Origin of the sequence: Xylanibacillus composti (assembly GCF_018403685.1) — a bacterium.
Classification (GTDB): Bacteria; Bacillota; Bacilli; order Paenibacillales; family K13; genus Xylanibacillus; species Xylanibacillus composti.
The window spans coordinates 1-57,671 of the sequence record NZ_BOVK01000039.1; the positions used below are offsets into that span (position 1 = coordinate 1).

Consider the following 57,671-nt stretch of genomic DNA (forward strand, 5'->3'; position numbering starts at 1 on the left):
CGACTTTATTAATATACCACACTGCTCACTAACTTTGCAACAACTATTTTTTAGCAGTTGTGCCCGGCGTTACAAGCAATGATCACTCGCTCTCCTAGCCTGTAAGCCTAGCCTACTTCAACTTGAGTTAAGTTTTTTCGGCCGACAGGATTATTACTTTAGCATAATGTATAGCGCCGTTCAAGAACTGCCTTTTGCCAATTTAGACAATCCCTTCATGACTTAGCCTCAAAAAAAAAAGCAGCACCCGTTGGGTCTGCTCATTATTCTAGCTCATCCGCTTTAGGCAGAATAGAAAATAGATGATGTGCAAACGTTAAGTACTAAGAACCTCAACAATGTGCAAATGCCGGTCAACCGTAAGATTAATGATTTTCCCATTCACGTTCACCCACGGCCTCGTAGGAGAAGAACGATCCGAGAACACAATTTCCCCGACGGACTGATCACTTAACCGGACCAATGTTCCATTATGGAATTGTGTGACCTTGTGGATAAAGGTCTGAACCAGCGCGGGATCCAGCTTGCCAAACGACTCATTCAGCAGCTCCTCCAATACCGTATAAGGCGAGCTGCCCTTCTGATGAGCCCGGTCGCTTGTCATCGCATGGAAAATATCCGCAATGGCCACGATCTTGGCATAGTAATGAATTTTATCGCCGCTGACACCTAGCGGGTAGCCGCTGCCATTCACCCTTTCGTGATGCTGCAGCGCAGTAAGCTTGACAGCTTCATTAATCCCGGTCACGCTTTTCAGCATGTTATATCCGATAATGGTATGTCTTCGGATTTCTTCCAGTTCCTCCTTGGATAACTTGTCTGCTTTTCGCACAATCGATTCATCGATTCGGACCATGCCGATATCATGCAACAAGCCTGCCATCGCTATGGGAATCCAGTCTTTGCGCTCGATGTTGTGCCACTTTGCCAGCTGATAGGAGGTTAGCGCTACTTGAACGCTGTTGTGAATCAGATAATCTCCTTTTTGTGCATAGGGTGGTTCAAAAGTAAGCATATTGTATTCGTGAATATGGGCGATGACTTGGTCTAATTGATTGCGCAGATCAAGCACAGGAGCCATCATACCCGATGATGCACTGATAAAATATTGCTTCAACGAGGTGAATAAAGACCGGTAAGCAGCATGAAGACCGGTATTGGGCACTACTTTTTTGGTTGGTCTTTCTTGGACTGGCGCTTTATCAACCGGTTTTTCTTGTTTCGTTGCCTGCTTCGCTGCTTTCTCCGCTTCCTTCTCTTCCTGTTTATCCTCCACGCTTACGGTCGAAACCAAAAATGCCTTCAGAATCTCGATATCCCTCTGATTGAGAAGTCGGCCCTTTGAAAATAGCTTCCCACCCATCGGCGTATAGACATCTTCTATGATGCGGACGCCGCTTTCAATTTGTTTGACTGAAACATTCGCCACTTTGCCTCTCACCCTGCTTTCCAAGTCAGAGTTGTTTTATCCATCCAAACGGGCAAGGGACGGGGGAGCATACCCCGTCCTTTGCTTATGAGCTATTGTGGACAACAAGAGCGCTTACTCTTCGGACTCCGCTCCATCTTCGGATTGTTCCGCAGTTGGATTTTCCGTGCCCCCGTCTGCCAGTCCCTCAGCTGAACCTTCCATCTCATCCGGTTCTTCTGTTTTTTCGACGTTGGTAACGGTAGCCACTTCATCGTCGTCGCGTATATTGATCAGCTTCACGCCTTGCGTATAGCGTCCCATGCTGGAGATTCCCTCAATGCCGATACGAATCAGCGTACCGGCCGAAGTGATGATCATCAGATCCTGCTCGTCATTTACGACTTTCAGACCCGCTACCTCACCGTTCTTTTCCGTCACATTAATTGTCTTGATGCCCTTGCCGCCGCGAGACTGAATCCGGTATTCGCTGAGAGGCGTCCGTTTGCCATATCCTTTGGAAGTGACGATCAGCGCATCCAGAGATTCGTCTACGACGTCCATATCAATGACGCGATCGCCCGCACCTAATTGTATGCCCTTCACGCCAGTTGCAGAACGTCCCATAGGACGAACGTCTGTTTCCGAGAAGCGGATCGACATCCCGTGAGCGGTGCCCATAATAATTTCCTGCGATCCATTCGTCAGCTTCACGCCGATCAGTTCGTCATCCTCGCGCATATTGATCGCGATGAGTCCGCCCTTGCGAATATTCGAATAATCCGCCAACGGGGTCTTCTTCACGATGCCTTGCTTCGTAGCGAAGAACAACTGCTGGGTGCTGTCGAAATTCTCGACCGGAATAACTGCATAGACCCGTTCGCCCGGCTCAATCTGAATGAGATTGATGACTGGCGTCCCGCGTGCCGTTCGGCCCAGCTCCGGCAGTTCATAGGCTTTCAGACGATACACCTTGCCTTTGTTCGTGAACAGCATCAAGTAGTGATGCGAATTCGTTACGAACAGGTGCTCGACAAAGTCATCGTCCTTCATGTCCATGCCGGTTACCCCGCGACCGCCGCGCTTCTGGCTGCGGTAGGTGGTTACGGGAAGGCGCTTGATGTAGCCTGTATGCGTCAGCGTAACGACTACGTCTTCACGCGGAATGAGATCCTCGTCAAGAATGCTTTCTTCTCCTACGGTAATCTCTGTACGGCGATCATCGCCGAATTTCTCGCGGATTTCGATAAGCTCCTCCCGGATAATTTCCAAGACCAGCTGCTCGTCAGCCAAGATCGCCTTATATTCAGCGATCTTCTTCAGCAATTCGGCATACTCCGCCTCGATCTTCTCGCGCTCCAACCCGGTCAAGCGCTGCAAGCGCATATCGAGAATCGCCTGCGCCTGATCGAAGCTGAGCTGGAATTGCTCCATCAAGCCGTTGCGCGCTTCCTCGGTAGTAGCAGAAGCACGAATTAGAGCAATGACTTCGTCCAGGTGGTCAAGCGCAATCCGCAAGCCTTCGAGAATATGTGCCCTCGCCTCTGCCTTGCGCAGATCGAATTCGGTACGTCTGCGAATGACCTCTATCTGATGCTGCAAGTAATGATGCAACACTTCACGCAGACTCAGCACCTTCGGCTCGCCGTGGACGAGCGCCAGCATGTTGATGCCGAACGTGGATTGCAAGGCTGTATGCTTATACAAATTATTAAGAACGACACTAGGATTGACATCACGGCGCAGCTCGATCACAATGCGCATGCCGTTGCGGTCGGATTCGTCGCGAAGATCAGTAATGCCGTCAATCTTCTTGTCCCGCACAAGCTCAGCTATCTTCTCAATCAACCGCGCTTTAATGACTTGATAAGGCAGCTCATTGACTATAATGCGTGCTTTATTGCCTATTTCCTCGATTTCCGTTTTGGCCCGCATCGTAATGGAGCCACGACCGGTTGTATAGGCTTGTCTAATACCGGTCCGCCCCAGGATATAGCCGCCGGTCGGAAAGTCCGGTCCTTTGATATACTGCATCAAGTCCATCGAATCAAGCTCTGGATCGCGCGTCAGAGCCAGAATGCCATCGATCACTTCCGTCAAGTTATGGGGCGGAATATTCGTGGCCATGCCGACGGCAATCCCGGTATTCCCGTTGACGAGCAGGTTGGGGAAGCGAGCCGGAAGTACGGCCGGCTCCTTCTCTTCCCCGTCATAGTTCGGGATAAAGTCAATCGTTTCTTTGTTAATGTCGCGCAGCATTTCCATGGCGATCTTCGAAAGCTTGGCTTCCGTATATCGCATGGCTGCTGCTGCATCGCCGTCTATCGATCCAAAGTTGCCATGCCCGTCAACGAGCATGTAGCGCAACGAGAAATCCTGCGCCATCCGGACCATTGTCTCATATACAGCCGAATCGCCATGCGGATGATACTTCCCGATAACCTCGCCGACGATTCTTGCCGACTTCTTGTATGGCTTATCCGGCGTCATGCCCAGCTCATGCATCGCATAAAGAATGCGCCGATGCACCGGCTTCATTCCGTCACGTACGTCCGGCAAAGCCCGGCTTACGATGATACTCATCGCATAGTCCATGAAGGAACTGCGCATCTCTGCGCTTATATCACGGTCTTTAATCTGTGATCGCATTTCCTCGGCCATGCTCTACCTCCTAGATATCCAGGTTCTGGACGTATTTCGCGTGCTGCTGAATAAATTCGCGGCGCGGTTCAACGTTGTCACCCATCAATGTATCGAAAATCAGATCCGCATCCATCGCGTCTTGAATAGAAACCTGCAGCAAGGTCCGGCTGTCCGGGTCCATCGTCGTCTCCCAAAGCTGGTCGGGATTCATCTCGCCAAGCCCCTTGTATCGCTGTACGCCGGCCTTGCCTTCACCCATTTCCACAAGGATCTCATCCCGCTGCTTTTCGTTGTAGGCGTAGCGGATCACTTTGTTTTTCTCAATCTTGTAAAGCGGCGGTTGCGCGATATATACATAACCCGAGTCAATAATCGGACGCATATAGCGATAGAAAAACGTCAACAATAAGGTTCGAATATGTGCCCCGTCCACATCGGCATCTGTCATGATGATAATTTTGTGGTACCGGGCCTTGGAAATATCGAAATCCTCGCCAATCCCGCAACCAAGCGCCGTGATGATCGCGCGAATCTCCGCATTCGAGAGGATACGGTCAAGCCGTGCCTTCTCCACGTTCAAAATCTTGCCCCGCAGCGGCAAAATCGCTTGGAAATGACGATCCCTGCCCTGCTTGGCCGAGCCGCCCGCAGAGTCCCCTTCGACGATATACAATTCGCTGATTGCAGCGTCGCGGGAGGAGCAATCAGCCAGCTTCCCTGGCAAAGAACTGACTTCTAGCGCACTCTTGCGCCGGGTCAATTCCCTTGCCTTGCGTGCCGCTTCCCTGGCTCTTGACGCTTGCAGCGCCTTCTCAATAATTCTGCGAGATACCGATGGATTCTCATCCAAAAATTCGGAGAACTTCTCAGAAAACAGCGATTCCACAATGCTTCTGACTTCGCTGTTGCCCAGCTTCGTCTTCGTCTGACCCTCGAATTGCGGTTCCGGAATCTTCACAGAAATGATCGCCGTAAGCCCTTCACGCACATCGTCCCCCGACAAATTGCCATTGTTGTCCTTAATCAGATTCGATTTGCGGGCATATTCGTTAATGACGCGGGTTAACGCACTCTTAAAGCCGGATTCGTGCGTGCCTCCCTCATGCGTATTGATGTTGTTGGCGAAGGAGTAAATATTGTCGGTATAGCTGTCATTGTACTGGATCGAAATCTCCACATGAATATTGTCGCGATCTCCTTCGACATAGATCGGCACTTCGTGGAGAACTTCCTTATTCCGGTTCAAATGCTCGACGAAAGAGTTGATGCCGCCTTCGTAATAGAACGTATCTTCCTGGTTGGTTCGCTCATCCAAAAGCTGAATTTCAATGCCTCGGTTCAAATAAGCCAGTTCCTTGAGGCGGCCTTGCAGCGTCTCGTAGTCGTATTCCGTCGTTTCCGTGAACACTTCCGCATCGGGCTTGAACGTAATCTGTGTCCCTGTTTCCTCGGTATCGCCTACAACTTTCAAGTCATATTGAGGCACCCCTCGGCGATACTCCTGCTGGTACACTTTCCCTTCCCGTTTGACCTGAACCGTCAATATTTCCGAAAGCGCATTGACAACAGACACGCCGACGCCATGCAGTCCGCCCGATACCTTGTAGCCTTCCCCGCCGAATTTGCCTCCGGCATGAAGCACAGTCAACACGACCTCGACCGCGGGACGCTTCATCTTCGGATGCTCGCCGACCGGAATGCCGCGCCCATTATCGATTACGGTAATGCTGTTGTCTGCATGCACAACGATTTGAATACGGGTGCAATAGCCAGCCAACGCCTCGTCAATGCTGTTGTCTACTACTTCCCACACTAGATGATGCAAGCCTCGCGCACTTGTGGATCCAATATACATGCCCGGCCGTTTACGAACCGCTTCCAATCCCTCGAGAACCTGGATCTGGCTTTCATCATACGTATTTGGATTTACCGTCATTCCCCTTCACCTACTTCTAGAGATTCAAAGCTACCGTATCGCCGGTTAGCAGTTGATTCGCTCTTTTCTTCAACGTAGCAGACGAGATCGGCGAATAATACACCCAATCGTCGGTCACCACAATGGACTTCGGCTCTTCCTCGCCTATCGTTTCAACCTTTTTGGCCGTCGAAGCCTGGTCTACAAACTCCTTGGAAATCTTCGAAGCCTGTTCCATATTCATATCGAATATCGCAATCAGTTCGACGGCACGGATAACCTTCTCCCCGCCAATATGGATAAACATGGTCCGTCACCTCTTATCGACCGTTACCTGTCCGTTTTCCACATGAAAAAACGCCGCATCCTGCCAACGGCTTAAGTCCACGCTCTCTACTCCTGTTGTCGTAATAAACGTCTGCACTTTGTCTTGAAACGTTTCGATCAATTGCGTCTGTCTGTGCCGATCCAATTCCGAAAGAACATCGTCCAGCAGGAGGACCGGATATTCTCCGACTTCCTCGGCAATTAGCTCGATTTCGGCGAGCTTGAGCGAAAGCGCCGCTGTTCGCTGCTGACCTTGCGAGCCATAGGCATGCACTTCCCGTCCGTCCAGAGAAAGCGTCAAATCATCGCGATGAGGTCCCACAAGTGTGGTGCCCCTGCGGAATTCTTGTTCTTTCGCTTGTGTTAACTTTATCATAAATCGGTCGAATAAAATAGTTCCGTTCGTAAAATCTTCCACATCTAGGGAGGCTTTATAGTGAAGCTGGAGCTTTTCCTTCCCGCCGGCTATGCCCGCATGGATCGCGGACGCCCACTTTTCCAATTTTTCTATAAAGCTTTGACGTTTTTGCATAATTTTAGTCCCATAAGTGACGAACTGCTCATTCCAAACCTCAAGCAAAGCCGATTGTTTGGAGGCGTTCGGCTGCTTGAGCAGCTGATTTCGCTGGTTCAGCACCTTCTGGTATTGCAGCAGATTGTGCAAGTAGGAGGGCTCTACCTGGGCAATCTCCATATCCAGAAAGCGGCGTCGCACTCCTGGCGAGCCCTTGACAATCTCCAAATCTTCCGGTGCGAACATCACGACATTCAATCCGCCTACGTAGTCGCTGAGCTTGCGCTGCTCCAATCCGTTAAGCTTGGCTTTCTTTCCTTGAGCCGAAAGGAGAAGGTCCAGCTTGCATTCTCCGTATTTTCGCTCGATTTCCCCGTGAAGCACTGCCTTGTCCTCGTTCCAGGCAATCAGCTCGCGGTCTTTCGACGTCCGGTGCGACTTGGTCAAGGCAAGCACGTAGATCGCCTCGAGCAAGTTCGTCTTCCCCTGCGCGTTGTTGCCGATAAAGATATTCACGCGCCCTTGCGTGGAGAGGTTGACTTCGCCGTAATTCCGATAATGGCGCAGCGCAAGCCGGTTCAGCTTCAAGTCTGCTGCCTCACTTCAAACGCGCCGCAGCCCTCTACCTCAATCCGATCGCCGGGTACAAGCTTGCGTCCTCTGCGGTTGTCAGGATCGCCATTGATCATGACTACGTTCTCCTGCAGGAAAAACTTCGCTTCGCCTCCGGTGGAAATACAATCGGCCAGCTTCAAAAATTGTCCCAGCGTTATATACGCATCCCGAATATCAATCGATTTCATCATTCATCTCCTTATCGTGCTGAGCGGTCAGCCTGTGGTGCGATATGGCAGGATCAGGTGGAGCAGGAATGTTTCGTCCTTCGGCTTCACAATAATCGGGCTCATTGCGCCAGTGAATCCCAGATGAATCCATTCGCTGTCAATCGTCTTCAGCGCATCCAGCATGTAGCGGGAATTGAAGGAAATCTTGAGCGGCTCTCCACTTATGGACGGCACGTCGAGCTGTTCTGTTATTTTGCCCAACTCGGAAGAGCTGGATGAGATTTCGATTTTTCCATCGTCGAGCGTGGCCATCTTGACGATATTGGTTCGCTCTTCCCGACTTAACAGGTTGACCCGGTCCATAGCGCTCAGGAATGGCTTGGCTGGCACAACCATTTCGGTCTTGTACGCCTGCGGAATGATCTTCGAGGTATCTGGATAAAGGCCATCTAGCACGCGTGTAAAGAATAAAACAGAGCCAAGGTTAAACAACACCTGATTATCCGCGCGAATGACTTCAATAAGCGTATCTTGATCGGGTAGAAGTTTTTGTAATTCATTTAGGTTTTTTCCTGAAATTACAATATTTTTGAATTGGGTGCCTTCTTCATTGCGTATCGAAGCTTCGCGGGTGGCCAAACGGTGCCGGTCTGTAGCGGTCAGCTTGATTTGCTCGTCCTGAATCGTAAATAAGACACCTGTCAAAATAGGCGTGCTTTCGTGGGTCGAAACGGCCAGAATCGTCTGGCGAATCATCGTCTTCAGCAAATCGCTTTGCATCAATACCGTTTCTTTAGCATCAAGGCTAGGTAGGACCGGATATTCCTCTGCATCCATGCCGACTAGCTGAATTTCGGACAGACCGGAACGGATCATCGTCTGGAAGCCGTCTTTGACTTCTATTTCAACCGAATCTTCTGGAAGCTTGCGAATAATATCCACAAAGAATTTGGCAGGAAGGACGACTGCGCCTTCTTGTTCCAATGTGAATAACTCCACATCTCCTTGATGAGGAGGAATTGTGCTTTGGATGGAAATATCTGTATCACTAGCTGTTAACGTAATGCCTTGTTCATTCGCTTCAATCTTGATGCCGCTCAGTATAGGAATTGCCGTTCTGCTGGATATGGCTTTGGATACTTGCTGAATGGAGCCGTTCAACTGGTCTTTATTCACGGTGAGTTTCAATAGAGTCACTCCTAAATCGCATTATTTCGGAATTCCCGCATATATTTATAATACATTTTTTTTAGTAGTCTTAGTAGTAGAGAGGCTGAATATGTGGATATCCCGGTAAAACGTAAAAAGAGCAAGCCTATCCACATGTGAATAAGTTGTGCATAGGCCTGTCTGTTTGTTAAGAAGGGTTTTTGATTTTGTTGATTAATGATTGCACGATTTTGTATAAGTCCTGATCCTTTTTCATCAGTTCCTCGATCTTTTCATGCGCATGAATGACTGTAGTATGATCGCGGCCGCCAAAGGCGTCTCCTATTTTTGGCAAGGACAGATCGGTCAGCTCGCGGGACAAGTACATGGCTACTTGCCTCGGGAAGGCAACCGATTTCGTTCGCTTGCGCGCTTTGAAATCTTCCAGCTTCATATTGAAAAATTCTCCTACTGCCTGCTGGATGTCATGGACGGTTATGGATCGCGGCCTGCTCGCCGGGATGATGTCCTTCAGTGCTTCTGCAGCCAGGTGGACCGTTATGTCTTCGTTAATGAGCGAGGAGTAGGCAACCACTCGTATTAATGCGCCTTCAAGTTCCCGAATGTTCGTATCAATTTGGTTCGCTATGTACATCATAGCTTCATTCGGAATATCCAGGTTCTCCGCCTTTGCCTTCTTCCGCAGGATCGCAATACGTGTTTCGAGGTCGGGCGGCTGGATGTCTGTAATGAGTCCCCATTCAAATCGGGATCGCAATCTCTCTTCCAACGTTGGTATTTCCTTGGGCGGCCGATCGCTGGATATGATGATTTGCTTGCGTTCTTCGTGCAGGGCATTGAAGGTGTGGAAAAATTCTTCTTGCGTCTGTTCTTTTCCTGCCAGGAACTGAATATCATCTATTAGCAGAATATCTATGTTCCGATACTTGTTCCGGAAGCTCTCGCCGCGGTTGTCGCGTATGGCGTTGATAAATTCGTTGGTGAATTTTTCGGACGAGATATACAACACGCGCGCGCTCGGGTTGTGATCCAAGATATAATGGCCGATGGCGTGCATCAAGTGTGTTTTTCCAAGTCCGACACCGCCGTACAGAAACAGTGGATTGTAAGCCTTGGCCGGCGCTTCCGCTACTGCAAGGGAAGCAGCATGGGCAAAGCGGTTGCCTGCGCCAATGACAAACGTATCGAACGTATATTTTTGATTGAGCGATTGCGCGAGCCGTTCCTCGCCTAAAGGGGGAGGGGCTGCGACTGCCGGAGGCTTCGCTTCCAGCTCTTCTTCCGGCTCATCATCTTCTACGACGATGCGAAGCTCCAATTCCTTGCCGAGAATATCAATGACTGCCGTTCGGATCAGCTTCGTATAGCGGCTCTCCAGCCATTCCTTGGCGAAATTGTTAGGGGCGCATATGACGAGCTGCTGATCGTTCAGCACGAGAGCCTTCGTGGACTTCAACCATGTATCAAAACTCGGTTTGCTGACCTTCGTCTGCAAATCGTCCAAAATTTTTTGCCAAAGTGAGTGGGTATGGCTATCCACAGGGTGATTCACTCCTTTGTAAATAGGTTGCATTGTGGCATAAGCCATAAAAGTAAGGAAAAAAAAAGAATCATGCTGAAGAATGTCGAAGCTGTCCACATTATTCAGGAATTCTCGAAGAGAGTTATAAATGAAGTTGCATGTTGTTCACAAAGATATCCACATGCTGTGTATAACCTTGGGGATTATTTTTATCTATCCACACCGAAAACAAGTCCATCATACCAAATTACAGGCCCGTCCGCAATAAATTTAGCCGGTTTATCCACAAAATCAACTTCTTGTGGGTGGATTTTATCGACACCACTACATATTGTGAATAATTTGTGGTTAAATCGACATATATCCACGGGATTCGCGAAAAAGTTATTCACAACCGTAAAACAGTTGACTTTTGCTCCCCAAGATGGTTAAATGATAAAAGGCTTTTTTTCCGAACGAAAGCAAGGCAGGAGGTGCACGTATAGATGAAACCGACATTTCAACCGAATACGAGAAAACGTAAAAAAGTTCACGGATTCCGTAAAAGAATGAGCACAAAGAACGGCCGCAAGGTTCTTGCCGCACGCCGTCAAAAGGGCAGAAAAGTGATAAGCGCCTAAGCTTGTGACCACGGATTCCGTGGTCTTTTTTTATGTGAGGAGCATGAGAAGAGAACAGTTTTTTTGCTGCTCGAACCGAAATTGTAGATATCAGTTATGCGGTTTAGGTTTCCGCGGAACGGTCAATGTTGTAGGTAGACCAGTCATGGAGTGAAGTCGAAGTGCAAAGAAGATTGCGTTTAACGAATCGCCGGGATTTTCAAACCGTATATCGCTGGGGGAAGTCGGCAGCAAATTCACAATTTGTCGTTTACTATAGAAGAAATCCGAATACGGAGCGCTTCCGCTTGGGCATTTCCGCCAGCAAGAAGCTGGGCAATGCGGTCGTGCGCAATCGGCTGCGGCGTCAGATCAAGGAAATTGTGCGCCTTCACGTCGATCAGATCCAGCCGCAGCATGATGTGATTATCATTGCGAGAAAGCCGTCAACGGCACAGGATTATTGGCAGATGGAGAAGAGTCTGCTCCATGTGCTGAAACGGGCGGGCCTGCTGGCAGGACGACGTTAGTTTCTTTGTCGGTCAATCTGTGGTATAGTGGAAATTGGTATTTAAAGAGAGCGTTTGTTAGGAGGAATTCAGTTTTGTCGCGGACAATACAATCGCGGAAATTTGCCGTAGCTGGACTGCTGTTACTACTTGTGGGCGTATTGACTGGCTGTATGCCGCCGGATGAACACGGGACAAGCACAGAGGATTTGCTGGATCAAGGCTTCTGGTCTCGGTATTTTGTCTATCCGTTATCCTGGTCGTTGGATTTCTTTGCTGATACGCTCTGGGGAGAGTACGGTCTAGCCATTTTGGTGTTGACTATTATCATCCGGTTTTTGGTGCTGCCGCTGACGCTCAAGCAGTATCGCAGCTCGAAGGCCATGCAAGCGCTCCAGCCGGATATTCAGAAACTTCGAGAGAAGCACAAAGACAATCCGCAAAAGATGCAGGAAGAAACGATGAAGTTGTTCCAAAAGCATGGCGTTAATCCTTTGGCGGGCTGTTTTCCGATTCTGGTGCAGATGCCGATTCTGATCGCCCTCTATAATGCTATCTATTGGAATGCTGATATTCGTACACATACATTTCTAATATGGGAGCTGGGTCAGAAGGACCCTTACTTCATATTGGCTACGCTTGCCGCTTTGACTACTTATATTCAGCAGAAGATGATGATGAAGCAAACGCCGGCCCAAATGAAGGCCTTGCTTGTTATCTTCCCGGTACTGATTTTTGTTATGTCGATGCAATTCGCAGCAGCTTTGCCGCTCTATTGGGTATTCAGCAATCTGTTCACCATCGTGCAGACCTACTTTATTTATGGAAGATCTTCAGAACCTAAGGGAGGCCTTTCAAAATGAAAAAGGTGACGGTTACCGGCAAATCGATTGATGAGGCCGTGCAATCGGGGCTAGACCAGTTAAAGGCAACGAGGGAGCAAGTGAATATCGTTGTGTTGGAGCATCCAACCAAGGGCTTGTTTGGCCTGATTGGGGGCAAGGACGCGAAGGTAGAGCTGGAGCTTCTGCCTGATCCCATCTCGGAAGCGGTGAACTTTCTGAAGGAAGTGACCGCCACGATGAACCTGAACGTGGAAATCGAGCGTGAGGATGGGGATCAAGCGGTAAAACTGAATATTAGCGGCAAGGACTTGGGGTTGATTATCGGAAGGCGAGGACAGACCCTGGATGCGCTGCAATACTTGGTAAATATCGTTGCAAATCGTGCGTCCAATACGCATGTCAAGGTGGTATTGGATGCTGAGAATTTCCGTGAGCGAAGAGAGCAAACGTTGATTCAACTGGCGAACCGGTTGGCGAGTCGCGTATCGAAAACAAAGAAAGATGTTACGCTGGAGCCAATGTCACCGCACGAACGAAAAGTAATTCACTCGGTATTGCAAAACAATCCGAGAGTGAAGACATACAGCAAGGGCGATGAACCGAATCGCCGTGTTGTCATTACGTTGAAATAATAGGATGGTTCAGAAGCAATGACTGCAGATTTATTTGCCTCGGTCATTGCTTTTTTTGACACAATAGATCTTGGTCGCCATATCCGGCTGCTGTATTTAATGAAGCGGACAGCGATATTTGGGAAATGCTATAACGAACAAGTCAATCGCGGGTTAGAAGTATGGCTTGACAGAAGAAGGCCACGAGGGTGATGAAGGATGATTGAGGATACGATTGCAGCCATTGCGACGGCTGTGGGGGAAGGCAGCATTGCGGTGATCCGGATCAGCGGGCCTGAAGCGATTTCCATAGCTGACCGGGTTTATCACGGGAAGGCCAAGCTGGACTCGCAGCCTACTCATACGATCCATTACGGGAAAGTGAAGGATCCGGGAACAGGGGAGACAGTAGATGAAGTGCTCGTTTCGATCATGCGGGCGCCGCGTTCATTCACGATGGAGGATGTTGTAGAGGTAAGCTGTCATGGGGGAATAGTCCCGGTAAGAAGAACGTTGGACTTGCTACTGGAGGCTGGTGCGAGGCTGGCAGAGCCGGGGGAATTCACAAAGCGCGCATTCTTGAATGGACGGATTGATCTTGCCCAGGCGGAAGCGGTTATGGACCTCATTCGCTCTCGTTCGGATCGAGCTTTTTCCGTAGCGATGAAGCAGTCGGAGGGTTCCTTGTCAGAACGCATTCGTTCGCTGCGGCACGATTTGGTTGAGCTGATGGCCCATATTGAGGTGAATATTGATTACCCTGAGCACGACGTTGAAGAAATGACGAATTCGTTCATTATAGACAAGACGGAATCCGCGATTGCGGCGATTGACGGACTGCTAAGGACTGCAAGACAGGGAAAGGTGCTTCGCGAGGGCATCGTTACGGCGATAGTCGGTCGGCCGAATGTCGGCAAGTCTTCATTGATGAACGAATTGGCGCAAGAAGAACGTGCGATTGTAACCGACATCCCTGGAACTACACGTGACGTAATTGAAGAATATGTGACGGTAAACGGCATTCCGTTGAAGCTGCTCGACACCGCTGGCATTCGGGAGACTGCGGATGTCGTGGAACGTATCGGGGTGGAGCGGTCGAAATCCGCAATTGCGGACGCCGATCTTATTCTGATGGTTGTCAACCGCAATGAAGCGTTGTCCGACGATGAGAAGTCGCTGATTGAACAGCTGCGCGGAAAAGCTATGCTGCTGCTCTTAAACAAGTCGGATTTGCCCTCGGCCTTGGATATGGAATGGTTGTCTGAACATGTGGATAAGGAACGTATGATTGAAATGTCGGTGAAGGAGCATCGAGGGATCGACCAGTTGGGGGAAGCGATTGCCAAGATGTTTTTCAGCGGAGCAGTTGAGACAGCTGATCCGACATATGTGTCGAATTCTCGTCATATTCATTTGTTGAATCAAGCGAATCATTCCTTGCAGGAAGCGCTTCGGGCAGCCGAGGAATGGATGCCGATCGATATGATTCAGATTGACATTCGCACGGCATGGGAGAAGTTAGGGGAGATTATTGGCGATGCCGTTGGTGAATCGCTGTTGGATCAGATTTTTTCGCAATTTTGTCTCGGTAAATAAGTGAAGAAGGAAATGAGGTGACCGAAAAATGGGTTATCATGCGGGAGATTATGATGTCATAGTCATAGGTGCCGGCCATGCCGGATGTGAAGCGGCGTTGGCAGCGGCAAGAATGGGCTGTGAGACACTGCTGATTACGATCAATTTGGATATGGTTGCGTTTATGCCATGCAATCCTTCGATTGGCGGGCCGGCCAAGGGACACGTAGTACGTGAGATCGATGCGCTCGGGGGAGAGATGGGCCGCAACATTGACAAGACCTTTATTCAGATGCGTATGCTGAATACGGGGAAGGGTCCTGCTGTGCATGCCTTGCGTGCGCAAGCGGACAAGTTTTTGTATCAGCATATGATGAAGGAAACGATTGAGCTTCAAGAGAATCTGGAACTGCGCCAGGGCATGGTGGAGGAGCTGATTATCGAGAACGGGGAATGCCGGGGTGTCATTACGAAAACTGGCGCAGCCTATCGGGCCAAAACAGTTGTCTTAACGACCGGCACATATTTGCGCGGCAAAGTTATTATGGGCGAGTTGATGTATGAGAGCGGTCCGAACAATCAACAGCCTTCGATCAAGCTGTCGGAGAACTTGCGCGAGCTAGGGTTTGATCTGGTCCGCTTCAAAACAGGCACGCCTCCGCGCGTACTGCGCGAGTCGATTGATTTCTCCAAGACTGAGATTCAGCCTGGCGATGAGAAGCCGAAATACTTCTCCTATGAAACAACGAAGGAAACAGCGGCACAGGAGGAGCAGCTGCCGTGTTGGTTAACATACACCTCATCAGAGACACACCAAATTATTAACGACAATTTGCATCGCGCGCCTATGTTCTCTGGGCAAATCGAAGGAACAGGTCCGCGTTATTGTCCTTCTATCGAGGATAAAATTGTGCGCTTTCACGACAAGCCAAAGCATCAAATCTTCTTGGAGCCGGAGGGCCGTCATACATCGGAATATTACGTGCAAGGACTCTCAACAAGCATGCCCGAGGATGTGCAGTTAAAGATGCTGCGTTCCATCTCCGGTTTGGAGAATGTGCGTATGATGCGAACCGGGTACGCAATCGAATATGATGCGGTTGTGCCTACGCAGCTGTGGCCGACATTGGAAACCAAGCTTGTGCCGAATCTTTTCACCGCTGGTCAAATCAATGGCACATCCGGGTACGAAGAAGCCGCAGGCCAGGGGATTGTTGCCGGCATCAATGCCGCGAGAAAAGTACAGGGCAAGGAACCCGTCGTCATCGATCGTTCCCAGGGCTACATTGGCGTGTTGATCGATGATTTGGTGACCAAAGGGACGAATGAGCCTTACAGGCTGCTAACTTCTCGTGCAGAGTATCGGCTCTTGCTTCGCAACGACAATGCCGACTTGCGTCTTACTCCGCTCGGCTATGAGATTGGTTTGATTAAGGAAGAGCGCTATCAGCGGTTTCTGGCGAAAAAAGAAGCGATTGCGCAAGAATTGGCGAGGCTCGCTGGCGTGAAGATTCGCCCGGATGAAGAGGTGCAACAGCTGCTGGCAGAAGCCGGGACAGCCCCGTTGCAAAATAGCGTTGATGCTGTCACGCTGCTTCGCCGCCCTGAAATCACGTATGAGCAGCTGGACGCACTCTGCCCGCCTGAAGAGTCGGTTTCCGATGAAGTGAAGGAACAGGTTGAGATTCAGGTGAAATATTCGGGATATATTGAGAAGCAGCTGCTGCAGGTAGAGCGTCTGAAGAAGATGGAGAAGAAGCGGATTCCCGAAGATATTGATTATAACGCGATACATGGCATTGCTACCGAAGCGAAGCAGAAGCTGGCCGAGATCCGACCACTCTCTGTGGGGCAGGCTTCCCGCATTTCGGGTGTGACGCCGGCGGATATTTCCATTCTCCTTGTCTATCTGGAGCATTATAATAAAGTTGTGGCGAGTCGTGCATGAGTATGGATACGGTACAGAAGCATTTCGTTGATGCATTGGCGGAGCATTCGATTGTCTTGACTGACGATCAATTGCAGCAGTTCGAGCAATATTACAAGCTGCTTGTAGAGTGGAATGAACGTATGAACTTGACTGCCATTACGGAGCGGGATCAGGTTTATGAGAAGCATTTCTACGATTCGCTGACGCTGTCTTTTTACACGGATATGAAGCAGGTGAAGACACTGGCTGACATTGGCTCTGGTGCGGGCTTTCCTGCGATTCCGCTGCGTATTGTTTTCCCGCATGTGCATATTACGATCGTCGATTCGTTGAACAAGCGCATTCAATTTCTGAATCATGTAGTGAAGGAATTGGACCTTGCGCATGTTGAAACGGTTCACGCGAGAGCAGAGGATGCGGGACGAGATCCGAAGCTGCGGGACTCCTTCGATCTGGTTACGGCCAGGGCCGTGGCCAGATTGGTCGTTTTGAATGAGCTTTGCCTTCCTTTTGTGAAACCTGACGGGCTTTTTGCGGCGATGAAGGCTTCAGACGCCAATGAAGAGCTTGAGGAAGCGCGATTCAGCTTTGGGGCATTGCAAGCCAAAGTTGCACAAATAGAGTCCTTTCAGTTGACCGCGGAGCAAGCAAAGCGTACGATCATTATGGCGAGGAAAACAGGTGCCACACCGAAAAAGTATCCGAGAAAAGCTGGCATGCCATCCAAAATGCCCTTGCTCGGATTTTGAGCGGCAGAATGTTTCACGTGGAACATGAGTGCCGATAGGAATGACACAAAAAGTTTCCCGCGCGCTAGAAGGAAAAGTCGTGTTTTTGGAGAAATGTAAGAGAACAATCTTATAGGTGGTCTATAATCCATGAAAGAACACATTTCAAAAATATTCGGTTTTTCGGAAAAGCAATCGCAAGACGAAGTGAAGCAGCTTCCGCTATCTGAAATCGTGCCGAGCCCATACCAGCCAAGGACAATTTTCGATGATGAACGCATTGAAGAATTGTGCCAGACGATTCGTACACATGGCGTCATTCAGCCCATTGTAGTGCGCGTTCGCAATGATCGCTATGAGATTATTGCCGGGGAACGGCGTTTTCGGGCTGTCAAGAAGCTGGAATTGGAGACTATTCCGGCGATTATACGCGAGTTCAATGATTCGCAGGCTGCCTCGATTGCGCTGATTGAGAACTTGCAGCGGGAAGGGTTGACCTCAATCGAAGAGGCGAATGCCTACCAGCAGCTCATTGAACTGCATCAATTGACGCAGGAAAGCTTGGCGCAGCGGTTGGGAAAGAGTCAATCCACGATTGCCAACAAGCTTCGACTTCTTCAACTCTCTCAGCCTATTAAGAATGCGTTACTGGAGCGGAAAATATCAGAACGGCACGCGAGAGCGATGCTAGCATTAGAGAGCGAAGAGCTGCAAGTGAAGCTGCTGAAGGAAATTATCGAAAAGGAGCTCAACGTCAAGCAGACTGAAGCTCGCGTTCAGCTGTACAAGGAAGTTCAGAAGCCTAAACGGAATAAACGCTATTCCTTTTCCAAGGATGTTCGTCTGGCAGTCAATACGATCCGCCAATCCGTTGATATGGTAGTGAATTCGGGGTTGTCCATACAAACGGACGAGAAGGATTTAGACGATCATTATGAAATTGTCATCCGAATCCCCAAACAGTAAGGTTATGCGCCATTGGCCATGTTCTCCGGCGAAAGCCGAATTTTTTTTTGACATTGTAAAATTGGGTGCTCTATCACGACGATGCCGGGCTTTCCCTCGAAATAGCTGGAAGCAGATTTGAAGCCAGGTGACGCATGACAGGGATAGAGTCGAGCCTCACAAAAGAATAGCTGGGACGTTGCGGGGTTCTCTTTCGCTTTTGTGGGTTGGGTGGAAATATGAAGTTCATTGGGGTGAAAAGTAGATGTGCAAGATCATAGCGGTCGCAAATCAAAAGGGCGGTGTTGGGAAAACTACAACTTCAGTCAATCTGGGCGCTTCGCTTGCTTCTCAGGGCAAGAAGGTTTTGTTAATTGATATAGATCCACAGGGCAATACGACTAGCGGCATAGGCATCAACAAAGCAGATGTCATGTATTGCATCTATGATGTGCTAATCAATGACGTGCATCCGAAGGATGCAACAGCGGAGACAGTTATTCCGAATCTGCATATTATTCCTGCCACGATTCAGCTTGCCGGTGCGGAAATTGAATTGGTTCCTACTATATCCAGGGAAGTGAGACTGAAGAAATCGCTGGCACTGGTACGTCATTTATACGATTACATCTTGATTGATTGTCCGCCATCCTTGGGGATTTTGACAGTCAATTCGCTAACAGCAGCAGATTCGGTCTTGATTCCTATTCAATGTGAATATTATGCGCTTGAAGGGCTCAGTCAATTGTTGAATACAATTCGACTTGTCCAGAAGCATCTGAATACAAGCTTGCAAATCGAAGGCGTCCTGCTCACGATGTTTGATGCCCGAACGAATTTGGGTATTCAAGTGATAGAAGAAGTGAAGAAATACTTCCAGCAGAAGGTTTATCAAACCGTAATTCCGAGAAATGTACGTTTAAGCGAGGCGCCGAGCCATGGGGAATCGATTATTACTTATGATCCTCGCTCGAAAGGTGCTGAAGTGTATATGGAACTGGCAAAGGAAGTGATCCAGAGTGAACAGGCGATTGGGTAGGGGTTTGGATGCATTAATTCCTTCGCTAAATGTTTCCGAAGAGGACAAGGTCGTTGAAATTCCGGTAAAGGAGCTGCGACCCAATCCTTATCAGCCTAGGAAAACCTTCGATGAAAACAGTATTCGTGAACTCTCTGAATCGATACAGGAGCACGGTGTTATTCAACCGATCATTGTACGGAGCGTGCTGAGAGGATACGAGATCATCGCAGGGGAAAGACGATGGAGGGCGAGCCAGGTTTGCGGCAAGGATACAATTCCTGCAGTAGTTCGCAAATTCACGGATCAACAAGTGATGGAAATCGCCTTGATCGAAAATTTGCAGCGTGAGGATCTCAATGCAATAGAAATCGCGATCGCATACCAAGCTTTGATTGATCAATTCTCGCTGACCCAGGAAGAATTGTCGGCCAAAGTAGGCAAATCCAGGTCGCATATTGCGAACTTCTTGCGGCTGCTGCAGCTGCCCGCTGAAATTAAGGAGCATGTTTCACGTGGAACATTGTCAATGGGACATGCGCGAGCACTGGCGGGTGTGCGGGATGATCTGCAGAAGGTCAAACTGTGCCGAGTTGTAGTGGAAGAAGGCTGGAGTGTTCGTGAATTGGAGGAAGCAATCCAGCAGCTGGACAGCAAACCTCAGGCAAATCGCAAACAAAAGTCTAAAAAACGCGACCCTTATATTCATCAGATAGAAGATAGTCTGCAGGAAGTTTTCCAGACTACCGTCAAGATCAAGCATGGCAAGGATAAAGGGAAAATAGAGTTTCTATATTACTCGAAAGATGACCTGGAGAGATTGTTGGAGCTTTTGCAGCGAACTGGCGGATAAGGCAAGCTAAGAACCGGAGCATATGCTGCTCAATTGTTGATCAACCCGCATGTGGACGGGTACAATAGTTGCAGCATATGCTTATTTTTTGGATAAAAGGGGGCTGTTTAGGTCGTGCAACTGATCTATTTAGACAACGCTGCATCATCTTGGCCCAAACCGCCAGAGGTAGCGCAAGCGGTAGCCCGCACCATTGAGCAATGCGGTGCGAATCCGGGCAGGGGCAGCCATGGGATGGCCGTTGCTGCGAGCCGGATCTTGTTTGAAGCGAGAACGAACTTGGCCAGGCTGATGGGTGTGAACAATCCGAATGACATTGCGTTTTGCTTCAATACTACAGATGCGTTGAATTTGGCTATACGCGGTTATGTTCGGCCAGGCGATCATGTGATTTGCACAAAGGTCGAGCACAATGCAGTATGGCGGCCTTTGGAATACTTGAAACGGCATCATCGGGTTGAGGTCAGTTATGTAGAGGCGAATGAGAGGGGAGAGCTCTCGCTTGCAGAGCTCGATCAGGCATTTCGACCCAATACGAGGCTGCTCATCTGCAGCCACAGCTCCAACTTGCTCGGCAGCATCCTTCCCATTGAAAAGATGGCTCAGATCGCACATAACCACGGGGCTAAAATTTTGGTGGATGCTGCTCAAACGCTGGGTGTTTATCCCGTGCATGTTAAGGACATGCAGCTGGATATGGTCGCATTCCCCGGCCACAAAGGATTGCTCGGTCCGCAGGGAACTGGAGGCCTGTACATTCATCCCGACATTGAGCTTGAGCCGCTTCGGCTTGGCGGGACAGGGAGTCGGTCTGAGGAAGCTGAACAGCCGAACATACGGCCAGACCGCTATGAAGCCGGAACGCTGAACACGCCGGGAATAGCAGGATTGAACGAAGGCGTCAAATATGTCCAGAATGAGACGGTGGAAAGCATCCATACTAAAGAATGGACGCTCACACAGAGGATGATGGAGGCATTTGCTAGCATGACGGGCGTTCGGGTGCTTGGTCCCGGGCTCGGCGAACCGCGGACAGGCATCGTCTCGATTGTGCTCGATGCGATGGATGCTGCGGAAGCGGCGTTTGTGCTGGATCAGCATTTTCAAATAGCCGTACGCGCGGGCTATCATTGTTCTCCGTTGGCACATCAAACAGCAGGTACGCTTGGAGCAGGTGCTGTTAGGATCAGTGTTGGCTGTTTCACTACTGAGCAAGAGATAGACGCTTGTATCGAAGCAGTTGGACAATTATCCCGGACATGAGCTCTGGAAAAGGGGGACTTGCATGAGACAGGAAATGCTGTTTGGGTTGGAAGAGCAGGCTGTATGGCTGCTCTTGGGGACGCTGGGTTTGTCATTGCTATTATTTTTGTTTGTCATTCTTTTATGGGTGCGGATATCCCGATTAAGAAAGCGATATTTGCGCAGCATGGGCAACGGTGAGGCTGCGAATATGGAGCAAGTGCTGTTGGACATCCGTGAACAGCTGGACACGCTGCATGCATCGAACAAAGCGCAGGCCGATCAGTTTCGCCAATTGGAACAGACAGTAGCTGCGATGAAAGGGCGGATCGGTTTTTATCGATATAATGCATTCGCTGAGCGGGGCAGCGATTTGAGCTTCTCCCTGGCGCTATTGGATGCCGATCGCAATGGTGTCGTGGTCACCAGCCTTCACAACCGGGAAATGAGCTATGTGTATGCCAAGCCGATTGTGAAGGGCGACTCTGACTATAAGCTGACGCCGGAAGAACGCCAGGCGATTGAACAAGCCGGATCGCAGGGCTAAATGGAAGCCCTTTGATCAGGAAGGTAGGCTAATGATTGGACGATGGAATGGCCGATAATTTCTGCCATGCGAATGACCAGACTTAATCGTGTATTTTGAAGAACGAAATACTCCATAAATCCGCCTACGTTCACAATGCCGGTAATATGCACATTTCCAACCGGCGGCAAATCCTTGTTCACGCCTGCACCGGGCTTCACCGGTCCATCGCCGATTTGGATGCAGCCCACGCTGGACACTTGACCCAAGCAGGCGTCCACCGCAATGATGAACGGATTTGTTCGCTCGTTGCTCACACGGTCCAGCGTATCTTGCAAATTCATGGCATGAACCGGTTCGTCTAATGTGCCGTATACATAGAGACCGTCGATGCTTTGCTTGTTCAGCTGCGTCCCGACGAAAGGCCCCAGGGAATCTCCGGTCGAACGGTCAGTTCCGACACAAACGGCGACCAAGTCCTGCTCGGGTTCCAGACGGGAATAGAACTGGCTCAAGTGCAAGGCGAGCTTCTCGTGAATGTCCGCTTCCTGATAAGACAGCTTAATGGAATCGGGCGTGGCCTTCAATCGTTTCATAAATGGAAATGGATTGCCCATCTGGTCCTCCTGTATGGATGTTCGGATTTTTACTAGTATACGAAGATCGCAGGGGATTTATACTATATGCGAAAAGGAATGGATGAGAGATGCTGCTGCTTGCCTTTGACTCCACACAACAAGCACTGCGTGCCGAAATGCTGCTGGACTATGCGGAGATCGAGATTGATACATGCCCGACGCCGAAGGAAATCACAGCGGGATGCGCGCTGTCGATTGCGTTCGATGACAAGGATAAGGAGCAGGTTATACGGATAATTCGGGAGGAGAACGTGGAGATCCGGGGGCTCTATTCCAATAAGGGAAATGGCTATGATAAACTACTACTAGACTGACGGAATTGCAGATTCGGTACAGAATGGAGAGAATATGAGGCATGCAGCGGTATTTGGCTAACACGGCATGGGCGACATTCATGGATGAAATGAGCAATCCGGACAATTGGCTGAACTGGGGTATGGTGCTAGTCAAAATCGTCGTTATCCTGGCAGCCGCAGGTATAGCCAAGCGTATTGTCCGCAGAGCGATTACTCATATGATTGCGGATCGGCAGAATCGACGTATCCAGTATGATCCGCGAAGAGCTAAGACGATGGGGAAGCTGATCGGAAATGTCAGCGGCTACACAATCAATTTCATCGCACTCTTGCTCATCATTGATCAATTTGGATACAGTCTCATGCCCTTGCTGGCAGGGGCAGGCGTACTAGGCTTGGCAATCGGCTTCGGCGCGCAAAATCTGGTTCGCGATGTCATTACCGGATTCTTCATTATTTTCGAAGACCAGTTCGGGGTAGGCGATGTCATCATGGTAAACGGACAGAAGGGGACGGTCGAGGAAATTGGGCTGCGGGTTACGAAGCTTCGTATTTGGACGGGAGAAATTCATATCATCCCGAACGGGGCCATTGGCGAGGTAACGAACTTCTCTGTCAACAATTCCATCGGGGTGACGGATATCTCAATCGCTTACGAATCGGATATTGACAAGGCCTTGCAGGTTATCAAGGAGACAGCGATGAAAGTGAAGGAAATGAACGAAAATGTCGTCGGGGATCCGGATGTGCTGGGTGTCCAGAGCCTGGGCGCTTCCGAGGTGATAATTCGGGTATTGACCGAATGCAAGCCGAATACACAATTTGCTGTAGGCCGGCAGATGAATGCGGAGCTGAAGAAAGCGCTCGACCAGGCGGGGATCGAAATTCCGTATCCGCGTCTTGTCACCCTGCAGCGCAAGGATGAACCGGCCCATTCCGGTTAATCTCTCAGAGGAGGGGATAAGAGATGGAACCGATTCGTTACGGATTGGGCGATATTGTGCAATTGAAGAAGCCGCATCCGTGCGGTGTGAACGAAATGGAAATCATCCGCATGGGCATGGATATACGGATCAAATGTACGGGTTGCAAGCATAGTGTGATGATTCCGCGGGCGAAGTTCGAGAAACGCTTGAAGAAGGTGCTGAGAGCCGCGGCCCAGCAAGAAGGAGAGCAGGACGAGAATTAAGCCGGCAATACGGCGATTGTGCTGACAAGAGGAAGCTGTGTCCAATCATGCTGCGGCGGATGGGGCACAGCTTTTGATAGCTTGGCGAACGGACGGGCAGCGATCCAAAAATAACCGTTGCAAGGAGTCAATCGAATATGCTACAATACGATTTGTCCGCTAAATGGCAGACTCATGGAAAGGTACCCAAGAGGTCCAAGGGGGCTGACTCGAAATCAGCTAGGCGTCGTCAGGCGTGCGTGGGTTCGAATCCCACCCTTTCCGTAGCTAAAGAACGACCCGAGGGGTCGTTTTTTTGTTTGGCGGGAGAGCTGATCGGATCGACGGAGCCGGGAAATCCGGTGCACAAGGGAGAAGCTCTATCGGAACGGAGAGACACTAGTTGCTGATTTTCCCCGGATTTCATAATTCTAACGGAAACTAGAGACACTACTCCCGCATAATCATGTGTATTGAACGGAATTTCTCGGAATAAGGCCTTCCCAGTTCCGTTAGATATCCAATTTCCCCGAAATCAGCGAAATAGCGTCTCCATGTTCCGTTAGCATGCAATTCCCTTATGATGCAAATAGCCGAAGATCAGATCATAAGCGGCCAGCTTCTGCCAAAGTCAAACTGCAGAAGGCGGGCAAGCGCAGCATCTGACATACGGCTGCGCTAGTGCTTGCCCTGGCGGTCCAGCTTCCACTTTCGGTTCTGATTGGTGGTAGGCGGGAAGGTGTCGCCTTTTTGTAAGGTTACATGCTGCGGATCGTTCACACCCATGTGAAAGGCCCGTTCGCCAACTTCGGAGTAAGTGCCGTTGTTGGGCACTTTGTCTCCTGGTTCGAATTGTGTCTGTTCACCCACACTCGGTCACCTCGCTTTAAAATTCTCATGCCCTCTCGAATAGTATGCGACCCTCCGCAACTGCTCCATGCACGCCAAAGTTTGCAAGCAGCCAGGAGCGGCCGGAAAGCTGGAGAGGACTCGAACGAATGTTGTTACAATTAGCGATACTCGAGTCTGCGATTTGCCTGAGGATAGGGGAATGTTGTGATATGGATCAATGGTTGCTTCCAAGGCGGCAATCTGATATAGTTATTTAGTGCGAGTTTTTTGAAGTAGTTTTCAAGTATCTCGCTCCTTGCTCCCAAACAGTGGGGGCCGTTTAGTCCAGAAGGAGGTGAATCGAATGCGCAAATACGAAATGATGTTCATCATCCGCTCCGAAGCTGACGAGGAAACTGTCCAAGCAGTAGGAGAGAAGCTCCAGGGCATCATCACCAACAACGGCGGTACTGTAGACAAGTACGAGGTCAAAGGTAAGCGTCGTCTTGCGTATGAGATCAATAAGCAGCATGACGGCATTTACGTGCTCGTGAATTTCACAGCAGGACGTGAAACCGTTAGCGAACTGGATCGTGTCATCCGCATTTCGGATGAGATTATCCGTCATTTGATCGTCCAAGACGTTGTAGCCTAAGCCGAGTATCTATGCCTATAGTCCGGGAGGGATTCGATGTTGAACCGTGTCATACTCATCGGTAGATTAACCAGAGATCCGGAGCTCCGCTACACGCCATCCGGCGTTGCGGTCACGCAGTTTACGCTTGCGGTAGACCGGCCGTTTACGAGCCAGGGCGGCAATCGCGAGGCCGACTTCATTCCCGTCGTAACTTGGCGGCAGCTGGCTGAGACCTGTGCGAATTATTTGCGCAAGGGCAGACTGACTGCTGTAGAGGGACGCATTCAGGTGCGTCATTACGATAATAATGAAGGCCGTCGTGTCTATGTAACGGAAGTCGTGGCGGACAACGTGCGTTTTCTGGAATCAGCCGGGGGCGGCGGCAATCGGGACGAGTCTTACGACGGAGGCGGCCAATCATACCGCGACCGCGGACCGTCTCAGGATAGCGGACGCAATCAACAGCAGCAGGATCCTTTTTCCGATGACGGCAGTCCGATCGACATTTCTGATGATGATTTACCGTTCTGAAATCTGACACAAGTGAATTGTTTTTTGAATACTGTTAAAGTCGCTTAAACCCTTGAGAAATCAAGGGTTCTTTTTATTTTTCTAGGGTATAATTTTGTGCCAGTCATATACAGAGGAAAAATCAATAATTGAGGGTGAGTGTGATTGTATCAAAAATAATTTTTAAGAAAATGTGGGGGAATTGAAACGAAAACAGGAAAGTTGATGTACTTATCAATAAGAGGTGATAACAAAGTGCCGTTAAAAGTGGAAAAGACTCAGAGTGATAATGGAGTAGAAAAATTCGTTATCGTTGATGAGAACTACAACATTATTGAAGAAGTGGTCTTGTTCTTAAATTGGCTTGAAAAGAAAGGTATGTCTGCCGGAACGCTTGAAACATACTGTAACGACCTCAAGGAGTTTTTTAGCTGGTTGGAAATCAAAGAGATGAAGTTTTATGAAGTAAGGAAAAGGGACATGCTTTCTTGGCTGGAGTACCTTGAAACCAACGCTGGAAAGGGGAAGCCTAAGTCGGCGAGAACAAAAAACAGATATTTAGCCACTATTGCATCGTTCTATCGTTACTATGAGGGATTAGGGGGTTGGATTGAATCAAATCCATTAACAGTCAAAGATAATATGAAACTTAATCATTATTTAAATCATCCCATAAGAAGGAAAACCCTTGACTTCTCCTTTTTCAGGGTGAAGGAGCCAAAGTCAAAAAATACAAGGAAATTAGCACGATCTCAAATTGAGGCATTGTATGAGGGAATTGAACAAGTGCAAAGTGAAGCTGATCTTGTTATTAGGAATAAGCTTATGTTTCGAATTCTGTATGAGACCGGATGTAGAATCGGAGAGTGTTTAGGCTTACGATTGAATGATTATGAATACCCGAAAGCCGGGAAAAATTATGGACTTCTCTGGTTTAGAACACATAGTCCTCTTTACCACAAGGATCACAGATTAAAAACATTAGAGCGGCAAATACCGGTTAGTGACGATTTAATATATAACATTGACGAGTATGTTTGTAATATAAGGCCTGATTCTGGTCAATTCCAGACAATATTAGTGAATCATCGCCGTCCGAATGAAGGTAAATATATGACTAGAGGTCCTGTGAACACATTTTTCAATGACTTATCACGATTAGTGGAGATTGAGTGTACTCCACATTGGTTGCGACACACGCATGGCACTGAATTGAAGGAAGCAGGGTTTGACAGTGTGTATATTCAGCATCGTCTTGGACATAGCTCTATAAATTCAACAGCGAAATACATGCATCCTGATTTGGAAACACAAGGAATAGCGTATGAGAAATTCCAAAAACAAAGAAGGAGTGCTTTGTTACAATGAATGCCGCAATTGTTAAATCGATAAACCCAAAAACTGATAAATGGGTATTATCAAAAAAATCTTCACTTGGAGACACAATGACATTTGATTTCACATACTTGCCAAATCGCTGGTTTAAAAGGACGTTAAAAGAAATTACAATTGATTGTTTTACGCTAGGAAAACCATCTTTTGAAACTTTAAATAGATATAATTATTCATTAAAACATTTTTTTAATTTTTATAACGAGGTGGGCTTAAATTTAAAGACATTTGAGGAACTAACACACCAACATACACAAATGTTCGTGTTTTATCTTCAAAACCAAAAGATGTCGAACGCAACAAGGAACGTGATAATGGCAGCATTAAAGTGGTTTGTCGAGTATGGGCGATTTTTTGAATATGATGGATTTCCAACAAGACAGGTTTTTGATGGTGAGGAATATAAAGCACTACAAACGGAAGATATACTCAAAACCAGGTATATCCCGGATACTGTCATGAGGCAGATTGAGATCGCCCTTTCAAATGAAAAGAACGTGATCTTAAAGAGTTTAATTGAGATCGGAATAGATACAGGCATACGATTATCTGAAGCATTGGAACTTGAAGAAGGTTGTATTTCAGAGGATTTCACGGGTAAACCCGTCCTTTATGTACGATCAGAAAAGAATAAATCGGAACGGTTTATTCCCGTTTCAAATCGGGTAAAGACAGCTGTTAAAACCCTTGAAACATATACAGCAGAAGCTCGGAAAACAATAAATTCGAGATTATTGGTGACTTACTGGATGCCGAATGCAAAAAGATTTGATAGGTTAATCCAGAGAGAGTTTAGATCCTGGCTAAAGATATTTGTAAAAAAACATAAGATCAAAGATGTTGACGGCGAGGTATATCCCTTAGTCTTCCATGCATTTCGTCATACGTTAGGGACGGACATGCTTAATAAAGGAATGACAATATTCGAAATACAAGATTATCTTGGGCATGACTCCCTGCACAGTACCGCGGGGTATGCGAAGGTTCAAAATCCAAAAATTCAAAGGGAATATAAGAAGCTCGGGTTCGTCGGTGTAATTACAAAAGAGATCAATAAAGAAAGCTTAGGTAACGGAAGATATGATACCAAAACATTAAAAGCATCAGCTCTTCCCGACGGTGTGTGCAGAAAACCGATAAATAACGAAGGAAAAGTATGTGCAAAATTCAATTTATGCATAATTTGCCCTAAATTTATTACAACACCTCAACATCTCTCGATTCACAAGCAACACTTAGAACGACTTAGGGCTGATAAAGAGGCGTATATGGCATCAGAGTTTATCGGAACAGTAAATCATCTAGAAACCATCGAGTACGCCTTAGAAACGATTATAGAGCGGCTGGAGGCATTGTGAGCATGGAAATAGGTAAAGCAAAGGATCTTAAGCTTGTAGATTTCGATGGCAGTAATACGGAACAAAATTTTCGTTGTGGGAATAACTATTTTTCGGATAATGTTTGGGATTTTAACGGGTACGTGAGAATTGGGCATCTGTCCGGTTCAAGGCTAAAGATAAAATTCAACTTTGTTGAAAACAAGCCTGAAATGTTGCATGTGGTGAAATGGTATATGGTTCATAAACTATTAACAGGTAAATTTCTTACAGCGAAGCGGAGTTTAGATGGTGTAGTACGGTTTGTAAAATTTATTGAGGAAGCCGCGCCCGAGATTGAGGGTTTTTCAGAAATAACCTATGATTTGTTGAAATCATACTTTATGTATCTACTGGATGCAAAAAGCGAAACAACGGGGGAGCCCTTAAGTGGAGTTGCAATCAAAAAGTGTGCATTGGCGATTAAAGAGATACTACTGAAAGGTAATGTAAAGGGTTGGGGAGTTCCCGATGATGTTCGATACGTTCAGAATCTGTATGAGGAAATGATTATCTTTAACAAAAGTATCAAAAGGGACAGCAAGAAAGCAGAAGAAATCGTGAAAGAAAAGATTGAGGATGAGGATCTGATTGACCGGATTGTAAAATTTGCTATGGACGATCTAGATAAGAGTGAAAATATACTTACGGCTTCGAGTGTTGTTCTTTCAACTCAATTGGGACTTCGTATTAGTGAAATCATCACTATTTATAGCGCGTCAATTAAGGAAATAGGTGGCGACACGATGCTGATTTATTCAACTGGAAAGTTGAGTCCCGAACCAGTAGAGGTTTCAAAGCCAGCGAATCAACTAGTAGTATACGCATTGGATAAAATCAAAGAATATGCAGCGCCGTTACAAAAGGAATCAGGGCTTCCATATTTGTTCCTGTCCAGAACTAGAAACAAAAAGGGCTACCCTGTTGGATTGGCTTCGCATGCGAATTGGAATAAGAATCACTTGCGTCCATGGATTAAACAGCATAATATCCGAGATAAGAACGATGAATTAATTGATTTTACCAGTCATACATTTCGTCATGCATTTGCAAGCTATTCATTGAAGGGTGGGGCTTCGATAGAAGTAATAAGTCAACTTATGAATCATAAATCAATTCGAGGAACTACCCACTATACTCACTTGTTTAGGAAAGTAGTGGAGAGTAAGTTTTCTTCTGTTCTCCATGAAAACGCTGTTATTGCTGGAGTTAAAGCGTTAGAAATAAAAGAGAAACTAAAACAACACAATCCATTCAAAGGGAAAACTATAGATCAAGTGAATAAAATACGCAGAGCAATGAAAATCCAAGTGCTTTCTCACGGACTATGTCTGCACCACCCAATGCGAAACGAAGCTTGTGCAGGTGACGGTGTATGCCTTGGTTGTCAAAACTTTTTAACAACTCCCGAATTTCTAGAAGTTCATAAGGGACGACTGGAGAAAGTACAGAACGAATTATCTACGGCATCTAGTAATGGGCCTTATGAGGCGAAATTAAAAACAATTGAGAATTATTTGCTTGGAATTATACGAGATCTAGAATCTCAAATGGACTATCGAGGAAATAACGACAATTCCGAATATGTTTCACAGGATGAATTGGGGGTTAGGATAGTATGACCCAGGCGAGGTTAAATGAAAATCTAGAAAAAATCGAAAAAGCGATAACGAACCTCCGTCGAGGGAAGAATAAACTGACAATCTCGAATATAGCCAAGAAGTCAGGAGTGCCTAGAAGAACGATCTATAATAGGCCTGAACTAAAAGAACGTTGCGACCAGGCAATATTGATTCAGGAGGAATTGGAACAAGCATCTAAGGAAGCGGCAGCTGGCACCGAACCAGCTAAATTATACGGCAGCAAATTACTGCAATTTAGATATGAAAAAGTGAAGAACGAGCTAAAGGAGCAGAAAATAATTAATGCAAAGATTTTAGAAAACAACAGGAAACTGGTTATTGAAAAAGATGAAATGAAAGGAACGATCCAAAGGCTGCAAGAGGATAATGAACGGTTGAGGGAGCAATTGCGGCAAGATCAAAAAAATAAGGTGAGAAAAATAAAATAATACGGCCCAGTAATTCAGAAAAACGAAGGGGAGGTGTCTGATTTGATAAGATGGCTAAACCAAAATGAAGGAGCCGTGCTCAAAATAATAAGCGTTATATTTTTAGGGTTTGGCGCAGGTTTATTTCTCGTTAGCGAATATGTTTGGGCGCTGGAAAGTGGATTGATTGGAGTCTTGATTTATGGAATATACCGACTGTTCAGGGATGTCAGTATATAAATAAACAAACCACCTGCAAGTGGTGTGGTCTGTAAAAAAGTTACATCGGGTCAAGTTGACTCGATGTCTTGTGGCTAAATTTTATATATAATGTCTTTCTCGACTAATGATTGAAAGAAGTCCTGAATGTCTCGATAAATTATATTTTGGGGAATGAAGGACAATCCAAGAACATAGTGTGCGGCTTTCTGCGACTGCCATTTATTCAAGTCATATATGGAGAATCTCATATCTTTTTCTCGATAGGAAAAGCTTCCGATACGTTTTTCAGCAAAGCCAAACTCATCTGGGTACATTGACACGACAGATGCTAGGTGTTCTTCTCGTGTTATATAAGCATATCCATTTCTTAGGCTAAACCTAAGATAAATCCATTCCTTTTCATCAATTAACTGAACAAGTTGAACAAAAAGATTAAATGATTTCTCAAAATTATAAGGTGACATTGTAAAAAAGATTTTATCTAGTTCATCCTGCCTGACGGAACCTTTTTCATCCTGCTTCTTCTTCCCAATTTTATAAACTATTTTTATACCGTAAACAAGTATGCTCTTTTGCTTATCAGAAGACTCATAAGAGTGTTTAACGTTATGATTAATGAGGTATGCTGTTATATTCTCGAAAAACCCTTCTACGTTGTATGTAACTTTTCCACCATTTCCATTCCCATACTCCGATAACAACTCGTAATCAACACTATCAAAAATATCTCGTAAATCTAGATTATTGAATGATTCATTTTGACAAGAAATCATACTTATATAGTCGTCATCAGAAAACTTCTCTTCAAAGCGATAGTCAAATTTCTTGTTTATTACAGTAATAAAATTATTTAGTCCGTCGCCGGAAGTAATGTTGAACCCTTGGAGTAAACTTAAAGGCGCCTTCAATAAAGCTATGTCAATTCCGATTCCTACAGGAATAACTTCAATGTTTTTTGAGTATGCAAAACCTGCTTCAAAATAAATCCAATTGGTAGCGATTGAATTTGGCGTTACAAAAACAAACATTACTGAAGCTTGATTTAGGCCATCTTCAATTTTGTGAACCCAGTTGCTTCCGAATGGTATGCTTTGACCATCGCTCGAAAGAAAAATCTCCAATACACCGCCAGTAATGGAATCCAGCTTTGTTTTAATGGCTTGTATCAAGTCTTTGTCTTTACTCGAATGGCTAAAAAAGATCGTTGGTTTGTTCATATTTTAAGTTCTCCTTAAATGACATAATAATCAACGGCACTTTAATTATAGCATTAAGGGTAAACACTCTCATTTCAAATTGTTTTCTGAGACTTTAAGCAGGATTGATGTCGTATTTCGTAGAATTCATTAATATAGGACTATATGCTCAAACATTTGTTCTATCACATCATGTTGTCAGTTAAACGTAATTAAAATAATGGCATTACTTCACAAAGGAAGGGTAATTAATATGGCATCAGCAAAAGCAGATATAAACTTTGAAAAGGAACTTTTTGAAGCCGCAAACCGGATGCGTGCAACCGTCGCTCCGGCTGATTACAAGCATATTGTTCTACCGCTCATCTTCTTGCGCTACCTTTCTTTGCGCTACGACAAACGTCGCAAGGAATTGGAGGTGCAATTAAGCGACCCCAACAGTCCAATGTATTTCAGTGATGAGGAAATCGTACGTGAAATTCTGGAAGACCGCGACCAATATATTGCTGAGCGCGTTTACGTGTTGCCTGAGGAAGCACATTGGTCTTACATAGTGAAAAACGCCAAGCAGCCCAACATTAAAGAAATTCTTGATAACGCCATGAAATTGATCGAAGCCGAGAATGATGATCTGGTTGGCGTTCTGCCGCGTATCTATCGGAGCACGAACCTTCCAATTGAAAACCTTGCTTCGCTAATCGAAATTTTTTCGCGCGATACATTCAGTTCGTCCAGTGACGATGCTGTGGATGTATTAGGACGTGTATTTGAATATTTTATCGGGAATTTTGCTTCGAGCGAAGGCAGCCGCGGTGGTCAGTTCTTTACGCCGAGTTCCATTGTTGAGCTGTTAGTTGCAATGCTAGAACCAGAATCGGGCACCTTTTTGGACCCTGCCTGTGGTTCAGGTGGCATGTTTGTCCAATCCCAGCGCTATTCTAAAAACAAATACGCACTTTCGTTCTATGGTCAGGAAAGCGTTGATCTCACCGTACGACTAGGAAAAATGAACGTCCTCATGCACGGCATCAACGCCGACATCCGTCTCGGAGATTCGCTCCTCAACGATCAGTATAAGGACCAGCAGTTTGATTTCGTGATCGCGAATCCTCCTTTCAATCAAAAATTGTGGGGGGCCGAGAAAATTCAAAAGAACGATCCGAGGCTCATTACGGACTATGACAAGGCCGTAACAGACGGCAACGCGAACTACATGTGGATGCAGCACTTCCTGTATCACTTGAAGGATGGAGGGACGGCTGGTTTCGTCATGGCAAACGGAGCGATGACGACGAATAATTCTGGTGAAAAGGATGTTCGGCAGAAGTTGGTGGATGAGGGGTACATCGATTGTGTTGTACAGTTACCAGAAAAGTTGTTCTTTACGACCGGAATTCCTTGCTGCTTATTCTTCTTGAGCAAGAACCGTGATGGAGAGAAGGGCTACCGGGCTCGGAAGAACGAGATGCTGTTCATTGACGCACGCAAGAAGGGAGTTATGGTTAGTCGGAAGCAAAGGGTTCTCACCCAAGAGGATATCGCTGAAATTGCTGCCGCTTACCATACGTTTCGTAGTGTGAATGGCAAGTTTGAAAGTGTTGAAGGATTCTTTAAGGTAGCGACTATAGAGGAGATTCAGGGTAACGACTATAAGTTGACTCCGGGAATTTATGTTGGAACCGAAGAAACAGAAATTGATGATGTTCCGTTTGAGGAAAAGATGACGGAATTGATGTGCCGGCTTCAGGAGCAGTTTATAGAGTCGAATAGACTTCAGGAGCGAATTACTCGTAACTTGGAGGCTCTGATTTCATGATAATGAAAACAATGAAGATAGGTGACCTTACAAATAAAATTGGGAGCGGCGTCACTCCTCGTGGCGGAGAAAAAGTATATCAGTTAGAGGGTACTTCGCTTATAAGAAGCCAGAATGTTTATGATTATCAATTCGTGAAAAATGGTCTTGTTTTTATTGGTGAAGATGTAGCAGCTAGAATGAAGGGGGTTGAGATTTACAGAAATGATGTTTTGATTAATATTACTGGTGATTCCATTGGTAGATGCTGTATTGTGCCGGATGATGCAATACCTGCTAGGGTAAATCAGCATGTATGTATTTTACGGGCAGACCGATCACGTCTAAACCCGAGATACCTCATGTATTATTTAAATGAGCCTATGAATAAGAATCAACTGCTTAATCAGGCGCACGGTGGGACGCGAAAGGCTTTAACAAAGGGGATTCTTGAATCGTTTGAGATAAATGTTCCACCATTGAGTATACAAGAGCGAATAGTTGAAATTCTCGGCTCACTTGATGAAAAAATCGAACTAAACCGTCGCATGAACGAGACGTTTGAACAGATGGCGATGGCTTTGTATAAGCATTGGTTTGTGGATTTTGCTCCATTTGAGGAGTTCATGGATAATGATCTCCCTATTGGTTGGCGATGGGGTACTTTGAACGAAATAAGCTATGTTCATAAGGTACAGGTTGACCCTTCTGAATTAGATGAAACGTGCCCATATATAGGCCTTGAACATATGCCCAAGGGAAATGTCACATTGGAAGAATGGGAGAATAGCAATAAAGTTACAAGTCATAAGTTTATGTTTGGTAAGGGTGACATTCTTTTTGGGAAACTACGCCCTTACTTCAAGAAGGTAGGTGTGGCTCCTATTGATGGGGTTTGTTCCACCGACATTTTAGTTCTAAAGCCATTAAAAAATGAGTACTTTGGTATGCTGTTTGGTCAAGTTATTCAAGATGCTTTTATCGATTATTGTACGAGTACATCGGGTGGTACTAAAATGCCTCGTTGCGATTGGAAAGAAATGGCCAAATATAATGTGCCTATTCCGCCTGATTCGATAAGAAATGAATTTAACCAAAAAACCGCTGCTTTTGTGGATCAAATTGTCGCGAACATTCATGAAAACAGAGCTTTAATTGAAACTCGTAATTACCTACTCCCCCGTCTTCTCTCCGGAGAAATCGAGGTGAGGGCAGCAGAAGAACAAGTTGAGGAGGTGTTAGCCGGTGGCTAACGGACTGTACGAAACGGATTTTGAAGAAGCAACGATCGGTCGTCTAGAGGCCATCGGTTACGAATATACCCATGCGATGAACCTGTTCGGTCGTACGTCGCTTAATGAAGTCGTGCTTCGGGACCGTCTGGAAGCATTTCTCAAGAAAACATACCCCGGGATTCCGGCGCAGCATATCCCTGTGTTAGTTTCGCGTTTTGCCGATCCTGACGGCGTGACATTGCTTCAGCGCAACCAGAGGTTCCACGAGATGCTAGTGAAGGGCATTGACTTTTCCTACGAGGAAAAAGGCGAGCAAGTGTTTCACCATGTATATCCGGTGAACTGGGACGAGCCGCTTACGAATAACTTTCTTGTCGTAAACCAACTTTCGATCGAAGGGAAGATGGCGCGGCGGCCGGACCTTATCATATACGTGAATGGGTTGCCGCTGGTGGTGTTCGAGCTGAAAAGTCCGTATAGCGAGCAGGCAACGATCGAATATGCCTACAATCAAATCACGAACTACACCTATGACATCGCACAACTATTTAACTACAATGCCTTTGCGGTCATCTCCGACGGTATCCTGACGCTCCATGGCATTCCCGGGGCACCGTATGAGTTCTATGCAGCCTGGAAGTCCATCGATGGTAAGGAAGTCGATAACAACATTACGAACTCGATGAGGACGCTCATTCAGGGTATGTTTCCAAAGGAACGACTGCTCGATTATATCCGCAACTTCGTTGTGTTCATGAAAGATGGTAATAAGGAAGCAATCAAGATTGGCGCTAAATATCACCAATATTTCGGCGTTCGGTTTGCCGTTGAACACGCCGTTCGCGCAACTCGACCAGAAGGAGACCGGAAGATTGGGGTCCTATGGCATGCCACTGGTTCGGGGAAATCACTTTCTATGTTGTTTTTCTCTGGAATTCTGTCGCGGCATCCAGAGATGGATAACCCGACAATCGTCATCCAAGTGGATCGCTCGGATCTCGACGGTCAGTTGCACGAGACATTCGTTCAGGGGACGTCCCTGGTCGGGAACGTTCATCATGCAGAGAATGCCAATGAATTGAGGGAACTATTGCGCAACGAAGCCGGCCAAATTATCTTTTCGACGATCGAGAAGTTCCGTTTGAAAGATGGAGAAGGTGAGTTCCCAGTATGCTCAGAGCGTCGAAATATTATCGTCATTTCAGACGAAGCTCATCGTACCCAGTATAGTTTTGACGGCTTTGCCGGCAATCTTCGTCGTGCCTTGCCGAATGCTTCACACGTCGGATTTACGGGTACGCCGATAACATTTGCGGACCGTAATACGTTTGAATTGTTCGGGAACGTCATTCACATCTACGACATGCAGCAGGCCACGCTAGACGGTGCAACGCTTCGGATCTACTACGAATCTCGTCTCATACCGCTTGATCTTGAGAACGCAGGTCTCGACGAGGAATTTAAACAAATTGTCAGCCAGGTTGGGGATGGAAAATGGGATGAACAGCGCGCTAAATGGGCGGCGCTAGAGAAGGTCGTCGGTACGTCCGAGAGGTTGGAGACGCTCGCCAAGGATATTGTAGGGCACTTCCCAAAGGCGGCTTCCCCTGAGGCAAAGGGCATGATCGTTTGCATGAGCCGTGAAATATGCGTTCGACTCTACGAGAAAATGCGTAAAATAGACGGCTGTCCGTCGATTGAAATTGTTATGACCGGTGACATTGACAAAGACCCGCCAAGTTGGCGCCAAAAGCAGCCAGGAAGTGAGTTCTCTCATATCAAGTCCAAGGAAGAGCAGGAGAGCGTAAAAGCAAAGCTACGAGATCCGAATGACCCTCTTAAGTTCGTAATCGTACGGGATATGTGGCTCACGGGTACCGACATCCCGCCACTAACTTACTTGTACGTCGATAAACCAATTAAAGGTCACGGCTTAATCCAGGCTATTGCCCGAGTAAACCGCGTTTACCCCGGTAAAACCGGTGGTGTTGTCATCGATTATATCGGCATCGCCGAAGCACTGAAAGAGGCAACGCATCGCTATACACAAGGCGGCGGTAAAGGAAAGCCGGCTGGGAGCATCGAGGACGAGGCGGTGCCAATCTTCTTCGAGGCGCTCGAAGCGGTACGCGCCTTAATCCCGCCAGACATCGACATTACAGATTGGCGGGCTAAGCCGAAGGTTGAGCGTGAAGATTGGATTGCGGACTTTGTAGGCTTTTTGATGGGGCCAGACGAGGACACTTACCTGAATGCTCAGGCCAAGCTGGATAAAGCTTATCAACTTGTGAAGCACTTGCCAGCTGTAATCCCCCACGCGAATGAGGTGCTGCTCTATGAAATTGCTGCGATTCAGATCAAAAAGTTTAAAATCGCTGGCGACCCGGATGACAAGCCTAAGAACATCGAGGAAGAACTGAAGAAATTGATCGACCGTAGCATAGGCGCTCGTGAAGAGGCCGTTGATTTGTTCGAGAAGGCTGGATTGGAGAAGCCGGACATCTCGATCCTAGACGAAGCATTCCTAGCCGATTTCGAGCAAAAACCGCACGTCGATCTGCGTCTGAAATTGCTTCAGAAGTTATTGGAGGAAGAGATCTTTTACTTGGTGAAGCAAAAAAATGCACTCGGAAAAGAATTAAGCAAACTGCTTGAGAAGACGATAAACGATTATCATAATCGAGTTATTACAGCAACCGCCGTGGCACAAATGATGGTCGAGGCAAAGAAGAAAATGGACGAAGAGCGCAAAAAGAAAGAGGCGCTGGGGCTGTCTGATGAGGAAATGGCCTTTTATTACATTATTGAGAATATGGGTAATAATGCTTTCACCAATGAGTTTATTTCAGGTTTGATTCGCAAAGTGGTCGCGGCAATGAAAAAGGAATTTCAAATCGACTGGACGAATCCGCATCGCGCTGATGTCTTGGCAAAGGTTAGCAATGCAGTGAAAATGGTGCTTATTCGGGAGAAGATAAAGGGCGAGCAGCTGCGGTTCCTAACGAATGCGATCATTGATCAGGCAAAAGAAAAATATAAGGATTGGCCAATTGAGGCGTAGAGGGAAATACCTGACGGTTCTTACCTCTAGGGTGTCTACGAGAGAAGTAATGGTCGTCAAAGGGGCAGTTATAAAAACTCTGCTCCTTTTTATTTTACCAAGAATCGGGGGTTTTAAGGATGACCGAGGAACAATCTCTGGTGCTGTCTCGTGAACAGATCTATAACGAGGTGTGGGAGTTGTCGCTTGCCGGTGTTGCTAGGAAATATAGCATATCGTACGGCCTTATATATAAACTTTGTAAAGAAGCTAACGTGCCCATACCTCCCTCGGGGTATTGGACGAAGTTAAATTTCGAAAAGCCGGTATCGAAAACACCTCTTCCAGAATCAACAATAAATGAAGTTGCTATTCCTCGTGCGAAAACGCCGCGGATAAGAGTAGAGAAAATCGAAAAGGGTATGTCAACTATTTCAGAAGCAAAAATTGAGGCTACTCAGCAGGAAGAAGAAGCGGTAAACAATGCTAATGCCAGTCCTGATGACGTCTTAAAAGAAGGGATGGATACTGGCGCATTGTCACTATCCAAATCTAGTAATACCGCAAAACATATCGAAAATCGATCCAATTCTGAAATCGTTCGCATGAGTTCTTTAGAAAAGTTGACATTCCTCCTCGAGGCTGAAAGGAACAAAGTTTTTGATATAGCGAATCAGATACAAATACCGCATGAAAAGGCCAGGCTACACCCTAAGATTGTTGCATATAAAAATGTTGTCATTGAATGGAACAAAAGTGATAAAAAAGAAGTGGGCGCTCAACGAAGCCCTCAGAACTACAGCTCGTATAGGTCCCGTCCTCATTTTTAGCAGGCGTGATTTCGAAAGAGACGCTTCCGCGTGTTTACAGAATCCTTGGGGCACTTATTCAAGCTATAGAACGGTTGGGAGGCTCAGTGACGGATTCTCTCACATTTATTGTTCGGAATGAGTCGGTATCGCTAGAGATATATGAAATGCAGGACAAAGTCGATCATGTTATTACGAGGTCAGAGGAAAATCAACTCCGTAAATATGAGGAAGATAAGAAACGCTACTCTGTAAGCGTAGCTGTCGATGAATTGTGGCAAACAATACCCCTGGTGGTATTTTCGACATCGTTCTTTACTTCAATCTAATTGTATGTTGAAAGAAGAATGAACAACCCACCGAATTTATTCAAAACCATCCATTTAGTCCATATAATGATATGTTTTCTTCATATTTCGTTCATTTACTCCCGTTTTCGTGGTGTAATGTAGCCAGATGCATTCGGGAGGTTACTGGTATGTTTAAGATTCGGTACAAATCCTTTGACCAATTTTCCTTTATCGATCATGCAATGTACTCCAAATTACCGAGGCATCCTTTTTATTGCAGCGTCAAAGAGATGATTGATTTTTCCTTTGCAGATCAAATCTGTTCCGTGTTGTATTCAGAACGCGGGCAACGTCCTTATGCACCTTCTTTAAAGCTAAAAATTCATCTCGTTCAAGCTTACGAAAATATCTCAGACCGAAATATGGAAAACAGGATTGTCGGCGACTTGTTCATCAAGCGTTCTCTGGATCTCCCCGCTGACTTCTTCGGTTTCGATCACAGCACCATTGGCTTGGATCGGGATCGCATGGGGGAAGCGATGTTTCAGGCTTGCCATTTATATATCTTGGCACAGTTGTACAGCAAACATTTATGGGGAGAAACAAACGAGCGGTGGATCATCGATTCGTTTCCTGCTCACATCAACGTGAGGCGGTGCGGAGCATTCCGGTTAATCAAGCGGGCGATGATCCAGCTTGTGAAACATATGAAGCGCACTGCTCCAGCCTCCGTCCTTTCGGCAGCCAAATCATTGCAATTGGATGCGTTGAGGGTTCGGCTCCACTCGGAATCCCCTGTTGCCGAGCAAATGCTCGCTTTCAGCAAATTGGTTACGCAAGCTTACGGATTGCTGTACTGGTTCCAGCATGAGAACATCGTCCCCTTGCTGAAGGAATGGAAAAATTATGAGCGGTCCCAGGAACTGCAAGAGATCTTGCGGAGAGTTCTCTCCGAAAACAGCCGGCCCCACCGTCCGGATCCGGGACCGGAGGATGGTAGAGAAAACGAGGATACGGGCGCTGATGAACAAAATACTGATGGCAATGCGGAATCATTGCCGCCTGCGGAAACTGCAGTGGACGTTGAACAGGACGGTACAACAACAGCTATCCATGAAGAAGTTAAGGCAGAACTTCACGCGGGCCAAGAGGAAACGGCCGAAGTGGTGTATGAAAAGACTCCGCGCAAACAACGCCCGTCGGATCGCATAGTAAGGGTAGATGCTCCGGAAGTGCGCACCGGTGTCAAAAACAAGTCCACGCCCATTACCGGTTTCAAGATACAGAATATGTGCACAGAGGATGGCGTTATCCTGAATGTGCGGGTCGTTCCAAGCAATGAACATGATCAAGATGCCATGATCGAGATGGTTTCGGAGGTCCAACAGTTCTTAGGCATGGCCCCGCAAGTTATGATCGGCGATACAGCCTACGGGCATGGGAAGAAACGGGAAGCCATGGCAAGCAGGAATATTACCCTCGTGGCACCGGTTGCGGAACCAAAAAACTCGACAGGTAAATTCGATATTTCTCTCTTTACATACGATCCGCAAAAGGATGTGTTTACCTGTCCTCAAGGGGCGGAAACCGTAAGGAAAAATAGAAACCGTACATTGGAAGGTACGCAATATTTCTTCGACTCGAAGTCTTGCACTCGGTGCGCGTTGCGGACTCAATGTACGACTAGTGAGAAGAAGGGCAGATCGGTGTTCCGAAGCGATTATGCCGTTACTTACGAAGGGGCGAAAAAGTTCAACGAGAGCGTTGAAGGGAAGGAAACCTTAGCAAAACGCTGCGTTGTGGAACGAAAAAACAAGGAGCTCAAGAACGATTGCGGATTAGGGCGAACCCACCTCAAGAGACGGAATACCTTGCAGGTTAAGTCGTTCCTAGCTGCAATCGTCGTAAATCTGAAACATGCTATACGAGTCCAAACAACCCCCAAACCGGGGGTTCTTCGACGTGCAAAAATGGCGTAAACGGGACGAAATGAGGGGGAAAACGAGCAAAAAAGAAGCAGATAATCCATTGTAAATAACAAATACTTAGCAAAAGCCCAGAAAACGGATTTAAGAAACCGATAAGGGGGAGAGCCCAAAAAAAGTTCACAATTCATCGACAGCTTCTAAGCGTCAAATAATCCGGTGTATAGAAAAAAGGCAAAGCCTATGTAAGAGGGCTTTGCTCTATCTGCAGGATTCCTGGACTTCTGGACTCCAGGGAAGGTAATCCTCGAGAAATTCCGGGTGCTGGCCGAATTGGACTCCGGGCAATTGACTGAAGATGAATTGAAGGTATTTGAACGGATTAAGCCCATTTGCTTTCGCACTCTCGATGATGCTGTACACGGCGGCGCTGGCCGCAGCTCCCTTTGGACTTCCGCTAAAAAGCCAAATTTTTCTTCCAATGGTGAAGGGACGAATGCTGTTTTCAGCAAGGTTGTTGGATATGGCGCAGTTGCCATCCTGAAGATAATTCATAAACTCTTGCTTGTGGTTCAACGCATAATTCAAAGCTTCACCTAGTTTGGATTTGGGCAGCACCTTTCCTTTGGCGGAATCAATCCATGCCCAAAAGGCTTCCAGAACGGGCTTTTCTCGTTCCAGACGCTCAGATTTACGTTGGTCAATTGTAAGATCTTCGAGATGATTCTCAATCTCGAAGAGTTTGTTACAGAATGCAATGCCTTGGCTCGGTAGGGTCGCTTCCGGGCTCTGTATATCTTTCGGAAGGGAATCGACGAATTTCCTCCGAAGATGTGTCCAACAGAGGCATCTTGTGACACCTGGAATCTCTATGTACCCGGAGTAGGCATCCGAGTGGAGGTACCCTGTGAAACCCTTTAGGAACTTCTGAGGATATTTTCCACTTCTACCCGGTTGGTATTCGAAGATTCGAATAGGGTGTTTGCCATGCTGGCCGCTACTGTATACCCACATGTAGGAATCGGTCGTGTTTTTTCGTCCTTCTTCATTCATGACTTGGACAACCGTTTCATCTGCATGGATGTACTTATCCTGCAGGAGCTTTTGATGCATGAGCTTCACCAATGGAGATAGCCAGTCGCGAGACGCAGCCCCAATCCAGTTAGCCATCGTCGCACGGCTAAGGTTTACGCCTAGGGTCTTCCATTCCTTCTCCTGGCGGTACAGGGGAAGATGCATGACCCATGCCACGGTGGAAGGAGATGCCATGGAGTGCTGGATCACCGGATAAGGCATGGGCGACTTCTCCATGTAGGGCTTTCCGTTTTTACGGCAGGTACGGCATTCAAAGGTTTCGCGGTAATAGTCGATCGCTCTGACTTTGGCGGGAATGAACTCAATTTCAGTTCGGATGAACTTTTCGCCAACCGATACGAGTGCGGTGTTGCACGCTTCGCAAAAGCAGTCCTGTGCATCAAGAGTGCAAAGGCGCTTGTCATTGGGAATATCCTTTAAGAGTTCCAACCGTTGACCTTTGAATTTCTTTCGCCGGTAGCCTTGGATCTCCTTCAGGTCAGGTTTTGGCGCTGCCGGATTTGCTTCGACTTCTGCCTCATCAAAAAGAGACATCTGCCCCAGATCAAGGGACGATGTCTTCTCGGTACTTCTGCCATAGAGTTTGCGCGTGAGATATTCAACGGTATCGTGGAGTCGCTTGTTCTCTAGCTCCAGTTCGCCTATGCGTTTTTCGAGTGTTTTTACCTGCTCTGGAGCGCTCATGGATACAGTCCTTTTACCGTTTTCTACTGTATCCAGCATAGCATAAAAATGCAGAAAAACCCAGTAACCACGCGATTTTTCAGGTTTTTTCCGACTACAAGCATACGGTCATATTGAGGTTTTTCACAGCCTTAGGTTGATCGATCGAAAGACCTTCTAGGAGCCACCGAAACTCCTGGGAAGTGATCGAGCGAACGGCTTCAGCGTTCATAGGCCGTTGATAACGGCCGTCTTCCAACCGCTTGTAAAGGAGGACAAACCCATCTCCTTCCCAATAGAGTGCTTTCATTCGATTACGCTGCCGGCCGCAAAAAAGAAATAGGCTGTTTTGGAATGGGTTCAATTGAAAGTTCTGTTGGACGATGGCGGCAAGTCCGTCAATGGACTTTCGCATATCGGTATAACCACAGGCGATATAGATTTTCTCCGCCTTCGAGACATCACCGAACATGTTGAAGTGCCCTGAGTGTATTTTTTCAATCAAAGTCGCTGAGGCTTGGTTCCGGATCTCCAGCGTTACAGTCCCCATACGGATAATGATATCTGATGATGATGCAACATCACCGGGGGCCATACCAGCCGTAGAGACCGGGACGTTTACGGGTACGATTGGACTGGTATGAGAAGAAAGTGATGGCAGAGCTTCATACGCAGCAGTGCGAACACGTTTCAGCCAATAGTAGTACGTTTTTGGGTTGATCTCATGATCGGCACACCAAGAAGCGACGGTTTGTCCACTGCTACGGCATTCTCGGACAATCTCTGTCCATTTGTTTAATCGATATTGGTTCGTAACTTCCCTGGTATTCAACTCTAAGCCTCCCATTGAAGTTTTTCAAGGTCGAAAAACTCTACTAACTCCATTTAGGGAATTGTCTCAAAGACGTAGGGAGGTTTCTATACACTAACTTATTTGACGCTTACGCTACTCTTGGGCTCCGAAACCGAATATACGCAAATATGATTATGTGTTTAACGGGCAACTGTGTATCAACATAAATCAGAATACAAATAAAAGGTTTCGTGATACCAAATCTTCTATTCTGGAAAACCAATTAGGATTTCTTCAGATTGAGATGTACGAAGCATCTAAAATTATACGAAAAGAGCGAGAAGCGCGCGAAGAAGAGAGATTGAGAGAAGAACGCCGAAAACGTCATATAATTGAAGTTGAGCGCACGGTTGAATTGACAAATATGGCTCATGATTACGCGATGGCGTGCATATGCTACAGCTTGAGTATCATCCTCATCCCGTACTGTGACAGAGGAAGATTTAGAATGGATCGATTGGGCAAAGAAGAAAGCCGATTGGTATGATCCGATAATTGCTAGAGAAGATGAGATACTTAAACGTGAGCATGAGAAAGGAAAAGATATTAAAACTGATTATTCGTGGTGGTAATAGCGTTCGGGAGACTCCTTAATTTCAATTTGTATTAACACCTGTATTCGTCAAGGCGATCATTTCAAAAATATCAAGGAAAGGGGAAATGTTTTTCAAGTTCGAAGTGATTCTAAAGATACCTAAAAGTCACCTAATGGTGACCCCAGACTGTCGACAGGGTTTGTCGACAGTCTGAGCCACCCCTGTGAACGGGTGGTTTGTTCTGCGGCTGAAAGCCTTTGTTACTGGCCAGCCCTGAAAGGGCTCTGAATAATTCGCCAACCGCTCTACTTTTCCTGCCACCCTTACAGGGGCACCTCGTTCACTTCTTCTTTCTTCTTTTCTTTAATTCTTTACCTGTAAATGGATCTATATACTCCTCCTCTTTTACGATAGGATTAAAACGATAAGTAGTCACAAGTGTTGAACTGAAGGAAAAAATAATAATCTTCAACGATAACCTGAATTATTATTAAGCCGTCCGGCAGAAGTCAAATGGGCTGATTTTATATATTTAATACAATTGTAAAAACCTCCCAACCATTTCGCTGCTACTAGATTAATTACCATTCGTCATTTCTTTTGCTGTTTTAGCATCTATAACTTGATAGGCCACTACTTGCCACAGGCCGGCAGTCTCCTCATACTCGATTCTTTCCATCATAACCAATAACTTGTAGTCAGGGTTATCACTTGTTACGATTGCTTTTATCGAATCTTCTCCTTCATACAATAGGGTCTTCTCAAATCCGCGGTGTTTCTTTGCTTTCAAACCTTCCTCCATATTCTCGAGGTTAAACCTTTCCAAGAATGTATTGAGGACATCTATTTCGTCAAAGGAGCCTGTCATATGCCCATTATCAATTTCCTTGATTTCATTGTCCGAATATACAGGGAGGAAAATGGAAATCACAGATTGCCTAAATGTAGAACTAGCGGCGAATGCTGTTGCGAAATCAAGTCCATTTGATTTTTTAAAAAAATTAATAGTAAACATTACGAAGTAGTTGACATATAAAAGTAGTCGCTGTTACAATATGCATGATGTTAATCGTAATGATTACGATTAACATCATTTTGAGTGAAGTGTTGTATGAATCAAAAGACAGGAGGTTCAAAGTGATGCATGCATACAAGCGGCAAAATTTACTTCGCCAATGGAGCGGAGGACTGCTAGCAGGAGTTATGTTCGTATCCGGTTGTGCAGCGCCGTCCAATCCTGCGAGCGACAATAATCGTGATGCATTGGAGTTATCGCCGTCAGCGGAGTCTAGACCTGTATCTGTTCATGATGCGGAGGAAAGGGAGTCGTTTCTCACGTTCGAAGACGACACTGGAAGGGAGATTCGGCTGCCTGAGCAACCACAGCGCATCATCGTCCTATCGCCGCAGCTATTGGATTTGCTTTATTCGGTTGACGGTCACGCCATTGCCCACGCCACATCACCGGGTGGAACGGTGCCGGATGAGGCGGAGCGAATCGAAGAAGTCGGGGGAATGACGACCGTCAATACGGAGAAGCTACTTGCTTTAAAGCCTGATCTCGTGATCGGCTCTGTGGTGTTTCACCGTGAGTTAACGGCGATTTTGGATGCGAGTAACGTGCCGTTCGCCCTGTTCAATCTGAGTACATATGCAGATTTGCAACAAAAAGCGGTGTTGTTCGGTCAGCTCTCTGGGACGGAAAACAAAGCTAGGGAAGCACTTGCCGATTTGGATCAGGAAATTCGTGAATGGACTGCCCGGGTACCGGCCAGTGATGCACCAACTTTCATCATGCTGAACGTGACCCCTAACAGCCTTTCTGTGCAGCGGCAAGATACCGTCGGAATCGAGGTCGCAACTATGCTGCATATGAACAATTTGGCGGAAACATGGGAAGCAGCAAGCGACAGTCCGTCGACTGCACCATTTAGTCTGGAAAAAATCGTCGAGCTAAATCCGGATTATGTTTTTATTCTGATCCACGGGGCGCGAGAAGATGGGGAGAAGAAAATTCAATCCGATCTGGCCAGCCAACCTGCATGGACATCGCTGCGTGCTGTGAAGGAAAACCGTATGGTCATCTTGCCGTCTGATCGGTTTCTCTCAAACCCGGGATTTCGATTAAGTGAATCAGTCGAATATTTGGCTAAGCTTGTTTATCCGGATACATATGAGAATGGTCATTAATGCTTTCCGTATTCCGATGTCCAAAGGCATTCTTGTCATTGTCGCTTTGACGGCTGCGGCAATCCTCGCTACTGGATTCAGCATCGGTACCGGAGCAGTCCGCATTTCGTTGTCAGAGATTTGGTTATATGTCTTTCACGGTTATGACGGTCCAATGAAGGAAATTGTGTGGAACATTCGGCTGCCTCGAACGTTAGTGGGCATGCTCGTTGGAGCTAATCTGGCACTGTCCGGTGCGCTCTTGCAAGGCGTGATGCGGAACTCGCTGGCAGATCCGCACATCATCGGCGTGTCATCTGGAGCAGGATTATTCGGCATCATCGTTCTCATTTTATTTCCTCATCTATGGTCGATGCTGACACCAATCGCTTTTCTTGGCGCTTCCGGAGCTGCTGCCATCATTTATTTGCTTGCCTGGAAGGAGGGTGTACAGCCGGTGCGCCTCATACTTGCAGGCGTGGCCGTGTCCGCCTTTCTCGGCTCCGGCATCTCCGCATTGTTAATTTTCTTTAGCGATCGGGTGAACGGTGCCCTCGTGTTTATGGTTGGCGGCTTGTCCGCCAAAAGCTGGCCAGAGCTTGAAATCATTCTCCCTTATTCGCTCATTGGCATGAGCCTGGCGTTCATTGGCAGTTCACATTTGAATATACTTGCCCTTGGTGATTCCAATGCACGCGGCCTCGGCTTGTCGGTGGAAGCAGCTCGCTTCTTCCTAACGGCGCTCGCTACCTTGCTTGCCGCAAGCGCGGTCAGCGTCGTCGGCCTGCTCGGCTTCGTCGGTCTGATCGTTCCGCATTCAGCCCGCTTGCTGATCGGCAGTGATTATCGGTTCTTACTTCCTGCATCCGTGCTGCTTGGAGCGGCCGTCGTGACCTTTTGCGATACACTCGCCCGCTTGATGTTTGCTCCTTTAGAACTGCCGGTCGGCATTATGATGGGAGCTTTGGGTGCGCCGTTCTTTCTATATTTGCTAAGGAGGGAAGCGAGATGACGTTGTTACGCTTGGAAGACGTGTCCGTGAGGCTTCACAACCGTACGGTGCTGGATTCGCTGAATTGGCAGGTGGAGGTCGGAAAAATTTACAGCATTATCGGTCCGAATGGCAGCGGCAAAAGCACCTTGCTCAAAACTTGCGCCGGTCAATTAAAGCCTGCGCAAGGAAAGGTGCTCTTGCAAGGCAGACTGCTCGACAGCTATCCCCGTCGGCAGTTGGCACGGCATATGGCAATGCTTCAGCAAAGTCAAGCATCTCTGCCGGACGTGTCCGTGCGTTCGCTGGTCAGTTACGGACGTTTTCCTCATCAGCCTGTATGGGGCGCAAAGCGCAAGGAAGACGAGAAGATTGTCGAATGGGCCATGGCTCAGACCGGAACGCTACCCTTCGCGGAGCGAAAGCTGTCTAACTTATCCGGCGGAGAACGGCAACGCGTATGGATTGCCATGACCTTGGCACAGCAATCGGGGCTCATCTTATTAGATGAACCGACGACCTATCTCGATGTCAATCACCAGTGGGAGGTTATGGAGCTAGTCCACGATCTGAATCGCAAATATAGCATTACGATCGTCATGGTCCTGCACGATCTCAACCATGCTGCAGCTTGCTCCGATGAATTGTTGGTGATGCGAGCTGGCGAAATGTATGCCAGCGGACCGCCGGAGCAAGTCATCACCGATCGCATGCTGCGCGATGTGTTCGGTGTGAGAGGGAGCGTAGGAAGGGATGATCGAAGCGGTCGCATGCATTGCCATATCGAAGGGCTGCTTGAGGCGGTTGATTTCTCAGCTCAACCCGCAATCGCAGCAGTCAAATAACGAATGTCTAAAACATTTACAAAGGAGAGGATCAACATGGAGGGGAAAGCAGACGTATATCCGTTCGCGGCAATCGTCGGACAGGACTTGATGCGCAAAGGGCTGCTGCTTAATCTTGTCAATCGGAAGCTCGGCGGCATCTTGATCCGCGGGGAGAAAGGCACTGCCAAATCGACGGCCGTACGCGCGCTCGCGGACTTAATGCCGGAGCTTAGCGTCGTGAATTTGCCCGTACATGCTACGGAGGATCGCGTCGTCGGCACATTGGATATCGAGCATGCGATCCGGGAAGGAGAGAAAAAGTTCGAGCCGGGACTGTTAGCGAAGGCGCATGGACATATATTGTACGTGGATGAAATTAATTTGCTCGATGATGCGATCGTCGATGCGCTGCTCGACGCAGCAGCCATGGGAGTAAACACCGTTGAGCGAGAAGGCGTCTCTTACTCGCATCCGAGCCGCTTTATCTTGATCGGTACGATGAACCCGGAGGAAGGGGAGCTGCGGCCGCAGCTGCTGGATCGCTTCGCGCTTTCAGTAGAGGTGAATGGGGAACGAGATGTGGAAAGCCGAATGGAGGTCATTCGCCGGCGCCTAGCATTCGAAGCAGATCCAGCCGAGTTCCGCAGACGTTATGAGTCGCAACAACAAGAGCTGCGGGAACGGATAGAACGAGCGCGTCAGCTAATCGAGCAAATCAAACCGTCCGAGGAGTTACTGAAATGGACCGCCGCAGTCGGCATTCGGCTGAAGGTAGACGGTCATCGTTCGGATATCATGTTAATGAAAACCGCCATGGCGATGGCTGCATTCCAGGGAAGAACGCAGATTGTGGCAGACGATATGGTAGAAGCGGCGATGATGGTGATGCCGCATCGCATGCGCAAGCGGCCGTTCGAAGAGGGAGCATATGACCACGAGACGATACGCGAGCTGCTCGGCGACCTTCTGTCCGAGGTCACCCATGCAAGTTAAGCCTCACTTGTATCCGTTCTGTGCTGTAGTCGGTCAAGATCGTGCGCAAAAGGCGCTGCTGCTTCATGCGGTAAATCCGGGATTAAAGGGGGTGCTGCTGGCAGGCCCACCAGGAACGGCGAAGTCCACGCTCATCCATGGTGTTGCAGAGTTGCTGCCGGAACTTAACGTCATTAACATTCCTTTGAACGTTGATGAGGTGCGGCTTTGGGGCGACTGGGATATGGCAGCTGCTGTCCGCAGCGGCAAACGAACGTTTGTCCCCGGCTTGCTTGCAGCTGCAGACGGGCACATCGTCACGGTAGACAATGCGCATATCATGCCCGAAAGGTTAATGAAAGCGATCCTGACTGCTGGCGACAATGTAGCGGGCGAGCCCGCGCATGGGCATGTCCGCAAGAACTCTGAGCGAAGAAGTGGCCGTGACAGTGCAGCATTCCGCCTGTTCGCAGCTATGAGTCCGGACGATGGGAGGCCGCTGCCGGCGATGTTTGATCGCTGCGGGCTATATGTGCGGCTGGAAACCTCGACGGACCTTGCGGAGCGAACGGACATCGCAAGTCGCTTGCTCGCCTTCGAACAAGATCCGGAGTCGTTTCGCCTAGCTTATGAATCGGAAACGAAGGAATTGAGAGCACGTATCGCAGCGGCTAGGACTCGGCTGCCTGCTGTACATATTGATGGAGAGCTGCTACGTTTGGCTGCCGAAATCGCTGAGGAAGCTGGCTGTCTGGGACACCGCGCGGACATCCTGCTGATCGAAGCGGTCCGTACGATCACAGCTTGGGAGGGTCTTAGCGAGACGACACAGGAACATCTGCAAGAAGCGGCGGGCTTTGTGCTGCCGCACCGGATGCGTGCAGCATCTTACTCGGAAGAGTCGCGAGGGAAGTCGCCGGCAGACTTAGCGGATCAAGAGCCAACGAAGCATGATTCGAATGACGATCATCCATCACCAGGATCGCATCGCGATAAGGAAAGCCAAAGAGAAAGCCAAGCGGAAGGAGAGAATAATGCGACAAACGGCGAGCAAGTTGACCGGTCACAATTCGCTTCGCCTGCACAACTTGGGGGCGACCACAACGGCGAAGCCGATAGTAGACAATCTCTTTCCTTAGAGGCGCGGGCTGTAGTGGAAGCCGTTGGACGGGAAATCGCTGTGCAGCCATTCGTCTTTACCCCGCCGCAGCCAATGAAGCAAGCGCAAACTGGGAAACGAAATCAAGCGTCAGTAGGAACGGTAAACGGTCGATATGTGCGGGCTGCGATGCCGCGCGGCCCTCTAAGAGACATTGCGTTTGATGCCACGCTTCGTATGGCGGCTCCCTTTCAGCGGATACGTAAGCAACAATCAAGTTCATATAACACGAACTTAAAGCTATGGATTGAGCCGAGTGATGTGCGTGTGAAGGTTAGGGAAAACAAGACAGGAACTGCTTTGCTATTCGTCGTCGATGCCAGCGGTTCGATGAATGCAAATAAGAGAATGAAGGCTGTCAAAGGTGCGGTATTGTCTTTACTTCGTGATGCGTACCGGCAGCGTGACCATGTGGGCTTGATTGCCTTTCGCGATCAACAAGCTGAATTGCTGCTCGGGTTGACACGCAGTGTAGAGCTCGCGGAACGCAAATTGAGGACGCTGCCAGCTGGCGGGAAAACGCCGCTAGGTATTGGACTGGAAAAGGGACTCATTGCGATTCGCCCTTTGTTAAATAGAAGAAGTGGACTCATCCCCGCGATGATCGTCATGACCGATGGAAAGGCGAACGTCAGCGCAGAAGCGGCAGGTGATCCATGGCAGGAAAGCCTGCAAGCTGCACAACGCATCGCAGCGGCTGGCATACGCACACTTGTGATCGATACAGAGGATGGTGTAGTACGATTCGGCTATGCCCGCAAGCTGGCGGAAGCGATGCAAGCGCGGTATTACCGGTTAGAACAATTGGAGGCTGGGAGTATCGAACGAGCTGTACGGACGTTGATCTAAAAATAATGATTTATGGATTACGGAAAGGAGGATGGCGCGTTGCTATCCATACTCACAAACGGGGAAACGACGTTGTCGCATTTGTCTGAAGCATATCAATTGCTTGATCAAAATCAGAAAAAACAGCTGCATCTGACCATCATCGATTTAGGGAGTCGGAAGATCGACGAGCTTGAGGACGTGGAAGCCACGCTTGTTGGAGCTGACCTGGTCATCTTCGATGCACATGGCGTCCGCCAGGACGTTGTCGAATGGTTGAGTAGCCTGCTAAGCAAAGGGACGGCTCATATCGTTCCGCTTGGCGGCAACTCCGCTGAGATCGCTTCGCTACTCAGGCTAGGCAGTCTGACCTTTGCAAATTTGCCTAGACAAGAAGGGCATACACAGGCGGCAACGTCCTTGTCGCTAGAAGGAATGGATGAGGGTAAGGCGGATTATGAACACTACGTTCGATTTACCGAATATTGGCGGGGCGGAGGCACAGCGAATATGCTCGGACTGCTTTGTCTGGCAGGCCGTGAATACGGCGGCTGCCATCTGTTGCCGGAGCCTAAGGAGCCGGTATATGTTCGGGAGTTAACGATTATGGAGCCGAGCAGTCGCACGGTTTACTCGTCTGCAGCCAGCTACCGGCAAAGCAATCGCTACGACGAAGGTCGGCCGAATGTCGCGATTTTATATCTTGGGAATAGCAATCCGCTCGATACTGCGGAATGTATTGCGCAGCTTAAGGAACAATTGGAGGCTTTCGTGAACGTCATGCCGATCGCGTTTCCTTCAGTGATGAACATTCCACTCGACCGTCTGCGCGAGTTGCTACTTGGCGAAGGTCACCAAGTCGACCTTATCGTGAACCTGCTGCCTTTCCGACTTGGGATTGGTCCCGGCGGAGGAAATCAAGACGGGGCTGTGCAGATGCTGGAACAGCTCGATGTGCCGATGCTGCATCCGCTATTGTTGAACAGTAGAACGGAACAAGAATGGAGACAGTCTGCGAGTGAACTTGAGCCATCTTTGCTGCTCGTTCAGGTCATGCTGCCGGAGCTTGACGGGAGCGTGGAGATGTTTCCGATAGCGGCACTGCAGGAAGACGGAGAAGACGCCGAGCTAAACGTTCCGCTAAAGCGGCTTGCACTTATACCTGAACGGACGAAACGCTTGACAGATCGCATCCGCCGCTGGCTTGCTCTGCGGAGCAAGCCCAATGCAGAGAAGAAGCTGGCGCTCATTGGCTACAATTATCCGCCAGGCGAAGGAACGGTGTTCGGCGGTTCCTTCTTGGATACATTCGAATCGATAGCACGTTTATTGAGCTGGCTGAAGCAGCAAGGATATCATACCGAGGAACTGTCAGCGGCGGAGCTGCGTGCCAGATTTTTAGAGGGCGGTCTAGTCAATTCCGCAAAATGGTCTGATCCTCAAGCTTCGAGTCAGTTGATCCGTTATGCGGATCCCCATTTCACACAGAAGCTATCCAGACGTTCTTGGGGAGAAGAAGCGATAAGCCGCTGGGGTCAGCCGCCTGGTGACATCATGACGGACAACGGCTCCTTTCTCATACCCGGTCTAATGATCGGCCAAGTGTTTATCGGCCTGCAACCTTCACGCGGTATCCATGAGGATCCAGAGAAGTCACTGCACGATCGTTCGTTACTACCTACGCATCAATATACTGCGTTTTATCAATGGATTCGTGAACAGTTTCAAGCGGATGCCATCGTCCATATCGGGACACACGGCACCTTAGAGTTTCAGCGGGGGAAAGAGGCCGCTCTGTCTGGGGACTGTGTACCGGATGACTTACTCGGGGATTTGCCAAATTTGTACTACTATTACGTAGGGAATCCGTCCGAAGCGATGATCGCCAAGCGGCGCAGCCATGCCGTATTGATCGGCTATCAGGCGCCGGCTTTTACTGAAGCTGAGCTGTATGGCGAATGGCGTGAGCTTGAAGCCTTGCTGCACGAATATCGTGAAGCGAAGCAGCTCGCGCCGGAACGATGTGAGGCGATTCTACAAGAGCTGCAGGCGGTAGCGAAGTCGCTTGACTTCTCCGCGGAGACCGTAGAACACATGGAGGAGGAGCTCTATCGCATGCAGCGTTCGCTCATCCCTAGTGGACTGCATGTGCTTGGCGACAGCTATTCTCCTGAAGTCGCTTTGAACCATATGCAATTCGTGCTTCGCCACGAGCGGGGAAATATTCGCTCAATTCGCGGACTGCTCGCTGAACGTCAAGGCGTTCGGGCGGATGCGCTAACTTCGGGCAAGCATGTGAGCTTGCTGCGCCAGCTCGATGAGGAAGCGAATGCGTTAGTGACCGCTTATGTGTCAAACAAGGCAATCCCGGACATGTATAAGAGTGAACATCCAGATTGGCTTAAGCAGTTGGAAGCTTCGCTCGAGTACGGTTACGAAGCTTACCTAAGATCATTGCAAAATGAGGAAGCAGAAGGGCTGATGCGGGCGTTGGAAGGCCGGTACGTTCCAGCTAAGCTCGCTGGTGACGTGCTGCGAACACCTGAAATATTGCCGACCGGACGCAATCTGTACCAATTCGATCCCCGCTTAGTGCCCAGCCGTACAGCTGCTGAACGGGGGGCGATTGTCGCCGAAAACTCCATACAGCAATATCGCGAGCAGCACGGGGACTACCCGCACACGACGGCGGTCATCCTCTGGGGGATTGAGACGTCGCGCACACAAGGGGAAACCATCGGGCAAATCCTGCATTATATGGGGGTTCGCATTGGCGGGGGAGTCGGAACGTTCCGTACAGAATATGAAGTGATCCCGCTTGCGGAATTAGGCCGACCGCGCTTGAACGTCATGGTGCATATTACTGGGGTTTTTCGCGATTTGTTTCCGAATTTGCTGGAAGAATTACATGACCTATTCCGCAAGGTTTCGGAGCTGGATGAACCTGATGAGCTCAATTGGTTCAAGGCTCATACACGAAGCATGGAGGAGGAGCTGCTTGCTGCTGGATATGAGGCAAGTCAAGCGCATGACTTAGCTTGCGCCCGCATCTTCGGCCCGGCAGAAGGAGAGTATGGCACGACGGTGACGCGGATGATCGAGACGAAGCTATGGAACGAGGAGTCTGAGCTCGGAGCGGCATACACGGACAGCCAGCAGCATGTATACAGCGCACTAGCGCGAGGACAGGCGGAGCCGGAATTGTACCGGTCACATATGCTGGAGGTGGATATTGTGTCGCAAATTCGCAGCAGTCATGAATGGGAAGTAACGGATTCTGACCACTATTATGAGTATTTTGGCGGCTTGGCAAAGTCTGTGGAAGTGATGAAAGGTCGTAAAGCAGACATTCATATTACGGATACGACAGGGGAGCAAATCAAGACAGAATCTGCCGAACATGCGATTGCACGCGGAGTAAGGACTCGCTTAACGAACCCGAAATGGATCAACGATCTCTTGAAGCATCCTTATCATGGCGCAAAGGAAATGGCCAGCCGATTCGAGTATGTACTGGGACTTGCAGCCACGACTGGAAAAGTAGAACCTTGGGTATTCGATCGTCTGCATGACGTCTATATGGCTGATGAAGCACTTAGCCGGAAGCTGCAGGACAACAACCGTTGGGCTTACCATGCGATGATCGAAACATTGCTGGAAAGCGAGCAGCGAGGATACTGGACACCGAATGAACAAGTTCTGCATCAGCTGCGGCAGAAATACCTAGAGCTTGAAGGAGAGTTGGAAGGGGAATGAGAACAGCTTGAGGCATAAGCTGAAATCCATTTAAATTAAGAAATGAGGTGTTTACCTAGATGATCGAAATCTTACGCAACGAAGCTGCTTGGGAACAAGCTTGGAAGGACGATCAAACGACAGGTGTAAACTTAATGAAGGCAGCAGGGATTGAGCCCAGATTCACTTTTGGTACCATAGCGGCCAAAAACTACAACGAGCAATCATTCAACGATGAAGGAAGAAGACGGTCAGCACGTATTATCGGCTGGTTGGAAAATCAAGGCGTAAATTTTAATGGCGCCTCTGTCCTCGACATCGGAGCGGCCTCTGGAATATTTTCTATTCCCTTTGCGCAAAGAGGAGCAGATGTGACCGCCGTTGAGCCGTCGCTTCCGTTCACAGAACTATTGGAGCACAACAATCAAAAATGGGCCGACGGTAAGGTAAAGATCGTGCGCGCAGCCTTTGAAGATATGGATACGAAGACATTAGGCTGGAACCAAGCTTTTGATTTTGTCTTTGTGTCAATGTGCCCAGCGATCACAGACTGGGAGATGGTGGAGAAAGTGATCAGCTGCGCTCGAAAATTTTGTTATATCAGCTTGGCAGCAGGTCCTAAAGAACACAGCCTCACCCTTGAAATATTACCGCTGTTAAACCATTCATACAACAAGCATCAAAACTCCGAGATGATGTATTTGCTGCAGCTGCTTTATCTAAAAGGGTACGCCTTTCATTCACTCGTCACAAAAGAAATGAAAGCCAGGGTTGTGTCTCGTGCGGAAGCCATTCAAGAGGTTTTACATTGGCTTAACTTTTACAATTATCCAGTAGATGAGAATACGCAGGCCATCATTGAAGATTATCTGGATCAAACTTATCCTGGAAAAACGATCCCAATCAAACAAGGAGGGCGCTTCGGCAAAGTGCTCATTCAGTTAGAAGAGCAAAGCATGTTTAATTATTCATGAGGATGAATCAACCAAAGCGCCTACATCAGATGAGTTCCCGCATAAGGGACGCGTTGTACGAAACAATGGCGGTTCCGGAAGAGCGGGAATTTTTGATCCAGATGGGCATGATATTCAGGCGGATGAAGAAAGAGGCGTGTACTTTGATTGTGTTTGCCTTTGAAAAACAACACTTATCATATTAAATGGAATGGTCATTGCGCTTGTTGGCATTTTAAGTGGTTTAGTCGCTTCTTATGAATTGGGTACACCACCCGGCGCTTCAATCACATTAATTTTAATGTTGATTTTTTCAGTCATAACACTTGCAAAGTACATGTTAGATTACTTGAAATTGGATAGACTATTTAATAAAAGTTAAGTCTAGAATGAAATATGCAGAAAATGACAAATCGAGTTTACGCCGTAGATTTGCCATTTTGAAAATAAGCCCATGCATCATACTGAGTAATCACTTCACCTATGGAAAGTTAAACTAAAGTGGAAGGGAGTTAATCATGAAGGAAGTTGATGTTGTTATTATTGGAGGAGGTCCTGCAGGTTTAAGTGCTGGACTTGTGCTAGGACGTGCTAGAAAGAAGACATTGATTATTGATGAGGGCCAACCGCGTAATGCAGTGACTAGAGAGGCTCATGGCTTTTTAACACGTGATGGCATTAGCCCACATGACTTTCGAAATATTGCAAAAGAGCAGCTTCGCACTTATCCATCGGTTTCACATCTGGAAGATATCGTCAAGTTGATAGAAGGGGAAGATGGACAATTTTTGTTGGAAACTGTTTCGGGGGTGAAGATAGCCACTAGAAAACTGCTGTTTGCTATCGGAATGAAGGATCGTGATCTTGGTATACCAGGGTTGGCGGAGGTCTATGGTAAGAGTGCGTTTGTATGCCCGTATTGTGATGGCTGGGAACTAAGGGATCAGCAATTAGTTGTCATAAACAGAGGAGCGACATTAATGCATTTTGTCCCATTGTTTTCTGGGTGGTCGAAGCAGTTAGTAGTTTGTACAAATGGTCTCGATGAATTGAGTGAAGCGGAACGTGAAGAATTGCGCGCACATAATATCCCGGTATTTAATGCACCAATACATTCAATCCAATCAAATCAAGGCATGGTAAGCCATATCAAGCTTGAGGATGGGACGGAAATTTCGTGCACAGGGATTTTCTTCAAGCCGGAATTGGAACTTGGATCGGATTTGCCAGTTGCCCTTGGTTGCCGGATGTTGGATACTGGAATCATTGAAGTCGATGAGTTTGGAAAAACTAGTGTACCTGGTGTTTATGCAGCAGGGGATGCAACTACACACTTACACCAATCTATTGTTGCAGCTGCTTCAGGTGCTGTATCCGCAGCTGCAATAAACGGGGAATTAAATCAAGAAGAATGGCGGAAGAGCAACGTTTGATTCAAATATTTTTATAAGGAGCCATTCCTGTATGCTGGGTCTTGGAATGTGTACTGGGGCCGGTACGCCAGTCCCAGCTTCAGATGGCAGCATAAAACCAGATTCGAACTTCATTCATTTGCCAACGAAAAAGTAGGTTTTATACAACGACAACGGAAGCACGGAGCAGCCGCAAGGAATTATTCCATAAGGGCAACGACCCAGTCAAGGAGCAAGAAGCGGCGTCCACCCCTTGAGAGGCAGGACGAAGCAATGTGAGGGCTAAGACCCAGTGTGACATGGGAGGGTAAGCCTTCAAGGGAATGGTGTGGATATCCAAGGTGCGGACATACCATCGTTATCCATAGATTGGAAATTGAGTTCCAAGCTTTATTCCCGCAAC

Annotated in this window: 48 protein-coding genes and 1 tRNA gene; 35 read left to right on the top strand and 14 right to left on the bottom strand. The window is 47.7% G+C overall.

Going from position 1 to position 57,671, the window contains the following annotated elements; all coding sequences use genetic code 11:
- Positions 1-316 precede the first annotated feature (316 nt).
- From XYCOK13_RS14105 to dnaA, 8 genes are all read right to left on the bottom strand, one after another.
- Entirely contained in the window at positions 317-1,429 is a 1,113-nt protein-coding gene (locus XYCOK13_RS14105) for an HD-GYP domain-containing protein (protein ID WP_213412814.1), read from the bottom strand.
- A gap of 114 nt (positions 1,430-1,543) precedes the next feature.
- A complete protein-coding gene (gyrA, locus tag XYCOK13_RS14110) occupies positions 1,544-4,069 on the bottom strand; it encodes a DNA gyrase subunit A (protein WP_213412815.1) in 2,526 nt (841 codons plus the stop codon).
- 10 nt (positions 4,070-4,079) lie between these two features.
- On the bottom strand, positions 4,080-5,987 hold the full coding sequence (gyrB, locus tag XYCOK13_RS14115) for a DNA topoisomerase (ATP-hydrolyzing) subunit B (RefSeq protein ID WP_213412816.1): 1,908 nt from the start codon (positions 5,985-5,987) through the stop codon (positions 4,080-4,082).
- A 16-nt stretch (positions 5,988-6,003) separates the two neighbouring features.
- The gene (remB, locus tag XYCOK13_RS14120) at positions 6,004-6,273 is read right to left on the bottom strand and encodes an extracellular matrix regulator RemB (protein ID WP_213412817.1); all 270 of its coding nucleotides are present in this window, start codon (positions 6,271-6,273) and stop codon (positions 6,004-6,006) included.
- 6 nt (positions 6,274-6,279) lie between these two features.
- A complete protein-coding gene (gene recF, locus XYCOK13_RS14125) occupies positions 6,280-7,395 on the bottom strand; it encodes a DNA replication/repair protein RecF (protein WP_213412818.1) in 1,116 nt (371 codons plus the stop codon).
- Positions 7,392-7,610, bottom strand: coding sequence for a S4 domain-containing protein YaaA (gene yaaA, locus XYCOK13_RS14130; protein ID WP_213412819.1), 219 nt, complete (start codon positions 7,608-7,610; stop codon positions 7,392-7,394). The genes recF and yaaA overlap by 4 nt, the downstream gene beginning before the upstream one ends.
- A gap of 27 nt (positions 7,611-7,637) precedes the next feature.
- A complete protein-coding gene (gene dnaN / locus XYCOK13_RS14135; RefSeq protein WP_213412820.1) occupies positions 7,638-8,780 on the bottom strand; it encodes a DNA polymerase III subunit beta in 1,143 nt (380 codons plus the stop codon).
- A 169-nt stretch (positions 8,781-8,949) separates the two neighbouring features.
- On the bottom strand, positions 8,950-10,302 hold the full coding sequence (dnaA, locus tag XYCOK13_RS14140) for a chromosomal replication initiator protein DnaA (RefSeq protein ID WP_280520903.1): 1,353 nt from the start codon (positions 10,300-10,302) through the stop codon (positions 8,950-8,952).
- Positions 10,303-10,769: 467 nt separating this feature from the next.
- Here dnaA and rpmH point away from each other — a divergent pair, with 467 nt between their 5' ends.
- The 12 genes from rpmH to XYCOK13_RS14200 all read left to right on the top strand — a co-directional run bounded on the left by rpmH (position 10,770) and on the right by XYCOK13_RS14200 (position 21,686).
- Positions 10,770-10,904 (top strand): 50S ribosomal protein L34, encoded by a 135-nt coding sequence (gene rpmH, locus XYCOK13_RS14145; RefSeq protein ID WP_213412822.1) that lies wholly within the window; start codon positions 10,770-10,772, stop codon positions 10,902-10,904.
- A gap of 161 nt (positions 10,905-11,065) precedes the next feature.
- Complete coding sequence (rnpA, locus tag XYCOK13_RS14150) at positions 11,066-11,413, top strand: ribonuclease P protein component (RefSeq protein ID WP_213412823.1); 348 nt, start codon at positions 11,066-11,068, stop codon at positions 11,411-11,413.
- Positions 11,414-11,565: 152 nt separating this feature from the next.
- Positions 11,566-12,255: a membrane protein insertase YidC gene (yidC, locus tag XYCOK13_RS14155; protein WP_213412857.1), complete on the top strand. Its 690-nt coding sequence runs from the start codon at positions 11,566-11,568 to the stop codon at positions 12,253-12,255.
- Positions 12,252-12,869, top strand: coding sequence for an RNA-binding cell elongation regulator Jag/EloR (jag, locus tag XYCOK13_RS14160; protein WP_213412824.1), 618 nt, complete (start codon positions 12,252-12,254; stop codon positions 12,867-12,869). The genes yidC and jag overlap by 4 nt, the downstream gene beginning before the upstream one ends.
- Before the next feature lie 198 nt (positions 12,870-13,067).
- Positions 13,068-14,444, top strand: coding sequence for a tRNA uridine-5-carboxymethylaminomethyl(34) synthesis GTPase MnmE (gene mnmE / locus XYCOK13_RS14165; RefSeq protein WP_213412825.1), 1,377 nt, complete (start codon positions 13,068-13,070; stop codon positions 14,442-14,444).
- 28 nt (positions 14,445-14,472) lie between these two features.
- Positions 14,473-16,371 (top strand): tRNA uridine-5-carboxymethylaminomethyl(34) synthesis enzyme MnmG, encoded by a 1,899-nt coding sequence (gene mnmG / locus XYCOK13_RS14170; protein ID WP_213412826.1) that lies wholly within the window; start codon positions 14,473-14,475, stop codon positions 16,369-16,371.
- 2 nt (positions 16,372-16,373) lie between these two features.
- The gene (gene rsmG / locus XYCOK13_RS14175; protein WP_213412858.1) at positions 16,374-17,102 is read left to right on the top strand and encodes a 16S rRNA (guanine(527)-N(7))-methyltransferase RsmG; all 729 of its coding nucleotides are present in this window, start codon (positions 16,374-16,376) and stop codon (positions 17,100-17,102) included.
- Positions 17,103-17,231: 129 nt separating this feature from the next.
- Positions 17,232-18,047: a nucleoid occlusion protein gene (gene noc / locus XYCOK13_RS14180; protein WP_213412827.1), complete on the top strand. Its 816-nt coding sequence runs from the start codon at positions 17,232-17,234 to the stop codon at positions 18,045-18,047.
- A gap of 244 nt (positions 18,048-18,291) precedes the next feature.
- Entirely contained in the window at positions 18,292-19,065 is a 774-nt protein-coding gene (locus XYCOK13_RS14185) for a ParA family protein (protein WP_213412828.1), read from the top strand.
- A complete protein-coding gene (locus XYCOK13_RS14190; protein WP_213412829.1) occupies positions 19,046-19,897 on the top strand; it encodes a ParB/RepB/Spo0J family partition protein in 852 nt (283 codons plus the stop codon). Before XYCOK13_RS14185 ends, XYCOK13_RS14190 begins: the two co-directional genes overlap by 20 nt.
- Positions 19,898-20,011: 114 nt before the next feature.
- Entirely contained in the window at positions 20,012-21,160 is a 1,149-nt protein-coding gene (locus XYCOK13_RS14195; RefSeq protein ID WP_213412830.1) for an aminotransferase class V-fold PLP-dependent enzyme, read from the top strand.
- Between the two features lie 22 nt (positions 21,161-21,182).
- Positions 21,183-21,686, top strand: coding sequence for a DUF4446 family protein (locus XYCOK13_RS14200; RefSeq protein ID WP_213412831.1), 504 nt, complete (start codon positions 21,183-21,185; stop codon positions 21,684-21,686).
- On the opposite strand, the gene yyaC is transcribed toward XYCOK13_RS14200, so the two are convergent.
- Entirely contained in the window at positions 21,683-22,282 is a 600-nt protein-coding gene (yyaC, locus tag XYCOK13_RS14205) for a spore protease YyaC (protein ID WP_244865168.1), read from the bottom strand. The genes XYCOK13_RS14200 and yyaC overlap by 4 nt on opposite strands.
- An 89-nt stretch (positions 22,283-22,371) precedes the next feature.
- On the opposite strand from yyaC, the gene XYCOK13_RS14210 reads away from it, so the two are divergent.
- The 4 genes from XYCOK13_RS14210 (at position 22,372) to XYCOK13_RS14225 (ending at position 24,052) form a co-directional block, all read left to right on the top strand.
- Positions 22,372-22,617, top strand: coding sequence for a putative Se/S carrier protein (locus XYCOK13_RS14210; RefSeq protein WP_213412832.1), 246 nt, complete (start codon positions 22,372-22,374; stop codon positions 22,615-22,617).
- A gap of 41 nt (positions 22,618-22,658) precedes the next feature.
- A complete protein-coding gene (locus tag XYCOK13_RS14215) occupies positions 22,659-23,543 on the top strand; it encodes a mechanosensitive ion channel family protein (RefSeq protein WP_244865170.1) in 885 nt (294 codons plus the stop codon).
- Positions 23,544-23,566: 23 nt separating this feature from the next.
- Complete coding sequence (locus XYCOK13_RS14220; protein WP_213412833.1) at positions 23,567-23,788, top strand: DUF951 domain-containing protein; 222 nt, start codon at positions 23,567-23,569, stop codon at positions 23,786-23,788.
- 176 nt (positions 23,789-23,964) lie between these two features.
- A tRNA-Ser gene (locus XYCOK13_RS14225) sits at positions 23,965-24,052 on the top strand.
- A gap of 393 nt (positions 24,053-24,445) precedes the next feature.
- Here XYCOK13_RS14225 and XYCOK13_RS14230 read toward each other — a convergent pair.
- The gene (locus XYCOK13_RS14230; RefSeq protein ID WP_213412834.1) at positions 24,446-24,637 is read right to left on the bottom strand and encodes a YjzC family protein; all 192 of its coding nucleotides are present in this window, start codon (positions 24,635-24,637) and stop codon (positions 24,446-24,448) included.
- A gap of 325 nt (positions 24,638-24,962) precedes the next feature.
- Between XYCOK13_RS14230 and rpsF the strand changes: the two genes are divergently transcribed.
- From rpsF to XYCOK13_RS14260, 6 genes are all read left to right on the top strand, one after another.
- Positions 24,963-25,253, top strand: coding sequence for a 30S ribosomal protein S6 (gene rpsF / locus XYCOK13_RS14235; RefSeq protein WP_213412835.1), 291 nt, complete (start codon positions 24,963-24,965; stop codon positions 25,251-25,253).
- Between the two features lie 36 nt (positions 25,254-25,289).
- Positions 25,290-25,766, top strand: a complete 477-nt coding sequence (gene ssb / locus XYCOK13_RS14240; RefSeq protein ID WP_213412836.1) for a single-stranded DNA-binding protein — start codon at positions 25,290-25,292, stop codon at positions 25,764-25,766.
- Between the two features lie 234 nt (positions 25,767-26,000).
- Positions 26,001-27,113 carry a tyrosine-type recombinase/integrase gene (locus XYCOK13_RS14245; RefSeq protein WP_244865172.1) on the top strand — a complete coding sequence of 371 codons (1,113 nt, stop codon included), beginning with the start codon at positions 26,001-26,003 and terminating at the stop codon, positions 27,111-27,113.
- Positions 27,110-28,495, top strand: a complete 1,386-nt coding sequence (locus tag XYCOK13_RS14250; RefSeq protein WP_213412838.1) for a tyrosine-type recombinase/integrase — start codon at positions 27,110-27,112, stop codon at positions 28,493-28,495. Before XYCOK13_RS14245 ends, XYCOK13_RS14250 begins: the two co-directional genes overlap by 4 nt.
- 2 nt (positions 28,496-28,497) lie before the next feature.
- Positions 28,498-30,135, top strand: a complete 1,638-nt coding sequence (locus tag XYCOK13_RS14255) for a tyrosine-type recombinase/integrase (RefSeq protein ID WP_244865174.1) — start codon at positions 28,498-28,500, stop codon at positions 30,133-30,135.
- Positions 30,132-30,584 (top strand): hypothetical protein, encoded by a 453-nt coding sequence (locus tag XYCOK13_RS14260; protein WP_213412839.1) that lies wholly within the window; start codon positions 30,132-30,134, stop codon positions 30,582-30,584. Before XYCOK13_RS14255 ends, XYCOK13_RS14260 begins: the two co-directional genes overlap by 4 nt.
- A gap of 293 nt (positions 30,585-30,877) precedes the next feature.
- On the opposite strand, the gene XYCOK13_RS14265 is transcribed toward XYCOK13_RS14260, so the two are convergent.
- Positions 30,878-32,002 carry a toll/interleukin-1 receptor domain-containing protein gene (locus XYCOK13_RS14265; RefSeq protein WP_213412840.1) on the bottom strand — a complete coding sequence of 375 codons (1,125 nt, stop codon included), beginning with the start codon at positions 32,000-32,002 and terminating at the stop codon, positions 30,878-30,880.
- Positions 32,003-32,234: 232 nt separating this feature from the next.
- Here XYCOK13_RS14265 and XYCOK13_RS14270 point away from each other — a divergent pair, with 232 nt between their 5' ends.
- The 5 genes from XYCOK13_RS14270 to XYCOK13_RS14290 all read left to right on the top strand — a co-directional run bounded on the left by XYCOK13_RS14270 (position 32,235) and on the right by XYCOK13_RS14290 (position 41,129).
- Complete coding sequence (locus tag XYCOK13_RS14270) at positions 32,235-33,797, top strand: type I restriction-modification system subunit M (RefSeq protein WP_213412841.1); 1,563 nt, start codon at positions 32,235-32,237, stop codon at positions 33,795-33,797.
- The gene (locus XYCOK13_RS14275) at positions 33,794-35,029 is read left to right on the top strand and encodes a restriction endonuclease subunit S (RefSeq protein WP_213412842.1); all 1,236 of its coding nucleotides are present in this window, start codon (positions 33,794-33,796) and stop codon (positions 35,027-35,029) included. The genes XYCOK13_RS14270 and XYCOK13_RS14275 overlap by 4 nt, the downstream gene beginning before the upstream one ends.
- The gene (locus XYCOK13_RS14280; RefSeq protein ID WP_213412843.1) at positions 35,022-38,072 is read left to right on the top strand and encodes a type I restriction endonuclease subunit R; all 3,051 of its coding nucleotides are present in this window, start codon (positions 35,022-35,024) and stop codon (positions 38,070-38,072) included. Before XYCOK13_RS14275 ends, XYCOK13_RS14280 begins: the two co-directional genes overlap by 8 nt.
- Before the next feature lie 119 nt (positions 38,073-38,191).
- Entirely contained in the window at positions 38,192-38,881 is a 690-nt protein-coding gene (locus XYCOK13_RS14285) for a hypothetical protein (protein WP_213412844.1), read from the top strand.
- Between the two features lie 379 nt (positions 38,882-39,260).
- Positions 39,261-41,129 carry a transposase gene (locus XYCOK13_RS14290; RefSeq protein ID WP_213412845.1) on the top strand — a complete coding sequence of 623 codons (1,869 nt, stop codon included), beginning with the start codon at positions 39,261-39,263 and terminating at the stop codon, positions 41,127-41,129.
- Between the two features lie 207 nt (positions 41,130-41,336).
- Here XYCOK13_RS14290 and tnpC read toward each other — a convergent pair whose 3' ends face one another.
- The 3 genes from tnpC to XYCOK13_RS14305 form a co-directional block, all read right to left on the bottom strand.
- A complete protein-coding gene (gene tnpC / locus XYCOK13_RS14295) occupies positions 41,337-42,854 on the bottom strand; it encodes an IS66 family transposase (protein ID WP_213412846.1) in 1,518 nt (505 codons plus the stop codon).
- Positions 42,855-42,948: 94 nt separating this feature from the next.
- Positions 42,949-43,665, bottom strand: a complete 717-nt coding sequence (gene tnpB / locus XYCOK13_RS14300) for an IS66 family insertion sequence element accessory protein TnpB (protein ID WP_213412847.1) — start codon at positions 43,663-43,665, stop codon at positions 42,949-42,951.
- Between the two features lie 1,134 nt (positions 43,666-44,799).
- Positions 44,800-45,012 carry a hypothetical protein gene (locus XYCOK13_RS14305; protein WP_213412848.1) on the bottom strand — a complete coding sequence of 71 codons (213 nt, stop codon included), beginning with the start codon at positions 45,010-45,012 and terminating at the stop codon, positions 44,800-44,802.
- Positions 45,013-45,362: 350 nt separating this feature from the next.
- Here XYCOK13_RS14305 and XYCOK13_RS14310 point away from each other — a divergent pair, with 350 nt between their 5' ends.
- The 8 genes from XYCOK13_RS14310 to XYCOK13_RS14345 all read left to right on the top strand — a co-directional run bounded on the left by XYCOK13_RS14310 (position 45,363) and on the right by XYCOK13_RS14345 (position 57,289).
- Positions 45,363-46,412, top strand: a complete 1,050-nt coding sequence (locus XYCOK13_RS14310) for an ABC transporter substrate-binding protein (protein WP_230202649.1) — start codon at positions 45,363-45,365, stop codon at positions 46,410-46,412.
- Complete coding sequence (locus tag XYCOK13_RS14315) at positions 46,351-47,403, top strand: FecCD family ABC transporter permease (protein WP_244865175.1); 1,053 nt, start codon at positions 46,351-46,353, stop codon at positions 47,401-47,403. Before XYCOK13_RS14310 ends, XYCOK13_RS14315 begins: the two co-directional genes overlap by 62 nt.
- The gene (locus XYCOK13_RS14320) at positions 47,400-48,227 is read left to right on the top strand and encodes an ABC transporter ATP-binding protein (protein WP_007130966.1); all 828 of its coding nucleotides are present in this window, start codon (positions 47,400-47,402) and stop codon (positions 48,225-48,227) included. The genes XYCOK13_RS14315 and XYCOK13_RS14320 overlap by 4 nt, the downstream gene beginning before the upstream one ends.
- Before the next feature lie 36 nt (positions 48,228-48,263).
- Positions 48,264-49,202 (top strand): magnesium chelatase ATPase subunit I, encoded by a 939-nt coding sequence (locus XYCOK13_RS14325; protein WP_213412850.1) that lies wholly within the window; start codon positions 48,264-48,266, stop codon positions 49,200-49,202.
- Positions 49,192-51,189: a VWA domain-containing protein gene (locus tag XYCOK13_RS14330; protein WP_213412851.1), complete on the top strand. Its 1,998-nt coding sequence runs from the start codon at positions 49,192-49,194 to the stop codon at positions 51,187-51,189. Before XYCOK13_RS14325 ends, XYCOK13_RS14330 begins: the two co-directional genes overlap by 11 nt.
- A gap of 39 nt (positions 51,190-51,228) precedes the next feature.
- A complete protein-coding gene (locus XYCOK13_RS14335; RefSeq protein WP_244865176.1) occupies positions 51,229-54,924 on the top strand; it encodes a cobaltochelatase subunit CobN in 3,696 nt (1,231 codons plus the stop codon).
- Between the two features lie 59 nt (positions 54,925-54,983).
- The gene (locus XYCOK13_RS14340) at positions 54,984-55,877 is read left to right on the top strand and encodes a class I SAM-dependent methyltransferase (protein WP_213412853.1); all 894 of its coding nucleotides are present in this window, start codon (positions 54,984-54,986) and stop codon (positions 55,875-55,877) included.
- 497 nt (positions 55,878-56,374) lie between these two features.
- Entirely contained in the window at positions 56,375-57,289 is a 915-nt protein-coding gene (locus XYCOK13_RS14345) for an NAD(P)/FAD-dependent oxidoreductase (protein ID WP_213412854.1), read from the top strand.
- Positions 57,290-57,671: the final 382 nt, after the last annotated feature.

Bases quoted from the DNA above. Each gene is read 5' to 3' on its own strand.
- gyrA (WP_213412815.1), bottom strand. From the start codon at position 4,069: ATGGCCGAGGAAATGCGATCACAGATTAAAGACCGTGATATAAGCGCA.
- gyrB (WP_213412816.1), bottom strand. From the start codon at position 5,987: ATGACGGTAAATCCAAATACGTATGATGAAAGCCAGATCCAGGTTCTC.
- remB (WP_213412817.1), bottom strand. From the start codon at position 6,273: ATGTTTATCCATATTGGCGGGGAGAAGGTTATCCGTGCCGTCGAACTG.
- yaaA (WP_213412819.1), bottom strand. From the start codon at position 7,610: ATGAAATCGATTGATATTCGGGATGCGTATATAACGCTGGGACAATTT.
- rpmH (WP_213412822.1), top strand. From the start codon at position 10,770: ATGAAACCGACATTTCAACCGAATACGAGAAAACGTAAAAAAGTTCAC.
- yidC (WP_213412857.1), top strand. From the start codon at position 11,566: ATGCCGCCGGATGAACACGGGACAAGCACAGAGGATTTGCTGGATCAA.
- jag (WP_213412824.1), top strand. From the start codon at position 12,252: ATGAAAAAGGTGACGGTTACCGGCAAATCGATTGATGAGGCCGTGCAA.
- mnmE (WP_213412825.1), top strand. From the start codon at position 13,068: ATGATTGAGGATACGATTGCAGCCATTGCGACGGCTGTGGGGGAAGGC.
- mnmG (WP_213412826.1), top strand. From the start codon at position 14,473: ATGGGTTATCATGCGGGAGATTATGATGTCATAGTCATAGGTGCCGGC.
- rsmG (WP_213412858.1), top strand. From the start codon at position 16,374: ATGGATACGGTACAGAAGCATTTCGTTGATGCATTGGCGGAGCATTCG.
- noc (WP_213412827.1), top strand. From the start codon at position 17,232: ATGAAAGAACACATTTCAAAAATATTCGGTTTTTCGGAAAAGCAATCG.
- XYCOK13_RS14185 (WP_213412828.1), top strand. From the start codon at position 18,292: ATGTGCAAGATCATAGCGGTCGCAAATCAAAAGGGCGGTGTTGGGAAA.
- XYCOK13_RS14200 (WP_213412831.1), top strand. From the start codon at position 21,183: ATGAGACAGGAAATGCTGTTTGGGTTGGAAGAGCAGGCTGTATGGCTG.
- yyaC (WP_244865168.1), bottom strand. From the start codon at position 22,282: ATGGGCAATCCATTTCCATTTATGAAACGATTGAAGGCCACGCCCGAT.
- XYCOK13_RS14210 (WP_213412832.1), top strand. From the start codon at position 22,372: ATGCTGCTGCTTGCCTTTGACTCCACACAACAAGCACTGCGTGCCGAA.
- XYCOK13_RS14215 (WP_244865170.1), top strand. From the start codon at position 22,659: ATGCAGCGGTATTTGGCTAACACGGCATGGGCGACATTCATGGATGAA.
- XYCOK13_RS14220 (WP_213412833.1), top strand. From the start codon at position 23,567: ATGGAACCGATTCGTTACGGATTGGGCGATATTGTGCAATTGAAGAAG.
- rpsF (WP_213412835.1), top strand. From the start codon at position 24,963: ATGCGCAAATACGAAATGATGTTCATCATCCGCTCCGAAGCTGACGAG.
- ssb (WP_213412836.1), top strand. From the start codon at position 25,290: ATGTTGAACCGTGTCATACTCATCGGTAGATTAACCAGAGATCCGGAG.
- XYCOK13_RS14250 (WP_213412838.1), top strand. From the start codon at position 27,110: ATGAATGCCGCAATTGTTAAATCGATAAACCCAAAAACTGATAAATGG.
- XYCOK13_RS14255 (WP_244865174.1), top strand. From the start codon at position 28,498: ATGGAAATAGGTAAAGCAAAGGATCTTAAGCTTGTAGATTTCGATGGC.
- XYCOK13_RS14260 (WP_213412839.1), top strand. From the start codon at position 30,132: ATGACCCAGGCGAGGTTAAATGAAAATCTAGAAAAAATCGAAAAAGCG.
- XYCOK13_RS14265 (WP_213412840.1), bottom strand. From the start codon at position 32,002: ATGAACAAACCAACGATCTTTTTTAGCCATTCGAGTAAAGACAAAGAC.
- XYCOK13_RS14270 (WP_213412841.1), top strand. From the start codon at position 32,235: ATGGCATCAGCAAAAGCAGATATAAACTTTGAAAAGGAACTTTTTGAA.
- XYCOK13_RS14275 (WP_213412842.1), top strand. From the start codon at position 33,794: ATGATAATGAAAACAATGAAGATAGGTGACCTTACAAATAAAATTGGG.
- XYCOK13_RS14285 (WP_213412844.1), top strand. From the start codon at position 38,192: ATGACCGAGGAACAATCTCTGGTGCTGTCTCGTGAACAGATCTATAAC.
- XYCOK13_RS14290 (WP_213412845.1), top strand. From the start codon at position 39,261: ATGTTTTCTTCATATTTCGTTCATTTACTCCCGTTTTCGTGGTGTAAT.
- tnpC (WP_213412846.1), bottom strand. From the start codon at position 42,854: ATGAGCGCTCCAGAGCAGGTAAAAACACTCGAAAAACGCATAGGCGAA.
- XYCOK13_RS14310 (WP_230202649.1), top strand. From the start codon at position 45,363: ATGCATGCATACAAGCGGCAAAATTTACTTCGCCAATGGAGCGGAGGA.
- XYCOK13_RS14320 (WP_007130966.1), top strand. From the start codon at position 47,400: ATGACGTTGTTACGCTTGGAAGACGTGTCCGTGAGGCTTCACAACCGT.
- XYCOK13_RS14325 (WP_213412850.1), top strand. From the start codon at position 48,264: ATGGAGGGGAAAGCAGACGTATATCCGTTCGCGGCAATCGTCGGACAG.
- XYCOK13_RS14330 (WP_213412851.1), top strand. From the start codon at position 49,192: ATGCAAGTTAAGCCTCACTTGTATCCGTTCTGTGCTGTAGTCGGTCAA.
- XYCOK13_RS14340 (WP_213412853.1), top strand. From the start codon at position 54,984: ATGATCGAAATCTTACGCAACGAAGCTGCTTGGGAACAAGCTTGGAAG.
- XYCOK13_RS14345 (WP_213412854.1), top strand. From the start codon at position 56,375: ATGAAGGAAGTTGATGTTGTTATTATTGGAGGAGGTCCTGCAGGTTTA.